Below are 57,671 nucleotides of genomic sequence, written 5' to 3'. Positions count from 1 at the left end.
AAGAATTTTAGAAGACTCCGTGGAGATGCCATTAATTAATTTCCCTACATTTAGTCCCCTAAACATCAGGTGGAATGCTGATATATAATGTCACCATAAACATAGACGAAAGCGTTCATGACGAATGGCTTGCCTGGATGCGGGACAAGCACGTTCCGGATATGCTGTCAACAGGAAAGTTTTCGCATGCCAAAATGACCAAAGTTTTGGTAGAGGAAGACCAAGGTGGGGTCACCTACTCCGTACAATATACAACCAAGGACAGAAAAACACTGGATGCCTATTATCACGAAGATGCTGACCGGCTACGTACCGAGGCACAGAAAATGTTTCCCAACAAATTTGTGGCTTTTAGGACAGAGCTGGAAGTAATCAGTCAACAGATCCCATAGCGCTTTGGAGTATCTTTTTACCTATGGGACCCTCCAGGATTTGCAAGTACAGGAATATGTGTTCGGACGGATACTTCACGGATATAAAGATTGTCTTTTGGGTTTTAAAAAAATGGAAAATGTCATTTATGGCCGCTATCCTTTGGTAATCAGAACCGAAAACTCAGAAGACAAAGTTGTCGGCAAAGTATACGAAACAGAACTGCTCGATTTAGAAAAAGCCGATATCTACGAAACTTCTGCCTACAAACGAGAAAAATTCAAGCTCGAATCGGGAAAAGAGGCTTGGGTGTATCTAGAAAATTCCAAGTAACTTGCGAAAAAACTTCCCGTGCCCAAAAAACATCACAAGAACCATCCCAATAGGCAACCTTCATATCAAAAGAAAGGCCAGCATCAGGTAAAGGCCAAAAAACATCTTGGGCAACACTTCTTGAAAGATGAACAAGTAGCGCAAAAAATTGCGGATACGCTCTCTCTCGAAGGATATACACACGTTTTGGAAATTGGGCCGGGTATGGGGGTGCTCACCAAATATTTGCTGCTTCGAAATATGGATTTGGCCGCCATGGACCTTGACAAGGAATCCATCATATACCTAAACCATAGTTTTGGCTTGGAGCATCCCGAAGTTTTAGCCAAGAACAACCGCCTAAAAGTGATAGAAGCTGATTTTCTTTCGTTTGACCTAAAACAGCTTTACGGGGATGAACAGTTCGCGATAACCGGAAATTTTCCCTACAATATATCCAGCCAAATTGTTTTTAAAATGTTGGAAATGCGACAACAGATACCCGAGTTTTCAGGGATGTTCCAAAAAGAAGTGGCTTTGCGCATTTGTGCCGGACCTGGAAGCAAAACCTATGGTATTATGTCTGTACTGGTACAGGCATTTTACGAAGCAGAATATTTGTTCACCGTACCGCCAGATGTTTTTGACCCTCCCCCAAAAGTACATTCTGGAGTATTGCGGTTGATCCGAAAACAAAATCTGCAGCTCCCATGTGATGAACAACTGTTTTTCAAGGTGGTGAAGACTGCGTTCAACCAAAGAAGAAAGACACTTCGCAATAGCCTTAAACCCTTCAATCTTTCCAATAATCTAAAAGAAGATACTATATTTGACCAACGCCCAGAACAGCTGCATGTAGCCGATTTTATAACATTGACCCAGAAGATAGCCAATGACCCCGTTTAAACTCACAGAAGAGCTCATCTCAGAAATTCAGCAACTGATCGAGGAGAAAAGGAACACTGACCTCCGGTTGATGATGCAGGAGTTCCACTATGCCGACATCGCCGAGATTGCCAGTGAGTTAGAAGTGGAGGAAGCCACTTATGTCATCAGACTGTTGGACAGTGAAAAAACATCGGATATCCTAGCCGAAATGCATGAGGACACCCGAGAGGCTGTATTGAACAATCTTACCGCCAAGGAGATTGCTGGGGAGCTGGAGGAATTGGACACCGATGATGCGGCCGACATCATCAATGAACTTCCCAAAGAGATTGTCCAAGAAGTTATTTCCGAAATTGAAGATAAGGAACATGCCAAGGATATTGTGGACCTCTTGCGATACGATGAGGATTCGGCGGGTGGTCTTATGGCAAAAGAATTAGTGAAGGTAAACGAAAATTGGAATGTACTTACCTGCGTAAAGGAAATGCGGGCCCAAGCTGAAAATGTTACCCGTGTTCATTCCATTTACGTGGTAGATGACGAGGATAAGCTTAAAGGTCGCCTGTCCTTAAAGGATTTGTTGACCACATCCACCAAAACACATGTCAAGGATGTGTATATTCCAAAAGTGGATTCCGTAAATGTCAATGAAAAAGCAGAAGAGGTCGCCAAGATCATGTCCAAGTACGACTTGGAAGCCATTCCCGTAGTAGATGAAATTGGGAGACTTGTCGGTAGAATTACCATTGATGACATTGTTGATGTCATCCGAGAAGAAGCAGATAAGGATTATCAGTTGGCCGCCGGTATTTCACAAGGTGTTGAAGCAGATGATAGCATTTGGGAACTTACCAGGGCGCGTTTGCCTTGGCTGATTCTTGGGCTTTTCGGTGGTCTGGGCGCAGCAGCCATTATGGGTGGTTTTGAGGAAATGATTTCAAAACATGCCGTACTTTTTTACTTTACACCGTTAATTGCTGCCATGGCAGGTAATGTCGGCGTACAATCAAGTGCGATTATTGTCCAAGGTCTGGCCAACGACGATCTAAAAGGAAGCGTCAGTAACCGGCTGATAAAAGAGATGTTGTTGGCCCTTTTGAATGGATTGATACTTGCTGTTTTGTTATTGGCTTTCACATGGGTTTGGAAAGGCACTTTTGATACCGCTCTGGCCATTTCCCTATCCTTGGTAGTGGTCATCGTGGTGGCCGGATTAATAGGCACCTTTATTCCCTTGTTTCTACATCAACGGAACATTGACCCCGCAATAGCCACAGGACCATTCATCACCACAAGTAATGATATTTTTGGAATCCTCATCTACTTTTGGATTGCTAAACTAATCTTGGGCATATAATCTCACACATGAAACCCATCAATTTAAAACAAAAACATGCCGAGTTCACCAAGCAATGGCATCCCCATCAAATCGCAGTAGTGGATGATATGCAAGTGCTTTTGGCCAAACTACAGGGTGAGTTTGTATGGCATGCCCACGAAGATGAAGATGAACTTTTTCAGGTAATCAAAGGAACACTTTATATGCAGTTTCGTGACCGGACAGAAATAGTAAAGGAGGGAGAAATCATCGTTGTGCCCAAGGGAGTGGAACACAATCCCATGACCAAAGATGGTGAGGAAGTCCACGTACTGCTCTTTGAAAAATTGACCACTGCACACACGGGTAGTGTGAAACATGAAAAAACACAGACCAACTATCCCAAGATTTAGGATGTATAAATTTAGCCCATGAAAGTCCTCCATTTAGATACCAACCATCCTTTACTCATAGAAGAACTCTCCAAGTTGGGTTTTGAAAATCATGAAGATTACAAATCCACCAAAGAATCAATAGAAAAAAAAATACACTTATACGATGGTGTCATCCTACGAAGTCGGTTTCCCTTGGACCAACAATTCTTGGACAAGGCTACCAATCTAAAATTTATCGGACGGGTCGGGGCCGGCATGGAAAATATAGATGTCCGTTATGCCAAGCAAAAGGATATTTTTTTGGCTTCAGCACCAGAGGGCAATCGAAATGCCGTTGGAGAGCATACTTTGGGAATGCTTTTGTCCATCATGAATAATATGTGCAAGGCAAATCGCGAAGTAAAAAAAGGAAAATGGGACCGGGAAGGAAACCGGGGAATGGAGCTAAATGGAAAAACGGTCGGCATTATCGGCTATGGAAATATGGGCAAGGCTTTCGCTGAAAAACTCCAAGGTTTTGATGTTGAAGTAATCTGCTACGACATTATCGGAGGTGTGGGTGACGAAAACGCCCGCCAGGTGGGCATAATGGAATTTCAACAAAAATCCGATGTGGTCAGCCTTCATGTACCCCAAACAGGATTGACAACAGGTATGGTCAATTCCGAATTCATTAATGGGTTCCACAAGCCTTTTTGGTTGATCAATACCGCTCGAGGCTCATGTGTGGTCACAAAGGATATGGTGACCGGCCTGAAGTCCAAAAAAGTGTTGGGTGCGGCACTGGACGTGTTGGAATATGAGAAGACCTCCTTTGAGAACATGTTCTCCAAAAAACCCAAGGCTTTCAAATATTTGCGGAAGGCCAAAAACGTTTTGCTGACACCCCATGTGGCCGGTTGGAGTAGCGAAAGTAAAGAAAAGTTGGCCCAGACCATCGTTGACAAAATCAAGGAAAGATTTTGTTAACTTGTCCGGGTGAAGAAAACCATCTTTGTATTTTCCGTACTGATTGTTGCCCTGCTCGTTTTGTTTCAATTGAGCAAATACACCTACATGTCCGGTGACATTTCCATAGAAATCATTATTGCCATAATCGCCATTACTTTCTTTTTCATTGGGGCATACTTAAAGGCCAAAACAACTAAAAAAGAGGTAGACAATCCAAATCAAGTAGATTATAAAAAAATAGAGGAGTTGGGCATCAGTAAAAGAGAATATGAGGTGTTGGTCCAAATAAGCAAAGGGCTATCCAACCAAGAAATTGCAGAAATCCTATTTGTGTCGGAAAGTACCGTGAAGACACATGTATCAAATCTTCTTATAAAGTTGAATGCCAAACGACGGACCCAAGCCTTGCAGATAGCAAAAGAGCTTCAAATTTTGGCCTATTGACCCTTTTCCCGACTGAAGTCCCATGCTTTTGGTACTTTAGTATGAGGCCATTAGCTCTACTTCAACCTAATTTTGGAAAAATCAATTAAACCAATAAAAATGAAAAAAACTGTTTTAAAGTTCGGTCTCTACGGAGCAATTTCCATTTGTTTGCTTTTCTTAATAAGCTGGTTTTTATTAACTGATTTTTCCTATGCCTTACAAGAAGTATTCGGTTATCTTGCCATGGTCATCTCCCTGTCTTTTGTGTTTTTTGGAATAAAATATTTCAGAGATGAGCAAAACCAGGGAAAGGTTACCTTTAAAAAGGCGCTTGTGATCGGTGTTCTCATCAGTTTGATTACCGCATTGGCCTTCGGGATACTAGATGTTATATATACCGAAGTGCTTAACCCGGATTTTATGGCCGATTATTACGAGAATGCTGCAGAAAAGTTGCGCAGTACTGTTACAGCAGATCAGCTGGAAATCAAATTGGCCGAGTTGGAAGCACAACGCAAAATGTTTGCGAACCCACTTATGTCCTTTACGCTCATGGCGATGACGGTTTTCGTTATTGGTTTTATCATTTCCTTATTATCTGCATTGATTTTACAACGAAAATAATTAGGCTATGACCATTGATGCAAAGACCCCGGACAAATACATTGAGAAACTTCCGGAAGACCGCCAAGGGGCTGTTTCCAAGTTGAGAGAAACGGTGAAAAATAACCTTCCCAAAGGTTTTCAAGAGTGCATCAGTTACAACATGATTGGCTATGTGGTACCCCATTCGCTTTACCCTGATGGTTACCATTGCAGTCCAAAATTGCCTTTACCCTTTATAAATATAGCCTCACAAAAGAATTTTGTAGCCGTGTACCATTCCGGTATTTATGCAGATAAAAACTTGTATAATTGGTTCGTAGCAGAATACCCCAAGCACGTAAAAACCAAACTGGATATGGGCAAAAGCTGTATCAGATTTAAGAACGTCAACAACATTCCCTATGCGCTTATTGGGGAACTTTGCCAAAAAATGACTCCCGAAAATTGGATTTCACTTTATGAAAAAAACATTAAAAAATCATGAAAAAAAGAGTAACAGGAATCGGAGGGTTTTTCTTTAAGACCAAAAATCCCGGTAAAATAAAAGATTGGTACAGAGACCATTTGGGTCTAAACACAGATGAATACGGTTGTACTTTCTGGTGGAAAGACATGGAGGGAAACGACTGTTCCACTCAATGGAGCCCCTTTAAAGAAGATACCACCTATTTTGAGCCCAGCAAAAAACAGTTCATGATGAATTTTAGGGTGGAAAATTTGGTTGAACTCTTGGAGGTATTGACAAAAGAAGGAGTTAGTGTTGTTGGTGATATACAGGAATATGACTATGGTAAGTTTGGTTACATCATGGACCCCGAAGGCAATAAAATAGAACTCTGGGAGCCTGTTGATAAAGCTTTTCTATAAATATTGAATTATTTGCTACATTTAGGCTTGTTAACCAACACATTAAAACAATGTCCGAAGAAAAAAAAGACTTAGGGGATAAAGCCGAAGAAGCTTTTGACAAAGCAAAAGAAGCTGCAAAAGATGCGGCTGAAGAAGCCAAAGAAGCTGCTCAGGATTTTAAGGAGGATGTAAAAGACGCTTTCGACCCAAAAAATCCCGAAAGTGGAAAAACCGTCGCCATTATTGCGCATTTAACATTGATTGGATGGATTATTGCCATCATCATGAACAGCAGCAACAAAACCGAGCTGGGCTCATTTTATATTAGGCAAGTGTTAGGTATCATCCTGGTAGGATTTGTATTGGGAATCATTCCTGTAATAAATCTTGTAGGTTGGATATTTCCACTTATTCTGTGGATCATTAGTCTTGTGGGTGCCATCAATGGAAATAAAAAACCTGTATTTTGGGTTGGAGAGTATTTTCAAAACTGGTTTAAAAGCCTATAAAAATCAAAAAAGTCAGAGAAAAAACTACTCTGGCTTTTTTTATTTACTCATATTATCGTAATATTGCAATATAAAAATAAAATCACAGGCTTTGGGAGTCTCCAAAACACAATTGTTTTCCATATCACAAAATGAACTGGCACAAGCAGCCAAGGTTTTGGCCCATCCAGCCCGCATCGCCATTCTGGAGTATATAAGTAGACAGGATAGCTGTATCTGTAACGATTTGGTGGATGTTATCGGTTTGGCCCAGCCCACTATTTCCCAACATTTGAACGAAATAAAAAAAATTGGGCTTTTAAAGGGAACTTTTGAAGGCAAGAATCTTTGTTATTGTATTGACGAAGAACGCTGGGAGGAATTGCAACAATCTTTTAATAAATTTTTTACCAATATAAATCTTAATTGCTGTTAGTCATGAAAACCGCAGAACTTTTATCAGTATTAAAACAACACCAAGAGAAAAATCTTCTTTTTGAATACGCTGAAGGCAAATTGGTGGGTGCAAACTATCATATAACCGAAGTTAAAAATATCACCGTAGACTCGGTAGATTGCGGAGCGGGCACCGACTTTTGGAAAGAAACGGTTGTACAGCTTTGGGAAAGTCCAAAAGAAAAGGATAAGACAGAATACATGTCAGTGCACAAAGCACTAAGTATTTTGGACAGAGTTGACGCAATAAAACCTATGGTCAGCGATGCCGAAATCAAGTTTGAATATAGTAATGCCAACTTCCACACCGCTCAACTTTTTGTGGATGACTTCAGCATGGATCAAAACAATTTGACCATAAAATTGGCCATTGAAAAAACGGATTGCAAAGCAAAAGAGACCTGTGATGTTACTCCAAAACAGGAAAAAGAAGCCTCTGCCTGTTGTTCCCCAGAAAGTGGATGTTGTTAATTTGCCCAAATGGAAATTCGGTCAATGAAAATAACGGATTGGGAACAGGTTTCCCAAATTTATGAAGAAGGCATAGCTACTGGTTTTGCTACTTTTGAAACTGCGGCTCCTACTTTTGAGGTTTGGGACTCTGCCCATGTCGCTTCCTGCCGCTTGGTAGCTGAGGAAAACGGTATTATTTTAGGATGGGCTGCCCTTTCGCCTGTTTCAAGTAGATGTGTTTACGGAGGCGTAGGAGAAGTAAGTATTTACGTGGGTGCGAGAAGTCGTGGAAAAGGGGTTGGAAATGCCCTTATGGAAAGACTCATATCCGAAAGCGAAGCGGCAGGGTTTTGGACCATCCAATCGGGTATATTTCCAGAAAATGAAGGTAGTATCAAACTACATGAGACCATGGGTTTTCGCTATATTGGAAAGCGCGAACATGTAGGCAAAATACACGGGGTCTGGAAAGACAACCTACTTTTTGAAAAAAGAAGTAACAACATCGGGGTGGACTAATCAAAAATCGAACAAAACGAACTATGAAAAACATATTGGTGCTCTGCACAGGCAACTCTTGCCGAAGCCAAATGGCCCATGGCTACTTAAACCATTTTCAAGATACCTTGGCCAAAATTTATAGCGCAGGGATTGAAACCCACGGGCTTAACCCTGATGCGGTCGCAATCATGAAAGAAGATGGGGTGGATATCTCAAAACATACCTCCAACCATATAGACGAGTATGAAGGCATTGATTGGAACTATATTATAACAGTGTGCGACCATGCCAAAGAAAACTGCCCTTTTATTCAGGCCGAGAACGCACAGCGCATCCATCAAAATTTCAGGGATCCATCAAAGGTTTCCGGTACTGCTGAAGAAAGGCATGCTGCCTTTACGAAAACACGTGATGAGATAAAGGAGTTTTGCCATGATTTTGTAAAAGAGGAATTGGTGAACTGATCAATTATTGATCTTGTTCTTTTGCAGCTCCTTGAGTTCCCTCTGCCATTTTCCGTTCCAACTCCGCTTGGAATTCTTCCATTACCGGTTTTACCGTGCTTTCGGGTAGGTCCGCTATTTTAATGTACATCAATCCATCCACCGAATTGTTAAATAGGGGATCCACGTTGAATGCCACAACTTTTGCGTTCTGTTTGATGTATTTTTTTATCAAAACGGGCAATCGAAGACTTCCAGGCTCAACCTCGCTGATCAATTTGTCAAACTTGTTCAAATCGGCCTGGGTCTCATCAAAAACAAATTCCTTGTCCGCATCGGTCAATTTTACTTTGAACTCTTTCTTTGGTCGGATGTACTGTGCCACATAAGGATCCCAATAATTGGATTTCATGAACTCGATCATCAACGACTTTGAAAAATTGGAAAACTGGTTACTGATGCTTACTCCCCCAATTAGATATTTATGCTCTGGATGCCGTAAGGTAGTATGTACAATTCCTTTCCACAATAAAAACAGGGGCATTGGTTTTTGCTGATATTCTTTAACGATGTAAGCCCTTCCCATTTCAATGGACTTCTCCATCATTCCATAGAGCTCAGGCTCAAAACGAAAAAGATCCTGAAGATAAAAGCCATCTATACCATACTTTTTGAATATCTCTGAACCAAGTCCCATTCGATAGGCCCCAACAATGGTCTTCTCGGCATCGTCCCAAAGAAAAAGATGGTGATAGTACGAATCAAACTTGTCCAAATCTATGGCATTGTTGGTTCCCTCGCCCACTTCTCGAAAAGTGACTTCACGTTGTCTTCCTATTTCTTTCAAGATGAACGGCATATCTTGTTCTTGAGCGAGATACACCTCATAATTCTTGCTTTGAAGCATTCTACAATCCTTCTCGCGAAGCCTTTCAATTTCGCCCTCTAAGACTTTGCTGTTTACAGCGGTAGCTATTTTTTTGGGGGGTTTTGGAATTTTGATGGTAGTGGGCACCATATCTATCAAGCGTTCCTTCTCGTATACATTGGCCAGGAGGTAGGTTTTTTTACGTAGCAACTCCGTGAAAGATTCCAAAGTTGTTTCCTCTTTTTGTGCCTCTACCGAAATGGGTTGTCCTACCCTTACCTTGATAGGTCGTCTGCTTTGTGAGGTCAGCTCTGAAGGAAGTTTTGCTGTTCTAAAGACATCATTGATTTTTGATAACCTATAAAAAAGACGACTGTTCCGTGCATGAAAGTAAATGGGCACCACCGGTACTTCTGCTTTTCGAATTAGCTTAAGTGCGGCTTCCTCCCACGGACGGTCCACTACCAACTTGCCATCTTTGTAGGTAGACACTTCCCCTGCTGGAAAAATACCCAATGGATGTCCTTGGCCCAAATGCGTAAGTGCATTTTTAAATCCCCCAATGCTGTTCTTGGCATCCTTATGGCTTTCAAAAGGATTAACCGGCATAATATAAGGCTTAAGTGGCTCTATGCGATGCAGTAGAAAATTGGCTATAATCTTAAAGTCGCTTCGTTCGTTCAATAGCAACTTCAACAGAAGAACACCATCAATACCTCCTAAGGGGTGATTGCTTATTGTGATAAACGGTCCTGATTTGGGAAGCCGTTTCAAATCCTCTTCAGGAATTTCAAAATCAATTTCATAATGTTCCAGAATGGTGTCCAAGAACTCTGTTCCCGGAAGGTTTTTGTTTTTATTGTAGAACCGGTTGATGGAGGTAATCTTGGTGGCGACCATCAAAAGCCATCCGACGAAGGTCCCAAAAACACCGTATTTGTCAAGATGAATGACCTTTGCCACTTCTTTCGCAGAAACCAACCCCATAAAGCATAAATATTAGGTAGCTGTAAAGATAGAAAATTACAGTTACCGACTCTCGTAATCACTGGGCTATTTAACTACCAACTGAATGGTCTCCCTTCCCCGTTGCTCCACAAGAACGGCCCTTCCATTTTGTAATGATTGAACAGATTTATCATCAAAATGGCGGATGGTATACAAGGAAACATCTTCATGGCAGACCACCTTAAATTTTCTTTTCAACTCGTTGAGCATGTCTTGTAAACCATTGAACTTATTATCCAAGCAAACTGAAAAACTAATGGCGGAATTTTGGATTAAATCCACTTTCATTCGATGATCATGGAACAGCTTGAAAATTTCGCTGATATTGTTTTCAACAATAAATGAAAAATCCAAGGAGGACAATTTCAACAAAACCTGATTCTTTTTAACGATAAAACACGGTATTTTGGGTAATATGTCCACACCCTTACCTACCGTAGTGCCAGCTCCCAAAGGATTTAAAAAGGACTTTACGTGCAAAGGGATATCCTTTCGTTGTAAAGGTTGAAGGGTTTTGGGATGGATTACGGAAGCACCATAAAAGGCCAATTCTATCGCTTCTCGATAAGAGATTTGATCAAGTAACTCCGCTTTGTCAAAATTTCTTGGGTCGGCATTCAACACACCGGGAACATCCTTCCAAATAGTCACCGAGTCCGCATTAAGACAATAAGCAAGAATAGCTGCACTATAATCGGACCCTTCCCTTCCCAAGGTAGTGGTAAAGTTGTTCTCATCACTTCCCAAAAAACCTTGGGTAATGTTCAGTTTTGACATATCCACTCTTCGGGATACTTCTTGTTGGGTGCGCTCCCAGTTAACCCGTGCATCTCGATAACTGGAATCTGTTTTAATGAGGGTGCGTACGTCCAACCAAGTATTTGAAAGTCCAACCTCGTTTAGGTAATTGCATATAATTGTTGAGGAGAGCAGCTCGCCGTACCCAACGATCTGATCATATACAAAACCATACTTTGGAGATTTGTTCCATGCCAAAAAGCCCTTTACCTCATCAAAAAGCAGTTTTATTTGTTCATAAACCGGGTGTCCTGTGTTATTGAAGAGATTTGAAAGTATGGTATTATGATAGTCAACAACTTTCTGTAATGCACCTGATAGTGCACTCTTATCTTCAAAATAGGCTTTCACTACCATTTCCATGGCATTGGTAGTCTTGCCCATGGCGGATATAATTACCAAAGTGTCTTTATGGCCCACTTCCTGCAACACCTTTACCACATTTCTAACTGCCTCGGCATCCTTTACCGAAGCCCCTCCAAACTTAAAAACTCTCATTTATCGTATCCTTTCAATATAGGTTTTAATTCCTTCTTCATCCAGTTGAACCACATCCCAGTCCCGAAGCACTTGGGCCCCTTTGCTTTCATAAAATTTAATAGCCGGTTCGTTCCAGTCCAATACTTCCCAGCCAACTCTTTTAACGCCCAAACGGCTGCCGTATTTTACAACTTCATCCAAAAGGGCTGTGCCCAATCCACTTCCCCGCATAGGCTCGGTAACAATCAAATCTTCTAGATGGAGTACCGGACCTTTCCAGGTGGAATATCGTGGGTATACCAAGGCCATACCCACGATTTTATGTTCTCTTTCGGCCACAAAACAATGAAATAAGGGTTTTTCACCAAAACCATCACTGATCAAATTCTCTGTGGTCACCTCTACGGCATCAGGTTCTTTTTCATAATCGGCCAGTTGTTGGATCAATGCCAAGACTTGCTTCATATCTTCCGGCCGAGCTTCGCGGATTGAAAATTTCATATTGTTACAAATAGAACACAAAGTTATAAATATAGAAAACTTTGCCGCTTCGAAATCGTTGTAGTTTCACAAAATCCCCGATATTTGTGGACAAATAAAACAGCCTTCCATGTTCGAAAAACAGCACCTTACCCTAGGTGAATTCATTATAGCTAATCAAGATGCTTTTCAGTATACGTCAGGGGAGCTTTCCCGATTGCTCAATGGGATACGTTTGGCCGCCAAGGTTGTGAACCACGAAGTGAACAAAGCCGGTCTCGTGGACATCATAGGAGCTGCGGGCGACACCAATATTCAGGGGGAAAACCAGCAAAAATTGGATGTTTTGGCCAATGAAAAATTCATTCAAACCTTAAAAAATAGGGAAATTGTTTGCGGTATTGCTTCGGAAGAGGAAGATGATTTTATCAGCATCAATAGTTTTGACGAAAACCATCAGAACAAATACATCGTACTTATTGATCCCCTGGATGGGTCCTCCAATATTGATGTGAACGTATCTGTGGGGACCATTTTTTCGATTTATAGAAGAGTTACCCCAGTGGGTACACCCGTAACTCTTGAAGATTTTTTACAACCGGGAAAAAATCAGATAGCTGCAGGTTACATTATTTATGGCACATCCACCATGTTGGTTTATACGACCGGAAATGGAGTTAATGGTTTTACGTTGAATCCTGCGTTAGGAACTTTCTATTTATCCCACCCCGACATGCAATATCCCGAGACCGGGAAAATTTACTCGGTTAATGAAGGAAACTACATCCATTTCCCACAAGGAGTGAAAGACTACATTAAATATTGCCAAATGGAAGAGGGAGACAGGCCCTACACCTCACGTTATATTGGCTCCTTGGTTTCCGATTTTCACCGAAATATGATTAAAGGTGGCATTTACATGTATCCCAAGAGCAGTGTAGCTGAAAACGGTAAGTTAAGGCTGCTTTACGAGTGCAACCCCATGGCCTTCCTAGCAGAGCAGGCAGGCGGAAAAGCAAGTGATGGATTTGGCCCCATAATGGAAATAGTACCCCAAGAACTTCACGAACGGGTGCCTTTTTTCTGCGGAAGTAAAAAAATGGTTGAAAAAGTCGAGGAATTTATTCAGTCCTGATACTATTTTTCCATGAGGTGCTGATAATCCTCAAAGTCTATTCTTCCAGTAAAGATAGCAGCCGATTTCTCAATAATCTCTTGGGAGCGTTTGGCAGGAAAACCTAGTGCAATAGCATATTTTTCTACCATTGCCCGTTCCAAGTCATCCATTCTGTGGTCGGAAAAAATTATTTGGAAAAAGTCAAACAAACGCTTTAACCTTTTTTCGCCACTGTGCGGAGTTTCTATGGGATATTTGTTTTCCTTCTTCATCACCATTTTATACTCGTCCTCGGTAATGTTCAATTTAAAGGCAAACTTATCCAACACCTCTTTCTCTTTGGCATTTATTTCTCCATCAACGGCAGCCAAACTTGCCAAAGTAGCAAAATGGGCAAGCTCTTTTCGCTTTTCCCCGTGCTCGTAAAGATCAATTATGGGCATACTTAAAAATTTGTGGCACAAATATAAATCTTAAAGTAGAAAGGTCTATAAAATTACCCCCAAAAGAAATTTGTAATTTCACGAAGCTATGAAAAACCCATTGCTGAAATTTACCGATCAAGGAATCTATTGCGAACCTGCGAAGGTCTTTCTGGATCCTTGGAAACCTGTGGACAAAGCCATTATAACCCATGGCCACGCGGATCATAGCCGATGGGGACACCAAAAGTACATCACCCACCATAACAATGTCCCCATTGTGAAACACAGGCTGGGTGCTGTAAATATATCCGGAAGGGATTGGGGCAAATCTTTTACCATTAACGGTGTTAAATTCAGTCTGCACCCAGCAGGCCATATTGTAGGTTCTTCACAAATCAGGGTGGAGCACAAAGGAGAAGTTTGGGTCTTTACTGGTGATTACAAAATTGAAGATGATGGTCTGGCCACACCTTTCGAACCTATACGTTGTAATACGTTTATTACTGAGTGTACATTTGGCCTGCCAGCTTTTCAATGGCGGCCGCAACAGGAGGTGGTTTCCGATATCAACCAATGGTGGGTAAACAATAAGGCCAACGGACATACTTCCGTACTTTTTGGCTATTCTTTAGGAAAGGCTCAGCGCCTGCTTAAACACCTAGACCCATCAATCGGAAAAATATATACCCATGGTGCCGTGGAAAACATGACAGAAGTGTTACGGCCCATAGTTGACCTCCCCTCTACCGAATTGATTACCAAGGACACGAAAAAAGAAGACCTTTTGGGAAACATGGTAATTGCTCCCCCCTCTTCCCATGGTAGCACTTGGATCAGAAAAATGGTGCCCTATGTAACCGGAAGCGCCAGTGGTTGGATGGCATTTAGGGGAGCGCGCCGAAGGAGGGCAATCGACAAAGGTTTTGTGCTCAGCGATCATTGCGATTGGGATGGGCTTTTGCAGGCGATTAAATCCACTGGGGCTGAGAAAATTATTTGCACCCATGGCTACACCGAAATCTTTTCAAAATATTTGAGGGAAATAGGTTACGATGCCCGAACCGAAAACACACAGTATGAAGGAGAATTGGCCGAAATCGATATAGAAAAGGAAAAGAAGGAGACCGAATGAAGCAATTTGCCGAACTTATTAGAACCCTCGATGGAACCAATAAAACCAACCTTAAGGTCAAAGCGCTGAGCAATTATTTTACGGAAGCACCGAACCAGGATAAAGTATGGTCCATTGCAATTCTCTCCCATCGTAGGCCCCCTAGACCTGTGAACACCACTTTGCTCAGAACCTGGGCCGCTGAATTGGCCAATATTCCCTTGTGGTTATTCGAGGAAAGCTACCATATCGTGGGAGATTTAGCTGAAACTATTGCCCTAATAGTCCCTGCAGATGGACAATCCACAGGAAAATCGCTTACTCAATTTCTGGAGGAAATGATCTGGCTGAAAAAACAAACGGATGGAGATAAAAAAGAATATCTACTCAAAAACTGGAGAAATTTAGATTACTATGGTCGTTTTGTTTTCACAAAACTCATAACAGGGGGCTTTCGAATTGGGGTGAGCCAAAAATTAATGACGCGAGCACTATCCAAAGCCACAGGCATTGATGAAGACATATTGGCTTACAAACTGATGGGCAATTGGGACCCAAAAACCATTTCTTTTCAACAACTGGTATTGGAAGAAAACCAGAGGGATTATCTTTCGAAGCCTTATCCATTCTACCTTGCTTATGCCGTTGAAAACGATGTATCCCATTTAGGTCCAGTCTCTGAGTGGTCGATGGAACACAAATGGGACGGTATCCGTGCCCAGGTAATAATTAGAAACAATGAACTTTTTGTTTGGAGCAGGGGTGAAGAATTGGTCACGGACAAATATCCCGAATATCAATCCTTGGTTGGGATCATTCCCAATGGCACCGTTTTGGACGGAGAAATTTTACCCTACCCAAACGGTCAAATTGGAACCTTCAATGACCTTCAAACCCGAATCGGCAGAAAAAACATCTCAAAATCGCTTTTGGAAAAAACCCCTGTCATCTTAAAGGTTTATGATCTTTTGGAATGGAAAGGAAAAGACATTCGTGGTTTAACCTATCTAGAACGAAGGCAACTTTTAGAAAAGCTCTACGATACTGTTTCGAATACAACCCCTCTGTTTCTTTCCCAAAGAATACAATGCACCTCATGGGATGAAGTAGCAAACGAGCGAGACACGTCCAGAGAGAAAAAAAGCGAGGGACTCATGCTAAAACGGAATGATTCCCCCTATCAAGTAGGGCGTAAAAAAGGGGATTGGTGGAAATGGAAGGTTGACCCATTGACGATAGATGCAGTTCTGACCTATGCAATGCGTGGCCATGGGCGACGCAGCAATTTGTTTACCGATTACACCTTTGCCCTTTGGAATCAGGACCAAGATGGAAACAGAGAACTGGTCACTTTTGCCAAAGCATATTCGGGCTTGACAGATGCAGAATTTCGTCAAGTGGATGCTTGGATCAAAAAAAATACGCTGGAACGGTTCGGCCCAGTGCGAAGTGTTACTCCGTTCCATGTTTTTGAAATCGCTTTTGAGGGAATTGCACCGTCCAAGCGCCATAAAAGTGGAGTCGCCACCCGTTTTCCACGTATCTTGCGATGGCGAAAAGACAAAAAAATTGAAGAGGCCAATACCTTGTCCGACCTTAAAAAATTGATTGTGTAATTGTCATTCATGACCCAAAAGGAACTCATCCATATTGCCGAAAATTGGTTCCAAAATCAAGGCTGGAAACCTTTTCCTTTTCAAAAGAAAACTTGGCGTGCTTTTTTGGAGGGAAAACACGGACTGTTGAACGCTCCTACCGGTAGTGGAAAAACATACGCCCTTTGGTTTCCCATTGTTTTGAACTATATAAAGCACAATCCCGATTACAAAACCCGCCACAAAAAAGGACTTAAAGCCATTTGGATAACTCCTTTAAGGGCGCTTTCCCAAGAAATAAAACAATCGGCAGAGCGTATCACCCAAGATTTGGAAACCCAAATGACGGTTGGCATCCGTACAGGAGATACATCCACAAAAGAGCGTGCAAGACAGCGCAAGACCATGCCCGATTTGTTGATTACAACCCCAGAAAGCCTACACTTATTATTGTCTTCTAAAGAATATGCCAAGACCTTTGCGAATTGCTCCGCGGTAGTAGTAGACGAATGGCATGAACTTTTGGGCTCCAAACGTGGTGTACAAATGGAACTGGGCATCTCCCGATTGAAAACGGTTTGCAAAAATCTTCGTATTTGGGGCATTTCTGCCACCATTGGCAATTTAGAACAGGCCCAACAGGTATTGTTGGGGGCCATGTCTCCCCAATTGGAAAACTCAATTTTGGTGAAGGCCAATCTTAACAAGAAAATCACAGTAAAAAGTATCATCCCTAAAAAAATGGAAACCTTTCCTTGGAGGGGCCATTTGGGATTACATCTTTTGGATGAAGTGGTGCCCATCATCAATAACAGCAAAACCACGCTTCTTTTTACCAATACCCGAAGTCAATGTGAAATCTGGTTTCAAAAAATTCTGGAAAAATATCCTGAGTTTGCCGGGGAAATAGCCATGCACCACGGCAGTATCAACAAAGAGACACGACTTTGGGTGGAACAGGCCATTCGCAATGAAAGTTTAAAGGCTGTGGTGTGCACGTCCAGTCTGGATTTGGGGGTTGACTTTGCCCCGGTGGAAACCGTTATTCAAATTGGTGGCCCTAAAGGAGTAGCTCGATTTTTGCAGCGGGCAGGCCGTAGCGGCCATAGACCCGGAAAAGAAAGTGTCATTTATTTTTTGCCTACTCATGCCATAGAATTGATAGAAGCAGCCGCCATGCAAAAGGCCGTACGGAACAGTGCGGTAGAGGACCGTATTCCCTATTTAAACAGTTTTGACGTGCTTATTCAATATTTGACCACTTTGGCCGTCTCGGACGGATTCTACCCAGAGGAAATCTATCCAGAAATCAAACAAACCTTTTGCTATCAAGCCATAAGTGAGGAACAATGGCAATGGTTACTGAACTTTTTGGTTATGGGTAGCCAAAGCTTGAAGAGCTACGATGAATACAAAAAGGTAGAGGTCGAAGACGATGGGAAGTTCAAAGTGAACAACAGGGCCGTAGGTATCCGGCATCGTTTCCAAATTGGCACCATTGTGGGCGACGCCCATATTTCGGTGCGCTACCAAAAAGGAGGGTACATTGGCAGTATTGAAGAATATTTCATTTCAAAATTGAGTCCTGGGGATGTTTTCACCTTTGCAGGCCGAAATCTGGAGTTCATTCGGATAAAGGGAATGGCCGCCCATGTAAAAAATTCGACAAAAAGAACCAATAAAGTGCCCAGTTGGATGGGAGGACGACTAAGTTTTTCAGCAAAAATGTCCGAATTGCTGCGGCAAGAATTGTATACCGCCGAACTACCAGTTGAAAAACAGTCAAGGGAAATAAAATCTCTGCTGCCCATGTTTTTGAAACAAAGGGAAGAGAGCATTGTGCCGCAACCCCATCAGTTCTTGATTGAAACCTTTAAAACCCGAGATGGGTACCATCATATTTTTTATCCATTCGAGGGTAGGGCCATACACGAAGGTATGAGCAGTTTATTGGCCTATCGCATTAGCCTTTTGGCACCAATTACCTGTTCCTTGGCATTTAACGATTACGGATTTGAACTCTTGTCGGACAAAGAAATCGATATACAAGCCATTTTGGACAACAATCTGTTCACTACGGATTACATGCTATCTGACCTTCAAAAAAGCTTGAATTCCAACGAGATGGCGCGACGAAAATTTCGGGATATTGCCGTAATCAGTGGCATGGTTTTTACCGGATATCCCGAAAAAGGAGTAAAAATGAAGCATCTACAAAGCAGTTCGGAGCTTTTGTTTGACGTTTTCAAGGATTTTGAGGACGACAACCTACTCTATCAACAGGCTTTTACGGAAACCTTTGAACATCAATTGGAGGAAGGGCGACTACGTTTGGCCTTGGAACGTATTGCCCAACAGGAGATTGTTTGGCGAAAATGTGAGCGACCTACACCCTTTTCCTTTCCTATCATCACAGATAGGCTACGCGAAAAATTATCAAATGAAAAATTGGCCGACCGCATTAAACGAATGACCGCTAAATTGACCTAATGAATACAGAAACGCCTACCATTTCGAAATGAGGAGTGAAACGACAATTGAGAAATCTGTGGTAAAAGAGATTTCTCGCACTTGTTTCGCTAGGTTTGAAATGACAGTAGCAATAAATTTGGAACAACAAATCATCCATGACTCAAAACATTTTCATAAAAAATCAAGTATTCCAATTACACCATTTGGGTGGAATTTTCTGGAAGCAAAAATCCTTGCTGCTCATTAGTGATGTGCATTTGGGCAAAGTATCCCATTTTAGAAAATTCGGCGCTGCGGTTCCAAGAAAGGCCATCCATAAAAACTATGTGCTGCTCGACAAAGTAGTGACCGATTTTCAACCTTTTCAAATCTGTTTTTTGGGTGATTTGTTTCATTCATACCTCAACAAGGAATGGCAACTATTTGAAAACTGGGTGGCCAAAACCCCTGCGGAGATAATCTTAGTCTCTGGAAACCATGACATCATCGCTCCGGAAAAATTTGAACAACTGCAAGTCAAAGTCTTTTCGGAATGGGTGCTGGACGATTTTTTGCTGACGCACCATCCTGAGGAGCGAGAGGGACTCTTTACCTTCTGTGGCCATATCCACCCTGCAATAAAGCTGCAAGGTTTTGGTAGACAGCGGCTGAAATTATCCTGCTTTTTTAAGACCAAAAACCAAATGATATTGCCCGCTTTTGGTGAATTTACAGGTACTCATGCGTTGCAGCCTTCCAAAGAAGACGAGGTTTATGCCATTGTAGAAGATGCTGTGGTAAAAGTTTAGATGTCTCGTCGCTTTGCTCTGTCGAAATGACAATACAATCTTATGTCATTTCGAAATGAGGAATGCAATGACGATTGAGAAATCCATTGCCAGAGAAGATTTCTCACCTTAGTTCGAAATGACAGATTGAAAAAGATTATTTTGATATGAATCAGCTTTGCTGATGATTGAGAAATCTCAAAAAATACTTCTCCTAAAAACAATTCACTTTATATTTGCCACAAAGTTTTTGGATTGACCAAAACCCCCATTTCCCAATTCTTTGAACAGTCTCCGCAAACACGGAAACTGGAGGATGCTATTGCCAAAAATTTCACTTCGAACGCAATCGAGAAGTCTTTCGCCGCCGAAAGGATCAATGTGAAAGGACTGGTGGGTTCCTCCCTTTCCTTTGTGGTCTCCCAAGTTTTCAAATCGGTGGATGCTCCTTTTCTTCTAATTCTGAATGATAAGGAAGAGGCAGCGTATCATTTAAACGATTTGGAACAATTGATTGGTGAAAAGGATGTGCTTTTTTATCCGGGAAGTTATCGCAGGCCTTACCAAATTGAAGAAACCGATAATGCCAATGTGCTGCTGCGTGCCGAGGTCTTGAACCGTATCAATTCAAGAAAGAGACCGGCGGTCATTGTAACCTATCCTGATGCGCTTTTTGAAAAAGTGGTCACCCGAAAGGAGCTGGACAGGAACACCCTGAAAATTAAACTGGAGGACACCCTTTCCCTAGATTTTCTGAACGAGGTATTGTTCGAATACCAGTTCAAACGGGTTGATTTTGTGACCGAACCTGGGGAGTTTTCCGTTCGTGGAGGTATCGTCGACGTATTTTCATTTTCCCACGATGAGCCTTACCGCATCGAATTTTTTGGGGACGAGGTGGACAGCATCCGAACTTTTGATGTAGAAACCCAACTTTCTACGGATAAAGTGAAAAAAATCGCTATCATACCCAATGTAGAGAACAAGTTTCTTCAGGAAAATCGTGAAAGTTTTCTCAAATACATCTCACCCAAAACGGTCGTTTTTGCAAAAAATCCTGTTTTAATTTACGATCGCATCGATTCCTTTTTTGCCAAGGCCGAGGAAAGCTTTGCAAAACTCAGCAGTGAAATAAAGCATGCAGAACCCAAAGAACTTTTTGTGGATTCGGCTTTGCTGAAAAATCAATTGCAGGAATTCTTATTGGTGGAAATAAATGGCCAAAACAGGAACATCTCGACTGCGCTCGATGTAACGTTCAACACCAAACCCCAACCTGCTTTCAATAAAAAATTTGACCTGCTCATTGAAAATCTCAATGAAAATCGTGAAGCAGGTTTCACCAACCATATTTTCTGCTCCACGGAGCAACAGGCCAAACGTTTTCACGACATTTTTGATGAAGTAGATGAAACCGTGCATTACCGAACAATTGTGTTCCCATTATATAAAGGGTTTATTGATCCCGATTTAAAACTGGCCTGTTACACCGACCATCAGATTTTTGATCGCTACCACAAGTTCCATTTAAAAAATGGCTACGCCAAGAAACAGGCCATTACCCTAAAAGAGCTCAACAAGCTTGAAATTGGAGATTACGTCACGCATATAGATCATGGGATTGGCAAGTTTGGCGGACTTCAAAAAATAGATGTTGAGGGCAAAAAACAGGAGGCCATTAAGTTGATCTATGGTGACAGGGATATTTTGTATGTAAGCATCCACTCGTTACATAAAATCTCCAAATACAATGGCAAGGATGGTGCGCCTCCCAAAATTTACAAATTGGGCTCAGCCGCTTGGAAGAAACTGAAGCAAAAAACGAAGAGCCGTGTCAAAAAAATTGCCTTTGACCTTATCAAGGTGTACGCAAAACGACGGTTGGAAAAAGGTTTTCAATATGCTCCGGACAGTTATCTCCAACATGAACTAGAAGCTTCATTTTTATACGAAGACACTCCGGATCAGGAAAAATCCACCCAAGATGTAAAAAAGGACATGGAAAGCGAGCGGCCCATGGACCGGCTTATTTGTGGCGATGTTGGCTTTGGGAAGACCGAGGTAGCCATTCGAGCCGCTTTCAAGGCTGTGGACAACGGCAAACAAGTAGCCATTTTGGTGCCAACCACCATTTTAGCCTTTCAACATAATAGAACCTTTAAAGAGCGGTTGAAAGAAATGCCGGTCACCGTGGACTACCTGAACCGCTTTAGAACTGCAAAGGAAAAACGGGAAATTCTTGAGCGGTTGGCAACAGGAAAAATCGATATCATTATCGGCACCCATCAATTGGTGAATAAAAATGTACAGTTCAAGGATTTGGGACTGTTGATTGTGGATGAGGAACAGAAATTTGGCGTCGCTGTGAAGGACAAATTGAAATCCATCAAGGAAAATGTAGATGTGCTCACCTTGACCGCCACACCCATTCCCAGAACTTTGCAATTCAGTTTAATGGCCGCTAGGGACCTTTCCGTAATCAACACACCACCACCCAACCGCTACCCTATCGAAAGTCAGGTGATACGCTTCAATGAAGAAATCATCCGTGATGCCATCTCGTATGAGATTCAACGTGGCGGACAGGTGTTTTTCATCCACAATCGCATAGAGAACATAAAGGAAGTGGCAGGTATGATTCAGCGTTTGGTGCCCGATGCCAAAATAGGGATTGGCCATGGCCAAATGGAGGGTAAAAAATTGGAAACACTCATGCTCGCTTTTATGAACGGGGAATTTGATGTGCTCGTTTCCACCACCATTGTGGAAAGTGGTTTGGATGTGACCAACGCCAATACCATCTTTATCCACAATGCCAATAATTTTGGGTTGAGTGACCTGCACCAAATGCGAGGACGCGTAGGTCGAAGTAACAAAAAGGCTTTCTGTTATTTTATTACTCCTCCTTATGAAGCCATGACCCCAGATGCCCGAAAACGTATAGAGGCCTTGGAACAATTTACCGAATTGGGCAGTGGGTTCAACATTGCCATGAAGGATTTGGAAATACGCGGTGCCGGGGATTTGTTGGGTGGTGAGCAGAGTGGATTCATCAATGAAATCGGGTTTGAAACCTACCAAAAAATATTGACAGAGGCCATTGAGGAACTCAAGGAAAACGAGTTCAAGGAATTGTATGAGGAAGTGGAAGGCGACCAAGAAAAGGTATATGTGAAAGACACGCAACTGGACACGGATTTTGAACTACTCTTCCCCGACGATTACATCAATAACATTACGGAACGGTTGAACCTCTACACCCAACTCAATGAAATTGAAGACGAAGCGGGCCTCCAAAAATTTGAGGCTCAACTGGTGGATCGTTTTGGAGAACTCCCAGAGCAGGCGGTGGATTTGCTAAACTCGGTACGCATTAAATGGATTGCCACACATATCGGCTTAGAAAGGGTGGTGATGAAAAAGGGCAAGTTTATCGGGTATTTTATCGCTGACCAACAATCCAACTTTTACCAAAGTCCTGCTTTTACCCAAGTGTTGCAGTATGTACAAAACCATCCCAAACGGGCCCAACTTAAGGAAAAACAAACCCGAAATGGCTTGCGGTTGTTGTTGGTGTTTGATGATGTGACCAGTGTGGAAAAAGCGTTGGAGGTTTTGGAGCCTTTGATATCTGAGCCTATTCCTGTTAGGTAATTCTTTTTAATTTAGATTTCTCACATTCGTTCGAAATGACACTCAATCCTTAAAAGCCTCATACACTTGCTTTACAAACTCACCAATTTTGGAAGGTTCCAACCAGCGGGTTACAATGAGCAAATCGTTTTTTTGGTCCACCACAATAAAGTTGCCGCCAAAGCCTGCTGCGTAGAACACATGTTGAGGCACCCCTTCCCAATGTCGGGAACCTCCCTTTTGGTTCAACCACCACATATACCCATAATTTACATTGGGCACCGAAGGTGTGGTCGCTTTTTTAATCCAATCTTCGCTGATAAGCTGTTGGTCTTTCCATCTCCCATTATTCAAGAACACCATGCCAAAACGGGCCATGTCCTCTGTACAAATAAACAATCCTGCTCCGGAGTGCCCGCCTCCCGTCACAGATTTCATTTGCATCCCATCAATTACGGTCCATGCGTGGTCATACCCATACCACCGCCATGTGGGCGTAGCTCCTATTTTGTCCATCAACTCCTCTTTTAAGACCAAGGGCAGCGGTTTGCGCCAAACATTGGTCAACGAATACGACAGCACATTCACGCGCACATCGTTGTACTCCATTACGGTGCCAGGCTCATTGAGTTTTCGGAATCTCCAATCGTCCAATCCGCCTTCACGGGGTGGGCGGTCCGCCCAATCCTTTAATCCCCAAAGTTCGCCCGACCAATCGGAGTTCTGTTGCAATAAATGTTCCCATGTGATTTTGGAATTGTGCTCGCCATCAAAAGTGCCATCCCAAACATAGTTGGCTACCTTGTTTGTAATACTTTTTATTAGGCCTTGGTCTTCGGCCAACCCGGCCACCGTGGACAAAAAGCTTTTGGTGACACTAAAGGTCATGTCTACTCGTTGGGTGTCTCCCCAAGAGGCAAGAAGGTATCCGTTTTTCAGGATCATCCCTGCGGGGCCACCCCGTTTTTTGGTCGGACCTAAAATCTCATGGAAAGGTTCGCGTTCAAATCCTTTTAAAATGGCCCTGCGCAAATCACTGGAACCTGAATATTGGTTGGCCTTGGCAAAATCAACGGCTTTGTTCAACTGTTGCGCATCAAGCTTAAACTGATTTTTTTCAGCAGTTTTCCATGTTTCATACCGTTCCGGGAAATAATATTCCTGCGCCTTTATCGTGGCTATCGAACTTAAAATGAACAGTGTTGCAAGGAGGTATAAAATACTTTTCATCCGAGAAGATTGATTTTGCACAGGAAGGTACTAATTGCCTTTCAAATGCTAAAATCAATAGGATGTTATCTTAAAACCGTTTTTTATGAACCAGTTTGCCCTCTTGATCATAATAGCGCCATGTGCCCACTTGCTCATCATTTCGAAAACGTCCCGTCATTTTTTTGGTGCCATCAGGATAGTATTGGGTGTATCGCCCATCTTTATGCCCATCCCTTAAATCCACTTCAAATTTAACATTGCCATTGGCATACTTTCTGCTGAACAATTTTGCACTTAAATCCGTAGGGTAGATGGGATCAAGATTGAAAATTGCATCGGTTATTTCGCCAGATACAGGGTTTTGGTTTTTCGTAATTGAAACAACTCTTTCCTCGAATTGTGCTTTTTTCTTCACTTCTTCCACATTCTGATAATTGGCTATCAATAGACTCTCAAACAAATTATCTTCAGGGGTCAATTGTAATCCCACAAGCGGGAAGCAGATAATAAAATCCTTGTTCTTTAGCATTTTTTTCTTGGTGACAACGTCAGCCAAGGCATACATGTTATCATATAAAACGGGAATGTTACTATAAACAAACACGGTGGATTCCGATTGGAATTTTTTGCTGAACTCCTTATACTCACGAGAAGCGGAAAGCGTGGAACCCTCCACAACACCATCAATGATACTTTTTAAGGTATTGGGATTGTCACTGAACACCACAAAATCATCAATCATGGTAAAGTAGGGTTTGTCAAATGCATCGAACCGGTTGCCCAAAAGCAACTTGAAAAATCCTTTGATGGACAGAAAATTGATTTGATGGTCCTTGTAGTCCACGGCTTTGAACTTTACGGGAGTTTTTTTCCTGATTTGCTCCAATACAAAATCTAAATTCGTTTTCGCGTGCTCGGAATTGTTGGTTTTGAGCACTAAGGCCATATCGTTTTTTCCTTTGGATATGTTGGACTGAATCTGGAGTAGGGCCATTTCATCGCCAATCCAACTCACAAAGTGTTCTTCTACATCGATTTTGAGAAACTGTTCCACTTTTTCTATCCCAGCTTGATAATTCTCAAACCGTTTCGGGTCTTTTTGCTGTACAATGCTAAAATTCTTATAGAATTTGGCAAAACTGTCGAATCCATAGCTAATGTAAAGCGCGGTCCGCATTGGGGCAATGTTGGGAATGCTACGTTTGGCCTTGCCCGATTTTTGCAGAGCTTCCAGGTAATATTCATTGACACTACTGATTTTGGTGAATCCCTTTGCGGTCAGGGCGCTGTTTTTGTCCAACTCAAAATGAAATCCTGAGAACAAGAGATTCTCACTTATCCGTTTTACCCAATCTGAAGATTTGTCCGTGAACCGTTTTATGTAATCATCGAAGTAATTGTATTGCACATACATTCTAAAAAGGTCTTCATGCCCGACCTTTTTGTTGATTTCGATAAAATTGAGATTTCTTCCCAAAACAGGTTCTTGATATTGGTCAATGGATGCTTCGACCAGTGTATGCGTGTAGGAGGCCACCAGTTGATTTTTTATAAAGGCCATGTGCATGGTTTCCTTGCTATTGCGGTCGTGCACCTCCAAGATTTCATGATTGTGATACTGCCGTTTGCTCAAGGTATAATGATTGTTGAGCAGGGTATTAAGATATGTTTTGAGCAGCTTCAGCTTGGCTATGCGCTTGAGGTCGAGCACATAGAAAATTCCATAATCCTTTTGGGAAATCATGTGGATGGAGATAAAAAGGGAACGACCATCAAAAAACTCGAACAATTTGTTGTTGTTCTTGAACACGGTATCCACTTTTTGGATGTTTTCCGTGAGTTCCGAAAAGTAGTCGTTCTTCTGCAAATGATTCCACGCCTCGCTTTCACTCACTCGGCCCCAACTATCCACTGGTTGTTCCGACTCAATGATGAAAACCGCATCTTTGGGAATAAGGTAAATGGATTGCAAATTGGTTTTTGGAGAAAGGATAAAAATGTAGGCCAAATAACAGAGATACGCTCCGAACAGGATCATTGCCCCCAAAAAGATTCTTTTCTTGGTCATTGTTCAAAAAAGTGTCTTCAACAATAACGAATATGTCCTTGGTTTAGTTTATCAAAACCTATAGCGTTTTTAAATCTTTAATAGTCTTGAACGCCACATCGACCTGATCCTCGTTGACCAAAATGGTAAATTCGTTGGTAGTGGATATTACTTCATACAGGACAATGCCCTCCCAAGCCAATCGCTGAAAAATAAAATAGTAGATACCGGGAACCGAAACATTTTCCGCTGGCAATTTCACCGTGATGGAAGACAAATTCTCGGCCTTTTGAGTGCAGCGTTCATTCTTGAAATACTTTTCGACAACGGCATCCATCGAGTTGCTGATCACAATATTGATTTCGTTTACCCCGCGGGAAGAGGTATAAAACACATCTTGATTGGCATTCACCTCCTCCAGTAGCTTCGCCTGTTGTTGCAGAATAGTATCTGAAGCCAGAAAGGTATAGTCGGTTAAATTGGAACGTACTGTAATCTCCCCAATATTTTTTAAGACCTTTACAATCCTGTGCGTGGCCCTAAACTCCAAATCGTCCGATAAGCGCTTCAAGGCCATGACCACCGCCCCATCTTTCACCTCCTTACCCAATTCCTCGGCAATTTCAGGTCTAATCTGTCTGGACAATGAAGTCAAATTGATTATACCCTGTGCCAAGGCGCTTTGCAGAAAGGGTTTCTTTTTGATGTAATGTTCAACAACAGCGGAGATGGTTTTCATTTGGTCAATTTTATGACAAAAATAACATATTGTTATAAAACAAACAAATGGTTAAAAATGATAGAAAGCGTCCTCCAGATGCTCAATTTTGTACTGGTCCATGTCCTTAATAATAGTGATTACATCAAACCGGACATTGACATCCAAATTCTTTTCTTGAACAAAGTTATCCGCGGCAAGGGTCAGCAGTCTCATCTTTTTCCGATTCACAGTGCTGGAAATGTCTTCAAGAAAGCTATTGGTTCTTGACTTCACTTCTACAATCGCCAACACATCCCCTTGTTGTGCGATAAGATCTACTTCGGCATGTTGGTAGCGGTAGTTTTTGACTAAAATGCGATAGCCCTTCTTATACAGAAAATCAGCAGCCATTTGCTCTCCAATAGTCCCAAATTCGTTGTGTTTTGCCATTTGTGTTGAAAAATATTAAAAAAAATGTGCAGTTCATCGAAAAAATTGGTGGTTGATGGCAAAACGAACGTTAAGATTGTAATTTGTTGGACTCATTGAACCACACCCAACGTTAGCTAAACATATAGTTGCCCCAAAACTATGTACCTATTTTAACGCCAGACATTGCTATGGAGTACTTCATCAATTGTAATTCCTCAACGTTGGCCCCGTATACCGCTCCCTTGGATGAGTTACGTGCGGCCCACTTGTATCGGAGGCTAGGTTTTAGTGCCTCAGTACAGACAATTAATGCCGCTGTAGGTCAAACCGCAGATAACCTTGTTGATAATTTGGTCGACCAAGCTCTTGCAGTTCCACCAATTCCAGCACCTGCATGGGCGGATTGGACCGATGCCAATTACCCAGAGGACGACGACTTGGCCCGCCAATTGCGCAGGGCACAGTTGGAAGAATTTTCAATTACCTATGGAAACCAACTTTTGGACAACAACCTACGGGATAGAATGAGCTTCTTTTGGAGCAACCATTTTGTAACCGAATTGGATGTTTATAATTGTAATCAGTTTTTATACTATTATATAAACTGTTTGCAGCGAAATGCCCTCGGTAACTTTAAAACCTTTGTGAGCGAAGTTGGGCTTACCAGTGCCATGTTGTACTATTTGGATGGGGTAAGAAACCGCGGAAACAATCCCAATGAAAACTATGCTCGTGAGCTATACGAGCTTTTCACTCTAGGTGAAGGTAACGGGTATACCGAAGAGGACATTATTGAAACCTCCAAGTCCCTTTCCGGATATACCGAGCGGGGAGAAGAAGGATGTACACAAGTAACTTTTAACCCTGAGGATTTCAATACCGAAAACAAGACAATTCTAGGGCAAACAGGAAATTGGGGTTATGACGACACCATTGACATTCTCTTCAATGAAAGACCCAACGAAATTGCTTGGTTCATTTGCAAGAAGCTGTATGAATTTTTGATTCATCCCGATTCCACAGATGATGATGGCGGCATTGCACCTCAAATTATTGATGGTCTTGCCCAGACGTTCATCGCCAACAATTTTGAAATAGCTCCGGTTCTTAGACAATTGTTTAAAAGCCAGCACTTTTTTGATGATACCGCTATTGGTGTCATTATAAAGAGTCCTTTTGATTTATATATGGGTCTTATCAAAGAAACCGGTTTTACTTATGATGATTCCACGGTAATTAATGTAATAGACGCTAGTAGATTAATTGGTCAAGAGCTTTTTGATCCTTTTGACGTGGCCGGTTGGCAACGCGACAGAGAATGGATCAATACAAATTTTATTATAGGTCGCTGGTTGACAGCGGAGGTTTTCTTGGAACGTTTCTACCAAGCAGACCAAGAGCAATTCAGAGCCTTCGGCATTGCAGCAGCTGGTCCTACGGGAGCTACAGAGAGTGATCCCGCCGTAGTAACTAGAGCCATTGTGGATAAACTGACGCCAAAAGGTTTGTTGACCGATGCCGATTATGATAGGGCTATCACTGTTTTCAGGGAACCTTACGAAGATACCGGAACCTATGAAACCAATAGCTGGAATATGGGACTAGAAGATGCCCATGCGCAAGTTTATCTATTGCTAAGACATATAAGCAGAGAACCCGAATTTCAACTAAAATAACCCCTACAACCATGTGCGATACTCATCACACCCACGATAACGATACATCACCACACAAAGGCCTTGAACACGAAGGCCACGATTTGGAACATAAAAATTGGAGCCGACGGTCTTTTATCCAAGCTTTGGGTATAGCCGGCTCGGGATCCATGTTCTTGGGAAGCAGCTTGGTCTCCGCTTCCGCCCCATCCCCCCTGACCTCTGCCATTGCAGCAGCGGAAACGGATAACATTCTTATATTAATAAGACTTTCGGGCGGTAATGACGGTTTGAGCACTGTTATCCCAATACAACAATATGATACTTATGCTAATGCGCGGCCGAATATCTACATTCCAGAAAGTAAAGTCCTAAAACTTACCGACGATTTTGGTATTCCCACCTACATGAGCTCCCTGGAACCACTCTGGGGAGAAGGGCAGTTTAAGGCTGTTCATGGCGTAGGGTATGAAAACCAAAGTTTGTCCCACTTTACCGGTTCCGACATTTTTGCCAATACCGATTTGACTACCACTGGATTTTCAGGGCTGAATACCGGTTGGATGGGAAGACATTTCGAAGATCTTTATCCCGACTATTTAATTAATCCGCCAGAATCGCCAGCTGCCATTCAAATTGGAAACCTTGCCAATTTGGTCTTCCAAGGTGAAGAAACCAATTATGCCTTTGTGACCAACAACGTGGACCAATTGGAAGAAATAGCGCAAACCGGCACTTTCTACGACATCGAAAATGCACCTTTTGATAACTGTATGTATGGAGACCAACTTCGTTTCTTACGTGGTGTCGCCAATACCACATACGAGTATGCGGGAAAAATTCATGAGGCCTACGAGCGTGGAGATGCTTTGCGATGTGTAGAATATCAGGACAACAACTTTGCCCGCCAATTATCGCTATTGGCCAAACTGATCAAAGGTGGTTTGGGCACCAAGGTTTACATGATTTCCATGGGAGGATTCGACACCCATGGCAACCAGCCCCTTGCCCACGAAAGATTGATGTCGAATCTTTCCATCGCCATCAACAATTTTTATGAGGATTTGGCATGTACCGAACAAGATGATAAGGTACTGAGCATGACTTTTTCTGAATTTGGCCGTAGAATCTTTGAAAACGGATCTAATGGTACCGACCACGGAAAGGCGGCTCCCACCCTATTCTTTGGTTCTGGACTGAGTGGAAGTGCCTTTGTAGGCGACCATCCTTCCTTGGATAGCCCGAACAGCAGAGGAAACCTGGATTATACCATGGACTTTAGGGATTTGTATGGAACGGTATTGGCCGAATGGCTTTGTGTTCCGAGAACTTCTGTGGAGCAACACCTGTTGGGCTATCAGTACAGAGCAATTGATTTGGGCTTCAACTGTAGTGGAGAAACCTTTGACGATATCGCCATGGACAATGACCCACCTACACTGCCCGAAACCCCACCAAGTGAAGATGGCATGGATCCAAATCCAGAAATCTTGGATACCATTGTGCATACGCCCTACTATCCCAACGCAAGTGCTCCACACATCCATTTGGAAATGCCATTTGCGGCTCATGTGGATATTGAGCTGTTCAACATCTTGGGACAAAAGGTCGGAACAGTTTTCAATGAGATGATGCTCGAAGGATCAGCCGAAATCAATATTAGGGAGCGCATGCGCGATAGCTTATCCACCGGAAAGTACATTTACAGAATTTCCGTAGCGGATCAGCGAATGAGCAAATCCGTAATGATTATGTAGTCACTCAAAACACGCATTCCGGAATCCTCCTGTCATGCCTCCCCACACCCCAATTTGGGAGGCATGGTTCGGAGGTTTCCTTTTTTAGGGCAACATCGTATTGGCTTTAGCCAAAATCAGTATTTTTGGAGCTTAATTAATACCAGTACATGCCCAAGAATTCCTCCCCATCAAGATATACGGTAACTGCCGCCTTGCCCTATACCAACGGACCCATTCATATCGGTCATTTGGCTGGGGTCTACGTCCCTGCGGATATATATTCCAGATACCTGCGCCTAAAAGGAAACGATGTGGCCTTTATTTGTGGTAGCGACGAGCATGGTGTGGCCATTCCCATGAAGGCGAAGAAAGAAGGGGTCAATCCCAAGGAAATCATAGATAAGTACCATGGGATCATCAAGAAATCCTTTATGGATTTTGGTATTTCTTTTGATAATTATTCCAGAACCTCGGCAGCGGTGCATCATAAAACAGCATCAGACTTCTTCAAAAAACTGGATGAACAAGGTGATTTTATTGAGGAGGAAACCGAACAACTGTATGATGAGGAGGCCGAACAATTTTTGGCAGACCGTTTTGTGGTCGGAACCTGTCCCAAATGTGGCTACGAAGAAGCCTATGGTGATCAATGTGAAAATTGTGGCTCTTCGTTGAATGCCACGGACCTCATCAATCCAAAATCTACCATTACCGGGGGTATCCCTACCCTTAAAAAGACCAAGCATTGGTTCTTGCCTCTAGACCGCTATGAAGGATTTTTGAAAGAATGGATTCTGGAAGGTCATAAACACGATTGGAAACCCAATGTGTATGGTCAATGCAAATCGTGGATAGATGATGGCCTAAAACCACGGGCGGTTACGCGCGACCTAGACTGGGGAATTCCGGTCCCTGTGGAAGGTGGTGAAGGAAAAGTGCTCTATGTTTGGTTCGATGCGCCCATCGGCTATATCTCATCAACCAAGGAGTGGGCCGAGCGTGAAGGCAAGGACTGGGAACCATATTGGAAGGATGAAAACACGCAATTGGTGCATTTTATAGGGAAAGACAACATTGTTTTTCATTGTATAATCTTCCCTTGCATGCTCAAGGCCCATGGCGATTTTGTGCTGCCCGAAAATGTTCCAGCCAATGAGTTCTTAAATTTGGAAGGAAATAAACTTTCCACCTCCAAAAACTGGGCAGTTTGGCTGCATGAGTATTTGGAAGAGTTTCCAAACATGCAAGATGTGCTCCGATATGCCTTAACGGCCAACGCACCGGAAACCAAGGACAACGATTTTACCTGGAAAGATTTTCAAGCCAGAAACAACAATGAGTTGGTTGCCATATTCGGCAATTTCGTGAACCGTGTAACGGTGCTTACCCATAAATATTACAACGGGGTTGTGCCGACCCCCACTAAGCTTCACAAAATTGACAAGGATACTTTGGCTACGCTGAAAGGTTTTCCGGAAATTTTATCCAATTCCTTGGAACGATACCGCTTCCGGGAGGGCAGTCAAGAGTTGATGAACCTGGCCCGTCTGGGCAATAAATATCTAGCGGACGAAGAACCTTGGAAATTAATCAAGACCGATGAGGAACGGGTAAAAACCATTATGTATGTAGCCCTTCAAATTGCAGCGGGATTGGCCACACTCAGTGAGCCGTTTTTGCCCTTCACTTCAGAAAAACTCAAAAATATTTTGAATGTCAGATCCAGCGCAGTCGAGACCTCTTGGAATGATATGGGCACAAATGAAGCGCTGTTGCCTTCAGGTCACCAAATCAACAAAAGTGAACTCCTGTTCCGCAAAATAGATGACGCCGAAATCCAACAGCAACTGGAAAAACTGGAAGCCACCAAAAAAGTGAATGCACAAATGGAAAAAGAAATCGCTCCCCAAAAGGACACCATCACCTTTGATGATTTTAGTAACCTGGACATGCGAGTGGGCACCATAGTGGAAGCGGAAAAAATGCCCAAGGCCAATAAATTGCTAGTTCTAAAAGTGGATACGGGTCTGGACACCCGAACCATTGTTTCGGGAATTGCAGAAAGTTTTAACCCCAAGGACATCGTGGGCAAAAAAGTGACCGTTTTGGTGAACCTTGCCCCCAGAAAACTTCGTGGTGTGGAAAGTGAGGGCATGATTTTGATGACAGAGAATGAAGAAGGCAAACTCGTTTTTGTCAACCCCGATGAGGATGGTGTTGGGAATGGGGAGACCATCAACTGATGCTCAAAATAGCCTATCACCCCATTTACAAACACCCGTTGCCCGAAGGGCATCGGTTTCCCATGGTCAAATACGAACTGTTGCCCCAACAACTGTTGCATGAGGGTACTTGCTCGGAAGAAAATTTTTTTGAACCTACATTTCCAGATGACCAACACATTTTGGCCACCCATGAAGAAATGTACTATCAAGATTTGATCAATCTAGCGCTTACACCCAGGGCAGTCCGTAAAATCGGATTCCCCCTAAGCGATGAATTGGTGCAACGGGAACGCATCATAGCGGATGGCACCCTACGGGGATGTGATTTTGCCCTTCAACATGGTATTGCCATGAACATTGCTGGCGGCACACACCATGCTTATTCTAATCGTGGAGAGGCCTTTTGCCTGCTGAACGACCAAGCCATCGGTGCGCGCTATCTCCAGCAAAAGGGATGGGCGAAAAACATCCTGATCATCGATTTGGATGTGCACCAAGGTAATGGCACTGCAGAGATTTTTGCGACTGACCCAACTGTTTATACCTTTTCCATGCATGGCAAAGGCAACTATCCTTTTAAAAAGGAAACTTCAGACTTGGACATTCCCTTGGAAAAGGGCACAAACGACCAAGAATACCTTTCAATCTTAAAAAGAACACTTCCTGAGTTGTTGCAAAACGTGGAACCCGATTTCGTTTTTTACCTCTGTGGGGTGGATATTTTGGCTTCGGATAAACTGGGAACCCTGGCCATGACCTCGGAGGGCTGTAAGGAACGTGACCGCTATGTGCTTCAAACCTGTTACGATGCCCAGATTCCAATGCAATGCAGCATGGGTGGTGGTTATTCCCCCGATATCAAAACCATTGTAGAGGCCCACGCCAATACCTTTCGACTGGCACAGAATATTTATACGTAATTTTACAAAGTAAACCAACCTTTAATCCACATGAAATTCCTAAAAAACCTCCCGATATTTCTGGTGATTATTTTGATTATGTCCCCCGAGGTACAAGCGCAAAAAAAAGACAAACTTTGGAACCATTTCACCTACGATGTGGGCACTATTTTTGGTGGGGTCGGTCATGCCTATTCACGCCCCTTTCATTGGAAGGGAAAAGATTGGGCCAATTTTGGGTACTTGGCCAGTGGGACCTTGCTGCTCTTTACGGTGGATGATGAACTCAATAATTGGACCAACGGTTTTAATCAAGATGTTCCCGATTTTGTTTTGGATTATGGCAATGAGTATGGTAGTCCTGAAAACAATTACATGCTTACCGGTGGGGTCTATTTATTTGGACTTTTCACCAAAAATGAAAAATTAAGACGTACAGGGGTACTGCTTATTTCCTCGGCTACCGCAGGCGGCCTGTTACAGCAAGTCAGCAAGAGGATTGTGGGCCGAGCCCGACCCAAAAGTGGTGAAAACTCCGATGTTTATGACCCTTTTAATATCGATAGGGTATTCAATTTTGATTCTTTTCCTTCGGGCCATGCCATGTTGTCCTTCAGCAATGCCTACGCCATCGCCAAGCAATTTAAAAGCCCTTGGATAAAAGCCGGTCTTTACACGGTGGGAGCCATTCCTGGTTTTGCTCGCATCATGGATGATTTTCATTGGGTGTCCGATGTGGCCTTCAGTACGGTTTTGAGCATTTTTATTGTTGAATCGATTGATAAATATTTGGATAGAAAGTACAACGAAAAATACAATGCCGATACTAAAAAAGTAAGCTGGAACTTGACCTTTGGCCCAAACACCTTGGGCATGGCACTTCGGTTTTAACGTTTTTTCATGCCACTTTGTTAATAATTTTTTATTTAGATTAATTTAAAATAATTATTTTTGGACCATCGGAATCAACCATGGGCAAAAAGAAGAAAAATTCCAAAAAAAAGCAGAAAAAGGCTTTGCTGAAAAATTTGTCTCCGAACAATTGCAAGACCAAATGCTGTAAAAAATATAAAAAAGGCGAGCATAAACGCTGCAAGCGCTGTCCCTGTTTTGACCTTTTAAAGAAAGTAGCTTAAGAATCCACCGAAGTGTGGATTTTTTTATGCCACTTATCGGTTTTTTCTTGTTGCCAAATTCTGGGTCACCTTGCTTTTACTTGCCTCTAAAATATCCCCAAAATCGGATGAAGAAAGATAGTCCTGGGCCCAAGCGTAGTATTCGGGTCCATGGCCACAGGAAGTATTGCAGTTTTGCAGGTGTTGGTAATAGGCCGTTTTCTTTTGCCTCTTGTAGGCCAAATAGGCCGAAAAGTTGACCTTGCCCAATTTCCGTTCGTAGTTGCGTTGGTCTATCCAATAATCTTGGGCGTCTTGATTGGTCAATACATGCAATGAAGCTTCATAAGCAGCATCCCTAAGTGCCAATTGTTCATAAAAACGCAATCCCTGAAATGCAGCTCCCCCCTGTTGGGCAAACCCCCATGGGCCCAAACTTGCAAAAAGCAATAAAAAGAGGAATCTAACTTGCATGACCTTAGTTTATAGTGTTAGACGAAAAAGCGCCCGAATCGTTGCACCATCTTTCCTTAAATTAGTATGAAATATGTGTTAAAAAAAAGAAAGGGGACCAACTGGCCCCCTTTTACGATAATCCGTAGGATTAAATTATTTCCCCAACATTAGAAGTTCGTTGCAGCGTACCTCTGTTATGTATCTTTTTTCGCCCTCTTTGGTTTCATAACTGCGGGAGGTCAACTTGCCTTCTATGGCAATCTCCTTTCCTTTAACAAGATAGTTTTCGGCAATCTCCGCTGTTTTGCCCCAAGCAATTACATTGTGCCATTGGGTATCGGTAACTTTTTCTCCCTGTGCGTTTTTGTATGTTTCATTGGTGGCGACGGAAAACTTGGCCAATTTGTTTCCATTTTCGGTTACAATGATTTCTGGATCGTTTCCTAGGTTTCCAATCAACTGTACTTTGTTTTTTAGCGAATTCATAATTTTTAATTTTTGCGTTAAACAGTTAAGACTATCGAACTCTTATCATTCGACAGGGCAAACATAGCGGCTTGGAAAATTCGCATTCGGTATTAAAACGTTTGCTTTCGTTTGTAAACGGATGTAAATGATTGTAGACATATAGGTGCCTTCTATTTGAAGTCACTTCAAATCCAACCTAAGCCACTGCTGGGGTGTATATCTTGAAGTTCCCTCAGGAAAGATGATGTCCGGTGCCTTTCCTTCAAAATCTCTAAACTCCACTCTAATGAGAAGTTCGTTATCGGTCATCCTTTCCTTGGAAATCTGGAATTCGAAACCATCGTAAGAAGCTAGGGCTTCTCGAAGAGGGACATCTTCTTCATCTGAAATAATTTTGACCGTATTGGCCTTCCAATCCGTATTGTTGCCCCAGTTCCATTTGGGTAGGGTGTCGTTCCAATTTCCTTTTAGCATCCGCTCGCCCAATTGCATGGAAGCATGTAGATTGGTCAGCACAGCATCCTGTTTCAGATATAAATCCACATAGCGTGTCCATTTTTTTCTTCCTTCCACCGCAATGTAGAGGTTTTTATCATCCTGCAAAAAACGTATTTGGCTCCCTTTTTCAATCGTGATGGTTTCAGCTCTCCGCCACTCCTTGGAATCTATACGGCCGTCCAATAATATTTGGTTTTGTCCCCGCGGAACGCGGATTTGTGACATGACTGGTAATGAAATACACATGATACAAACCATTAGAGAAATCTTAAATAAGGATTGCCAATAGGTAAAATCACGTTTAAACCGTTCCATTCTATTTGGTGTTACAGGTGGTCACAACTAAATTCGACATTTTCATCCAAAAATTCAGAAACTAAATACTCAAACCGAAATCCACCATCCATGGAAGTGCCCCAACTGGGTAAAATGGCATCACCTAATTTCTTGTAGGGACCATAATAGTGTTGATTTAATTTCCCATTGTAATAATTTCCCCAACTGTATTGCTTTCCATTGGCATCAACCAAAAACCAACATAGCAACTTTCCCCTGTCATAAATATTAAGTCTGTTTTGGTCCTCGGTGAGCTCAACCCTAATATGAGGATCTCCCTTCGCCAACCGATGATATATGTAATATGGAGATTGTTTCAACCCTTGGCGTTCCATCTGGAGCACGTCCATTTCCATTTCCTCATGATTTCCCTCCCTAACCGTACACCCATTCTCCACACCGATGTATTCTATATAAGAAGAAGTATCGGTCCGGGATTCTATCCGTCTTGTTGTGCTATCCAAATCTCGAATAATTTTGAGATTGGCTTCGGTCCCATTCCTTAAAAAGGCCTTCTCATAAACAATAAATATCTTTTTTGACCAGACTTGTTTACCTCCTGCATTGTGAAGAATTTTTGAAGCGGCCGCTACGGCCTCATCTTCTCCAGAAACATCGACCAAGGCTATTTCAGCTTCTTGGGCAGAAAGATTTCCTGTTATTATAAATGCCCATAAAACTGATAGATTTCTCCATTTAAAAATGTAGTTTTTCATGTTATCCTGTTTGAATTTGACTGCCAACTGGCAGTTTTCGAATTCTTTTCCCCGTAGCAGCGTAAATAGCATTTGCCAAGGCTGGTGCCGCCGGAGGCAAGGGTGGTTCGCCCAATCCCCGTGGTGGCAAGTCATTTTTGATGAACTCCACATGCATCTCGGGAATTTCGTTGAGGCGCATCCATCGGTAGTCATGGAAGTTGGATTGAACCGTAGCTCCATCCTTAATGGTGATCTCACCATATAACGCTGCACATAACCCCTCCAAAATGGCCCCTTCCACTTGTGCTTCAGCCCCGGAAGGATTTACCACAAGGCCACAATCCACTACGGCATCTACTCGAATTATTTTAAGTTGATTGTTCCCTCCTACTTCCACGGTGACCACCTCCGCCACAAAGGAGCCTGCTTGCCTATGTGCTGCAAACCCCCTGCCTTGTCCTTCTTGCAATGGAGTATCCCAACCACTGTTTTGCCTTACTTTATCTACAACCGCCCTTAAACGTCCTGTGTCATACTTAAATTCTCCTACCACGGGGACCATTCGTGGTGGCCCTAGAAATTCCATGAAGTAATCAATATGGTCCTTTTTGTTGAACACGGCCAGCTCATTAAGAAAACTGTGTGCGGCAAAGGCCGTTGCGGTAGGCCCAACAGCTCGCCATTGTCCTAGGGGCACATCACTCAGTACATGGCCGTATTCAAACTGCAGATTGGGAACAAATCCGGCTGGAAAATCATATTCATCTATCTCGGTACCTGCTGGACCGCCATCCCTACCCAATGATGTCTTTCGGGATGCATTGGCCAGAATTTGTTGCCACCCAATCACCTTGCCATTTTCATCCAAGGCAGCGGAAATTTTTTGCACACTCGCTGGACGGTACCAATCATGCTTTACGTCTTCCTCGCGAGTCCAAATGAGTTTGACAGGCTTCCCCATTTTTTTTGAAAGTATTGCGGCATCCATGGCATAGTCCACATAAAACCTTCTGCCGAAACCACCTCCTATTCTTGGCAGATGTATCTTTATTTGCTCGGGTTTTAATCCAAAAAGTTTTACAAGACCCGCTTCAAGGGCAGCTGGATTCTGCGTGGGCGCCCAAACTTCACATATGTCGGAACGAAAATGGACTGTACAGTTCATGGGTTCCATGGTGACATGGGCCAAAAAGGGAACTTCATACACATGTTCTACATAGGAAACTGCTCTTTTTTTAGCTTCTTCGATATTTCCATCCTGTCTTTCCACAGAAGTCTCCGCGAGTTGGTCATGAAATTTTTTGAATATCCCAGCTGAAGCCTCTTGTCTTGAATTTGTGTTATCCCAAACCACCTCAAGTTTTTCTGCTCCTCTAAAGGCCGCCCAGGTGGAGTTGGCCAAAACAGCAACGCCGTTTACGAAATTGGGACTGTTAGCATCAAGAAGTCGTCCCCCATATTCACTGTTGTCCAATTCAATTACGTTCGTTACTCCGGCAACGCTTCGGGTTTGGGTATCGTCAAAGCTTTGTACTTTGCCCCTGTGCACCGGAGTTTTGACTACGGTGGCGTACACCATGTCTGGTAAGTGTAAATCAATACAGTATGGAACCGTTCCACTCACCATCTTCTCCAAATCCACTTGCGGGCAAATTTTCCCCACAATTTCATAACTCTCGGTAGGTCTGAAATCGACCTCTTCGGGCAGAGTAATTGTGGAGGCAGAAACCACCAGTTCACCAAAAGGAATTGTTCTGTTCGTTTTTTCATGGACAACATCACCTTTTCTAGTGGTCAGCTCCGAAGCGGGGACTTCCATTTGTTGTGATGCGGCTGCAATAAGTGCATGTCTAACTCGAGCTCCAGCAGTGCGCATTAAATCCCAGTTTAAAACAACAGCATAACTTCCCCCAGCCCATTGTTCTTCATAGCTTGTATCAAAATCTCCTTGAACCACACGCACTTTTTCCCAATCTGCCCCTAGTTCCTCAGCCAGAATCATGGGCAACGTGGTCTTTACCCCTTGCCCTATTTCTGGATTTTTGGCAATTAGCGTTACCCAACCGTCAGTGTCAATTTGTATGAGTGGCACGAATCCGTAATTCTCGGCTTTTTGTTTATTTGGCATACAGGATTGATAGTGTAATCCCACAACCAGTGCACCACTGGCCGAAGCGGTCAATTTGATGAAATTTCTTCTTCCCAATGTATTTTTCATGGTATGCTTTTTATTCTTGGATTATCAAAAAACAATAAAACTTAATGAAGCGGTTGCTATCAGTTTTCGGTTTCTGTGATAGCAATCTGAATGGCTTTTCTTATCCGAGTGTAAGTGCCACATCGGCAAATGTTGCCTTGTAATGCTTGATTAATTTCCTCGTCTGAAGGTTCGGGATTATTGGAAAGCAGGTCAAAAGTGCTCATTATAAATCCGGGCTGACAATATCCACATTGTGGCACATCGGCCGCTATCCATGCTTTCTGAATGGGATGGTCCGCACCTTCCGAAAGCCCTTCAATCGTTAAAACCTCATCTTTGCCAATATATTGAATGGCCATTGCACATGATCGCACGGATTTTCCGTTCACAATTACAGTACAGGAACCGCAGATTCCCTTTCCACAGGCATATTTGGTGCCAGTTAATCCCAAAATATCACGTAGCACCCATAGTAATGGGGTGTCTGGTTCAGCAGAAAACGTTCTTTTTTTATTGTTTACAGTGAGGGTAAATGATGCCATTTTTCGCTTGATTTTGAAATCAATTTATTCCTAAAATGGTCAACCTGCGTAATCAAAATGACGCAATGCAGTAAATGCACAAATTTTTGATAGTGAATTGCACTAGTAGGTTCTGTTCTTGAAAAACTGAAGGATTTCTTTGGCGAAACTTCGGCTTACCCTTCTTCGGGTGCCATCTTTGAGCACCACCTCCAAACTTTGGGTATTGCCCCTTGATATTTCCGATACATAATCAACATTGACTATGGTTGATCTATGGATTTTCTTGAAATTATCGGAGGGCAACACATCGTGAAATGACTTCAGTGTCCTCCGCATCATGAAAATACCTTCTGTGGTCGACAGTTTGGTATAATAGTTTTCAGCAACCAACCAGTGAATTTGAGAAGGATTACAAAAATACTTTTTGTCTCCGCGGGTGAGTTCAAAGAGTGGTGACCGGTTGTCCTCTTCGCCTGCCTTCGACTTGAGTTTGTCAATTGCAAACCACAGCAACCCAATATCGATGAGTGTCCAGAAAATGAAAAAGTAGCGATATACACCAAATCGGAAGCCAGAAAACTCTCGATAAGGACTAAAATTGGAGCTTATCAAAACAAACCAGCCGTAATGAAAACAAATCCAAAGAAAGCCATAACCAAATACATAGACATCCCCATATTCTATGGACTTGGTTTTTTTTATGGTTTTTTCCAAGCCTTTAAACCCCATAATCCAAGGTGTCCAAATAACCAACTGCCATATCAACACATGAAGTAAGGAGACTTGTTCTCTGGTTTCATATTCCCTCCAGTGAATCAAAAACCCCAAAAGGGTTGCTATTACCGTTGTTAAAATGAAAAGATTTCTGGTCTTCATAAAATTATCAAGGCAAATCTAAATGTTCGCTTTCCTTGCCCAAAAGTTATCAATTCGAGATAATTTGTTAAGATTTTCTAAGATAGGTCAATATGGACAACACAAAACGTTAAAACTTGTTAAATACTTGATATTCTGATAAATAACTGTATATTAAAGGTATGATTACGAAAATAACACACGTTAACCTTACAGTCTTCTAGGTCTCGCAACAGGCCATTTACACTTTTCTTCACACAGTGGGAATACATCCCATAAAAACAAAAATAAAAGACCAGCTACACCTCATAATGGTGCATTAGCATTTGCGGTAAATTCTTTCTGCAAAATGAGTCTTCATTGTTAACTCTTAAAATTTAAATCATAAAAATGGAAACAGTAAAAACAGAAAAAGAAAATAAAATGAAAATCTCAAAAAAATTAGGCTTCACGTATTTGGAAACTGCTGAAATAGTGGTAACGCTGAACACCCTATTGGCAAACTACCAAGTATTCTATAATAAATTGAGAAACTTTCACTGGAACATTGAAGGTCCAGAATTTTTTGAACTTCACGAAGAGTTCGAAAAAGAATACAACAAAGTGAAAGAGAATATTGACATCCTTGCCGAACGTATTCGAGTATTTGGTGTAAAACCCAATTTCACCCTGAAAAAGACATTGGAACTTTCCAATATCAAAGAGGAGAAAGAGAACCTAACCGCTATTGAAATGACGCGTGAAGTATTGCAAGACTTTGAAATATTGCATAACAGCATGCTGGATGGAATCAATGCCTCACTTGAAACTGGAGATGTGGCCACCGAGCAAATGCTCACAGATTTTATCCGCTACATAGAAAAGAGAAATTGGATGTTCACCTCCTATCTTAAATAAGACCAGGATAAACCCTTAAAACAAAATTTAATAATACTATAATTAATACAACATGAAAAATATAGCAACACTATTATCAATATTCTTAATGGCCGGTTTTTACGGCTACAGCCAAAGCAGTAACTCTGGAAAAATGAAAACAACCATACACAAAACGTTTTCCGTAGATAAAAATGGAACCGAATTTCCGTACAACGTGAAAATTCTAGAGACCAAAAACTACACCATGGCCTGGGACGAAAAAGATAGGGGTCAAATTGACCAAGATAGAAAACCTACGCCGACCCAAGTGACAAAGTTGATTGCCGTAGATACCGACAATGACAAAGAGTATGAACACTTTTTGGTGCTTAAATACAAAAAATCAGTAGCTGGAAACTTTCAAGTGGTTCCCACTGCAAAAGGTTTTGATGTAAAAGTTGAAGACCGCACCTTTAAGTACCACTTGAACAATGGAAAATACATAATCAACAGCGACGACCAAGATTTCTTCACTGTAGAAGAGTTTAAGGATATTGGATAATTTACTAATTTTCGTTTTTTGATTGATGTTGGGACCGGGTAAAACCGGTCCTTTTTTATTTCAATAGCTGCCAATATCTATCTTTGATAGTATAAAGTTCATCAAATGGCACCTTGGTCGACACCCGTAACACTTGCTGGTAAACTAGTAGAACTGATTCCCATGAATATGTCCCACAAGGACGATTTGCTCCTCGCAGCCTCTGACGGCAAACTATGGAATCTGTGGTACACCAGTGTGCCCTCTGCTAAAACCATAAATCAGTACATAGAAACTGCCTTGGGCCAATATGAATCTAAAAGTGCGATTCCCTTTGTAATCCGTAACAAAAATACGGGGCAAATAGTGGGCAGCACACGCTTCATGAACATGGATTTGAAGCATAAACGATTGGAAATTGGATATACTTGGTATGCAAAAAGTGCCCAACGAACTGGAATCAACACGGAATGCAAATACCTTTTACTTCAATATGCTTTTGAAAGCATGGGTGCAATAGCCGTAGAGTTCAGGACCCATTTTCATAACCACCCCTCCCGAAATGCCATTCTTAGATTGGGAGCCAAACAAGATGGAATCTTGAGGAACCATAAACTGGATGCACAAGGAAACTTGAGGGACACCGTGGTATTCTCAATTTTGGACAGCGAATGGAAGACTGTAAAAGCTGGACTGGAATTTAAGATGGATCGTAACTCGTAACTATTTCTTTTTACTTTTTAGAAGATTGGCAAAATTATAGCTCGCCAGTTCCAAATTTTTATAGCTGCTGCGTTTGGCTTCATCCAGACCGCAAACCCCATTTAAAATGGAAATGGCATAATCCAATCCCATGTGCTGCATTTGTTCTATGGATATATCCACGGCCCCACAAAGTGCGGCCACTGGAATTCTTTTTTCTTTGGCATATTTTACAACGCCTTGAATGGTCTTTCCGGAAAGTGTTTGACCATCCAATTGGCCTTCCCCTGTGATTACCCAGTCCGTATTGTCCAAAGCTTCTCCGAATCCAGCAATATCCATCACCATCTCTACTCCAGAAATCAATTCTGCATTCAAAAAAACCATAGCTCCAGCTCCCAACCCACCGGCAGCTCCCGCGCCTGGAATATTTTGCACATCCACTCCAAAAGTGTTTTGCAATACATTGGCAAAATTTTTCAGTCCATTGTCCAAAAGTTCCACCTCTTCCATGTTTGCCCCCTTTTGAGGCCCATAAACATGCGCAGCTCCATTTGTGCCATATAACGGATTGGTCACATCGCAGGCAACTTGCACCTTCACATTCAAAAGTTTTTCGTTCACTTCTTCAGTATCAATTTGCTTGACATTGATAAGATTTTTGCCAATGGGCCGCAAGGTGTTTCCCTCTGCATCCAAAAACCGAAACCCGAGGGCCGATGCCATTCCCATTCCCCCATCGTTGGTCGCGCTGCCCCCGATGCCCAAAATAATTTTTTCCACACCATGTTCAATGGCATGTAAAATCAATTGCCCAGTGCCCAATGTTGTGGTTTGCATACAGTTCATTTCTACTTTTTTTAGAAGCTTGTACCCCGAGGCTTCCGACATCTCCACAAATGCTGTTTTTTTATCTCCTGAAAGCAGATAGGCACTTTTAATATCCCTGAAAAGAGGGTCGTTTACATTTACATCTATCATTCCTCCATGCAAATAACTGCGTACTACCTCAAGGGTTCCATCCCCTCCATCAGCGAGAGGTTTTTTAACCATCGTTGCATGCGGAAACACTTTTTTAATCCCACTCTCAACAGCATCACAGAATTCATTTCCTGTCAATGAACCTTTATATTTATCTGGAGCAAGTACAAATTTCATCTTACCAATTTAATCAAGAATAACAAGATACCACTATCAAATACATAAGTGCCACCAATATGGTATATGTTTTGCTTGTTAATGGGAAGTATTTACCTTTAAATAAAATCACACCATGAAAAAAATCATTATCCCTATTGCAAGTTTTTTGTTCTCCTCCTTAATTTTTGCACAATCCAAGAACTTTTTGGATGTACCCTATTTGGAAACCTCGGCACGAGTGGACACCTTGGTGACCCCGGATAAAATTTATTTGAACATTACCATACAGGAAAAGGACTCCAAAGGACAGAAATCTGTGGAAGAACAGGAAAACAAGATGGCGCAACGACTTCGTGCATTGGGAATTGACCTGGACAAGCAGTTGGTGATTCAAGATTTAAGCAGCAATTTCAAAAAATATTTTCTTCGAGGAAAAGAAGTGCTCAAAAGCAAGCAGTATTCTTTGTTGGTATATTCTGGAAAACAAGCTGGGGAAGTGATGGTGGCCTTGGAGCAATTGGATATTGCCAACGCCTATTTAGAAAAGACCGAATACTCCAAAATGGACGAATTGGAGTTGGAACTTAAGTCAAGGGCAATAAAAAAGGCCAAGAAAAAAGCTGTAGCGCTCACTGAACCTTTGGGACAATCGATTGGCAAGGCCATTCACATTTTGGACACCTCTACCCCTTATTATCCCAGATATAATCAAGCACCGCGCATGGAAATGAAAACCATGGGCGTAGATTTGGTGGAGGCAGAGCCTTTGGATATTGATTTTGAAAAAATCAAAGTAGAAACCAATGTGAGCATCAAATTTGCCTTGTCCAATTAAAGGATTTCGCTTCGTCTTATTGAAAAAAAGCACTATGAAAACACTTATCTTTTTCTTTTTGGGATTGGGAATTGCCACAGGGCAAAAAACATTGCAATGGGTCGATGGGCAAACCTCTCCGCCTGCTTCCTTGGAAAATGTGAAATGGATTGCCGGGCATTGGCAAGGTGAGGCCTTTGGCGGTATTGCCGAGGAAATCTGGAGTCCGCCTTTGGGAAACTCGATGATGTTCGTGTATAAAATGGTTAAGGACAACAAGATCTCCTTTTATGAAGTGGGGCATATCCAAGGGATAGACAACACGTTAATCCTTCAACTAAAGCACTTTCACGGCAATCTACACGGATGGGAAGAAAAAGAGGAAACCATCGACTTTAAATTGATTAAAATTGAAAATGGAGTCGCTTTTTTCGATGGTTTTACCATTGAAAAGGTGAATGAGAACCAGATGAACATGCATGTTTTGATTGGGGAGGATGAAAAGGTGCAGGAAATGACATTTGCGTACAAAAGGGTGGAGTGACCATCATTTAATTTATACCCATTTTTATTGACGACTACCCAAACACGCAATACGTTTGAATTAGTATCTTTAGCAGACTAACTAATTCAACATTCCCGTGAAACTAAGACTACTCACTCTCTGCGCCCTTTTGTTGGCTATTTATCCTATTGAAGCCCAAAGAAGAAACGAAAAATCCCAAACTGCCAATGTTATTGTCAACGATTCGCTTTATACTGGCCTTAAATGGCGAAACATAGGACCCTTTAGAGGCGGAAGAAGCGTAGCAAGCTCGGGAGTGGTAAGCCAACCCATGACCTATTACATGGGTACCACCGGAGGTGGTATTTGGAAGACGACGGACGACGGCATTACCTGGAAAAATATTTCTGATGGACAGCTAAAAACCGGCACAGTAGGTGATATTACTGTTTCCGAAAGTGACCCAAACCTGATTGTCGTGGGCATGGGAGAGCATGCCGCCAGAGGGGTCATGACCTCTATGGGAGATGGAGTATACAAGTCGACTGATGCTGGCAAAACATGGAAACATATTGGGTTGGATGAAACACGGCACATTTCGGATGTCATCATTCATCCGAAGAACCCAAATATCCTATTTGTAGCTGCGCAAGGAGCCCAATACGGCCCTTCGGAACAACGTGGCATTTATCGTTCCACAGATGGAGGGGAAAATTGGGAAAGGGTACTTTTCATTGACGAGAATACAGGTGCCTCATCCTTGTCAATGGATATGAAAAATCCATTGATTTTGTATGCGGCCCTATGGCAACATCGCAGATACCCCTGGACAATGGAGTCTGGTGGCCCTTCATCAGGAATTTACAAATCCACCGACGGTGGCACAACATGGAAGAAACTGGAAAAAGGTTTGCCGAAAGAATTTGGAAAAGCTGGGGTTTCTGTTTCACGTGCCAATCCCGATCTTGTATTCGCCGTGATTGAAGCCGAAGACGAAAAAGGAGGTGTTTACAAAAGTGTTGATGCTGGAAAAACTTGGAAGCAAATTAACAAGGACAGAATCAACATTGCCCGTTCTTGGTACTACATGGAAATCTTTGCCGACCCTCAGAATGAAAACATCGTTTACGTGCTCAATGCGCCCGTTACCAAATCCATTGATGGCGGTAAAACTTTCACGCCGTTACCCACACCACATGGAGACAATCATGACCTCTGGATTCATCCGCATGACAATGACATCATGATCAACTCCAACGACGGAGGGGCAAATGTTTCCAACAATGGTGGCAAAAGCTGGAGTACACAGAAAAATCAACCCACTTCCCAATTTTATCGAGTAATCACCGACAATTTGGTGCCTTATAATGTGTATGGCGGACAACAGGACAATTCTGCCATCGCTATTGCCAGCCGAACCAACGATGCGGGTATCGATTGGAAAGACTGGTACTCCGTAGCCGGTTGTGAAAGTGCCTATTTGGCCTTTGACCCAGATAATCCAGAGGTGGTATATGGAGGCTGCTACCAAGGAATTATTGAAAAGTGGGTCAAGGCATCGCGCGAAGGAAAGCCTATTAAGGAATATCCCGAATTGGGTCTTGGCAGGGTACCCAAAGATTTCAAGTACCGATACAATTGGAATGCTCCCATTATATCATCCCCACATGACCGCAACACTATTTATCATGCTGGTAATGTAGTCTTTAAATCAAAAGATGGGGGAAATAGTTGGGATGTCATCAGTCCCGACCTCACCAAAAATGAAAAAGATAAGCAAGGACCAGGTGGAGGACCCTATACCAACGAAGCTGCTGGTGGCGAAAATTATAACACCCTAATGTATTTGATGGAATCGCCACATGAAGAGGGTGTCCTTTATGCAGGTTCGGATGATGGTTGGCTTCATATCACCAAAAATGGTGGAGGAAGCTGGGAAAATATCACCCCACCCAATCTTCAGGAAGGAATTATTAATAGTGTTGAGGTTTCGCCCCATGACCCTGCTACTGCCTATATCGTGGTCATGCGCTACAAGTCCATGGATTTAAAGCCCTATATTTTTAAAACTTCGGATTATGGTAAAACCTGGACAAAAATCACCAATGGAATCAATGGCAAGCATACTTTCGTTCGCGTGGTTCGGGAAGACAAAAAACAAAAAGGGTTGCTTTATGCAGGAACCGAAACCGGACTTTATGTTTCATTGAATGACGGACAGCAATGGCAGCAGCTCCAGCTCAATCTGCCCATAGTGCCAATTAACGACCTTATCATTCAGGACAATGATTTAGTCGCAGCCACCGCGGGCCGTTCATTTTGGATATTGGATGATCTCGGGGCCATCCAGAATAGCGTCAAACCAGTAGACAAACTTACCATTATCACCCCTAAGGATGCTTATCGCATTTATGGGGGTAGCTCAGAGAAGCCTGTTCCCGGACTTGGCCAAAATCCTAAATCAGGAGTTACTCTTGATTATTATTTGCCTAAAAAAGTGGATTCCCTCGAATTGAAACTGGAAGTGCTTTCCGGAGGCAAGGTTATCCGAACCGTCACCAACCAAAAACCAAAGAAGTTTAGCACTTGGCCGGGCGGACCTCCCAAACCCACAGTACTCCCTGCTAAAAAAGGATACAATCGTTTTACTTGGGATTTTACCAAAGACCCGGTTCCAGCTATAAATAAGGTATTTGTCTTTGGTGATTATCGTGGGTCTAGAGTTGCGCCCGGAACCTATACGCTGAGACTTTCCCTTGATGGTGAAACCGTTGAAACCAAAGCCGTAATCCTAGCTGACCCCAAAGTAGAGGGCAGCCCTATGGATTATGCCGAACAACAATCCGTATTGATGAAGATTGACGAAACATTGCTGGCCATGCATAAAGCAGTCAACCAAATGCGGAATGCCAAATCTCAATTAAATAAGTACAATGATCTGCTCAAGGATTGGGAGGAAGCAAAAGAGCTCCTATCCCAAGGTGACGATTTACTGGAGCGCATTAAGAATTGGGAAGAAAAATTGATACAGCCCAAACAAAAAACCTTTCAGGACGTAATTAATTTCCACAATCAACTGAATGCGGAATTTATGTACCTAAAAGGATTCGTGGACGTGGCCGAACCCAAGGTAACGCAAGGGGCCAAGGAGCGCTTGAACGACCTTTTAAGGGCATGGAAGTCTTACGAAGACGAGAAAAATGCCATTGTGGGTAGCGGAATGAAAGCGTACAACGATCTGTTCCGTTCGTTGGAAATTCCGGCAATTATATTGACAGAGGATTGAGGAAGTAGGTATTTTAGCTGGATAAAGAAGCGTCTGGTTTAAATTTTCAAGGACATTCACTCTCTGGGTGAGGCATGCACAATCTTAAAGTTTGTCAAAAAAGTATGATCTTGTGGTTACCTAATCTTATGTCATGGAAGAACGAAAATGTTTGGAATGTGGCGACAAGCTCGTTGGCAGGGCGGATAAAAAATTTTGTTCTGACCATTGCAGAAATGCCCATAACAACAGACTCAACAAGGATAGCAAAAACTTGATGAGGAACATCAACAACAAGTTGCGTAAAAACTATCGCATCCTCAACAGTTTTCCACTGAAAGATGGAAAAACCACGACGACTAAAATGCGGCTGATGGACCGAGGGTTTGATTTTGAGTACATCACAAATATCTATACCACAAAAAAAGGAAGCACTTATTACTTTGTGTACGATTTAGGATATTTACCCTTGGACAACGATTATTTTATGATTGTAAAACGGGAATAAGGGAATAATGTTATTTCCAGTTTTGTGCACTGAGCTTTAGGGCGGCTATAACGATGTCCTTCCTACTTATTTGCCCAACCAAAATGTCATTTTTCATAACGGGCAACCGTCGCCGGTTGTGCTTCACAAAAACTCCAGCAGCATCGAAAATGCTCATGTCAAAAGGTATGGTCTCTACATCTTTGGTCATAAAACGTTCCACACTTTTGTCTAAAATGGGTTGGTTAAAATATCGGCTTTCAGAAATCTGTTTCATACAATCCGCTTCCGAGATAATCCCAACCAAAAAACCATTTTTATCCAATACGGGGCCCCCCGAAATGTGGTGCTTTGCAAATGCTTCCATCACCTCCAAAATAGATTGGTCCGGAGTAAAAGTAACCAGCTTCTTGGTCATATAATCCTCAACCAAAATGGGCGCATTGTACTTTTTCTTGGCCTCTTCTTTAGATCTTACGCCTTGAAAACTCTTGATTCCCATAGGATTACTGTTAAAGGTTGAATCTTAAATATAGCTATTTTTGATGAGATTTTCATTTTTTTTGTACTAAATCTGCGAACCTTTCATAATTTCATACTTTTACATACCAACGTACTAAACCATGAAAATCTCCCGTTCCCTCGCCCTGCTTTTCCTTTGTTTTGCTGTGTATTGGAGTTATAAATCCTTGATGCCTGCCTACAAAATTAATGCAGATGTTGCTCCCACTTCGTTTTCCAACGAAAATGCCTTAAAACATGTTGAAAACATATCCAAGGAACCCCACGCGGTCGGATTCCCAGGGCATGCCCGAGTAAGGAACTACATAATTGCCGAACTTAAAAAACTAGGGTTGGAAACCTTCACCCAAGAGGGATATTCCAGCGGTGATTGGGGAAATCTGAGCAAAGCCACCAACATCCTGGCCAGAATCAATGGAACTTCTGAAGGCAAGGCACTCGTACTTTTGTCGCATTACGACAGCAATCCCCATTCTTCTTATGGTGCCAGTGATGCAGGAAGTGGAGTGGCCACAATCTTAGAGGGTGTACGTGCATTTCTGGCAAAGAATGAAGCACCCAAAAACGATATCATTGTTCTTATTACAGATGCTGAGGAATTAGGACTCAATGGAGCAGACCTCTTTGTCAACAAACATCCATGGGCCAAAGATGTGGGTTTGGTCCTAAATTTTGAGGCTCGTGGAAGTGGAGGCCCCAGCTATATGTTGATTGAAACCAATAGGGGAAATGGAAATCTGATCAAGGAGTTCACAAAGGCCAATCCAAAATACCCGGTTGCCAATTCGTTGGCCTATAGTATTTACAAAATGCTGCCCAACGATACGGACCTAACCGTTTTTCGTGAAGATGGTGATATAGAAGGCTTTAATTTTGCCTTTATTGACGACCATTTTGACTACCACACCGCTTTGGACACCTATGAGCGATTGGACCGAAATTCATTGGCCCATCAAGGAAGCTATCTAATGCCTCTCCTGCACCATTTTAGCAATGCGGATTTGAATATCCTAAAGAGTCTCGATGACCTCGTATACTTCAATCTTCCATTTTTTGGATTGATTTCGTATCCCTACGAATGGATTTGGCCGATGTTGGCCCTAGCGGTGATTGCCTTTATATCGCTAATAATTTTTGGGTTCAAGAAAGCTGCGCTCAACGCAAAAGACATTTTTAAAGGATTTCTACCCCTTTTACTGGCATTGACAATCAACGGGGCAATAGGGTATTTCTTTTGGAAAGTATTGACTTGGTGGTATCCACAGTTCAAGGATATGTTACATGGATTTACCTATAATGGGCATACCTACATTTTCATGTTTGCCATGTTATCCATAGGCATTTGTCTTTGGCTGTATCACCAGTTTAGGAAGACGAGCACCTCAAATCTGTTGGTAGCTCCGGTTCTTGTTTGGTTGGTAATTTGTGCCGTTGTTGCCAGCTATTTAAAGGGAGCCAGTTTTTTCATTGTGCCTGTTTTTGGAGTTTTGGCTGCCTTCATGGTAATCGTCAACCAAGAAAAACCCAATCCATTTCTATTGGTGTTTTTAGCTTTGCCAGCTCTATTCATTTATGCTCCTTTTATTAAGATGTTTCCGGTGGGACTTGGATTGAAAATGATGGTAGCAGTTACCGTTTTTGTTCCTCTACTATTCTTTTTGACGCTCCCTTTCTTTGGATTGCTCAAAAATAAGGACCAGCTTGCCTATTTCACCCTTTTTCTTTTCTTGGGTTTTGGTATTCTGTCACATATCAATTCCAATTTAAACAAAGAACGGCCCAAACCCAGTAGCCTTTTGTATGTATATGATGCCGATTCGGATTCAGCCGTATGGGCGACCTACGACCAAAAAACCATTGGGTGGAACAGCCAGTTTTTGAAAGATGGAAAAGAACCTGGTCAAAGTGAATCGTTCAAGACCCTATCCAGTAAGTATCTCACCCGATTTACTCAGATCGCCGAAGCTCCAAAAAAAGAAATCGCCACTCCATGGATTGATGTTACTTTGGATACGGTAATTGGCAATGAACGTATTTTGGAATTATGTGTTACACCAAAAAGGAACGTCAACCGATTGGATATTTACACCAACGAAATTGCACTGAACTCAGCCAAGGCGAACAATATTCCTTTATCGGATTATTATTTAAAAAACAGAAAGAAAAGGTTGATAACCCATTACCTTTCTAATAACGAGTTTACCGAGTTGGGAATGAGCTATCCAAAAGATGCTGTGCTGGAGCTAACGTTTTATGAAGCTTCCAACGATTTACTAACCCATCCCGAGTTCACCGTACCCAAAAGACCGGAAAACAGTATTCCCATGCCATTTGTGCTAAACGATGCCATTTTAGTGACCAAAACTATGCGTTTTGAGTGAACGAATAGGCATATTGGGTTGTGGTTGGCTGGGGTTGCCTTTGGCCAAAACACTTCTGAAAAATGCATTTGAAGTGCATGGAACAACCACTTCACGAGAAAAAATTCAAACCCTGCATGAGGCTGGCGTAACAGCTTATCAAATTCAACTATCAGCAAAAAAAATAGAAGGAAACCTAAAAGGTTTTTTCGATCATATTGATGTTTTGATCATTGACATTCCTCCAGGGTTAAGGGGTAAAAATCGAGAAAGTTTTATTGATAAAATGGAGCTCCTCCATACCGAAATCAAAAAAAGCATGGTTCGCAAAATTATCTTTGTGAGCAGTACCTCTGTATACGGTGATGAACAGGGTGAGGTTACTGAGGATACCCTTCCTGAGCCCAAAAGCGAATCAGGCAGACAATTGTTGGCTTGCGAACAGCTGTTTCTGAACGATGCTGATTTACAGGTTACCGTAATCCGTTTTGGGGGATTGATTGGTCCTGACCGACATCCCGTTACTATGCTGTCTAGAAGAGAAAACCTGTCCAATGGCAATGCACCAGTTAATTTGATTCACAGAAATGATTGTATTCTGCTCATCACCACCATCCTAAAGAATAATTATTGGGGCGAAATATTTAATGGGGTATACCCCTTTCATCCATCAAAGAAGGATTACTACACTGCTGAGGCAAAAAAACGGGGCATTCCCCCTCCCAAGTATGCCGACACACCATCATATCCATCTGGAAAAATTGTCGTTGGGAAAAATTTTAAGGATAAGGGACATCGGTTCAAAACTTCCATTTTCACATAGCAACCATTCGGATATGGTATTCTTTAACAACTAGATACAGATAATTTTTTTAGTTTTGCCGCACTTAAAAGATACTCAATGAGAAAGCTTGTTATACTATTTACGCTGTTTGTTGGTTTTATTGGGTTTGCCCAAACCCAAAACGCCCTTTTGGAACATTATAAGGCCTTTTATAAGGAAATGCGGCTTCAAGGTGATGTGGGGGGGGTAATCAATGCACTTACACACCTCAATGTGCTTGCTCCCTCAACAGAACGAAAAGATACGCTCGCATTTGTATACATGAACAACAACCAGCACATGCAAGCTTTGAACACCATAGGTATTGAAAAGAATGCCGATGATTCTGATTTGGCCGTTCAGGTGAAGGCTGTTTCCCTAAAATCATTGAACCAACCCAAAAGGGCTCTAGAGCATTTTGAAGTACTTTTTGGCCGGATTCCTTCTCCTCATTTGGCCTACGAACTGGCCGATATTAAAATATTGGTCGGGGACAACAGCGGTGCTTTGGAAAATATTGAATACGGAATCGCCAATGCCAAGGATGATATGAAGTATGCTTTCTATGAAAGACAACAACCTTATGAGGTGCCTTTAAAGGCGGCTTTTTTACACCTGAAAGGTTTGGTCACCTACAATACGGATAAAAACAATATTGATAGTGCCATTGCCCAAATCGATGAGGCGTTGAAACTGGACCCCAACTTTAATTTAGCCAGTCTAAGCAAGCAGGCCTTGGAGTCCAGAAAAGAAAAGCCCCAGGACGAGTAAAAGGTATCACATCAATCGCTTATTGTTTTCTGAGCTGAAGAAGCAGTAGACTGTCTTTTTCTTTTTTGATTTCAATCAACTCTGCTACATTATCATTGGGTACTGCAATTGACAGTACGTAGTGTGCAATTTTCCATTGCCCATCCACTTTTTTAAGCACTCCTGAGCCTCTGCAGATTTTCATTTGAGTGTCCAACAGTTCATCAAACCAGGCGAAATCTTCATTATTTCCAACATAAATGTTGCGTTCCACCGCAGTAAAGCTCCATGCTTTGCCCCTATCAAAATAGGGCTTGGAAAATGTTCTGAAAGCCTCGTTTTGCCAATTCTCGGTCGCATCTGTCCCAATGAAAACCCCATCTTCGGTCATTTTTTCAAAATAGGTGTCAAAATCTGCATTGGCAGCAGCTTCGTGCCACGCGTCCAAAAGCAAGTTAATTTGTTCCTTTTCCGGGTTTTGAGCCATAAGGGTAACAGAGGCAGTGCAAAGTAAAAAGCTTAAAATTCTAGTCTTCATCCAGTATTAGTTCTTTGTCCAACTGACTATTTACGATAATGTTCAACTGTTTTCTGAGGGCATTGTATGCGGTCAACATCTCAACAGTAGGTTGGGTGGTTTCCTGATTCTCCAAAACATGCGATTTCACCTTGTAAAGATACGTCTTGAGCACACGTTGCCTGCTTTTTACCTGTAGTGTGTTGAACATTTCTGGATAGTTCCCCTCCGCAAGTAGCTTTTCCTTTTCAATAAGATCATCTATGGCCAAGATCAAATCCTCATTGTTTTTGGCCTTGTACAAAACATCAATGCTCTCATTAAACTTTTGGAACTCCTCCCATTCTTCTATAAGGGCCAAAGCCTCTGCATTGATAGTGGTCTTATCGGGCAATTTTTGGTAGTTAAAACCCGATTCATCCACATAGCTGGTTGCATCCCCCTTGTCTTGTTGCCTGCAACTGAAAAGGGTAAGGCTAAAAATCAGCAGATATAACAATTTTCGCATAGGCGAATGTACAAATTTTAAGAAAGGCTATCTTTACCGTTGAGAGCAATTAACGTCTTTTATAAATGCAAAAACCTATCCTTATTCTTGGTGCCTGTGGTCAAATCGGAACCGAGCTAACCTATGAACTCAGAAATAAATATGGCTCGGAAACGGTAGTGGCCAGTGACATTAGGGAAGGTAACGAAGCCCTTATGGCCTCGGGGCCTTTTGAACTGCTCGATGCCACTAACTACAAGGCTATTGAAGATGTAGTAATGCACTATGAGATAGATGAGGTCTACTTAATGGCTGCCATGCTAAGTGCCACCGCTGAAAAGTTTCCGGACAGGGCTTGGAACCTAAATATGAACTCACTTTTTAATGTGCTGGATTTGGCAAAAGAAAAAAAGATCTCCAAAATCTTTTGGCCTTCCAGCATTGCGGTTTTTGGTCCCAACACACCTAAGGAGAACGCCCCACAGCACACCATTATGGAACCCAGCACCGTTTATGGCATTAGCAAACAATCTGGCGAACGTTGGTGCGAATACTATAATACCAAATATGGGGTAGATGTGCGTAGTGTGCGATATCCAGGCCTAATTAGCTGGAAAACCATGCCCGGTGGAGGCACCACGGACTATGCTGTTGAAATTTATCATGATGCCTTGGAAAAAGGTGCTTACCAGTGTTTTTTAAGTAAGCACACCAAATTGCCCATGATGTACATGGACGATGCGATAAGGGCCACCATGGAGTTAATGGAAAGTCCGGCTGAGAAAATAAGCGTTCACTCCTCCTATAATTTAGGCAGTATGAGTTTTACTCCTCATGATATGGCCCAAAGCATAAAAAAGCATATTCCGGATTTTACAATAGCCTATATACCTGATTTTAGGCAAAAAATTGCCGATACATGGCCGAGCAGTATCGATGATTCTTTGGCTAAAGAGGATTGGGATTGGAAACCGAAATATGATTTGGACCAAACTACGGCTGAAATGCTAAAAAATCTGAGAAAATAAACTATCTATTCTTCCTCGGAATCAAAATCCCCATCTTTTTCGGAAAGTTCCCCCAAATCTTCAGTATCAAGATCTTCGGTATCATCATCAAAATTGGCCATGCTATGCTCCAATTTGGAACTGATCTTGACCAAATATTTGGTGTCATTCGTAGAAACCTCAACCGCTTCGATCACTTCTCCCTTAAGGTTTCGAAAATTAACCACATCGTCATCGCCATAACCATCCGGATACTTGTCTACCAAAAGCTTCAATACTTCGGGAGTCAGCTTTTTGAAGTCTACTATAACTCTTCTGAGGTTGTTCATAGCCGTTAGCTTAACATCAAATTAAAAATAGAACAAAAATGGAATCGTCAAGAAAAAATGTGAAAAAAATTTAATCGTTTTCGATGTCTGACTTACCACCGGTCTTTTTCAAGAGTTTTATGTGGTGTATTTCCACGCCCTTGTCTATTGGTTTTAGCATATCATACATGTTTAGTGCCACCACACTTGCCCCGTGCATGGCCTCCACTTCCACGCCTGTTTTGTAAAAGGTCTTTATAGTTATGTTGATGACAATTTCCATCCCTTTTATTTCGTAATCAATGCCACAATATTCTACAGGCAAGGGGTGGCAATCAGGCAAGAGGTCCGCTGTTTTTTTAACGGCCAAAAAGCCGGCAGCTCTGCTAATTTCGAATACATTTCCCTTGGGTACTGTACCCGCTTCAATGGCATCTAAAGTAGATTTTGAACTGACTTTTACCACAGCTTGGGCCACAGCAGTACGATGGGTGGATTGCTTTTGGGTTATATCGACCATGGGTTTAGGTATTTACTTTCCATTGATAGGAGTCATCCTGAAAAAGCTCTTTTCCAAAGACAGGTACTTCGGCCTTTATTTCCTCCACTACATACTCAAGAGCTTCAAAAGCTACTCTTCTATGCGGAGAGGAAACGAAAACAAAGAGACATATTTCCCCTACACCTACATTGCCAAGGCTATGATATATGTGCATGCAGGTGATGTTGAATTTTGAAAATGTATTCTCCCTGATTTCATTAAACTTTGCGTTGGCCATACTTTCATAAGCGGTATACTCAATGGCTGATACGGTCTTTCCGTCAATCTTATCGGCCCGCACCTGTCCCAAGAAGATATCGTGAGCTCCTATTTCGGTTTTGGATTGATGCTTGGCAATGGATTCTGCTATAAACTCTGGAGCAATAGCACCTTGCCTAAAAACATTTTTCACTTTCTTTTCCATGGAAATGTGTTTTTGCTAAGGTAACCAAGAAAAGTGGAAAGTAAGGAAGATTTGTAGCCCCGGCAAGAATCGAACTTTTCTCTCGGACCCCCAGTTTTATTGGGGTTTCCACTTTTTGATTTCAAAATGTTGACGATTTGTGAACTTTTGTGACCGATTTATCTTTCGTCATATCAAAGATAAACAAACAGCTGTAAATGATTGATTTATAAATGAAAGTCTATCGTTTATTTGAACTTTGGTTAACGTTGTTGATTAAAGTTTTAATTCTATAAAGTTGGAGTAATATTTTTTCTATTTTCAAATTCTCCTAAATGAATTTCGCTCACGCTCGGTTTTTCTGCAGAAT

At 42.2% G+C, this 57,671-nt stretch carries 60 protein-coding genes (1 of these 60 running past the window's edge); 38 read left to right on the top strand and 22 right to left on the bottom strand.

The genetic code is table 11. From position 1 onward, the window contains the following. The 16 genes from GTQ34_RS11965 to GTQ34_RS11890 all read left to right on the top strand — a co-directional run. Positions 1–39, top strand: partial view of a tetratricopeptide repeat protein gene (locus GTQ34_RS11965; protein ID WP_166524046.1) — the 3' end only. The gene continues 1,749 nt to the left of window position 1, outside the view; the window shows 39 of its 1,788 coding nt (coding positions 1,750–1,788); its start codon lies off the left edge, out of view; it ends in the stop codon at positions 37–39. Between the two features lie 35 nt (positions 40–74). Then, positions 75–392 (top strand): DUF4286 family protein, encoded by a 318-nt coding sequence (locus GTQ34_RS11960; protein ID WP_166524045.1) that lies wholly within the window; start codon positions 75–77, stop codon positions 390–392. Positions 393–396: 4 nt separating this feature from the next. Next, entirely contained in the window at positions 397–705 is a 309-nt protein-coding gene (locus GTQ34_RS11955; RefSeq protein ID WP_166524044.1) for a gamma-glutamylcyclotransferase family protein, read from the top strand. An 18-nt stretch (positions 706–723) separates the two neighbouring features. Then, a complete protein-coding gene (rsmA, locus tag GTQ34_RS11950) occupies positions 724–1,590 on the top strand; it encodes a 16S rRNA (adenine(1518)-N(6)/adenine(1519)-N(6))-dimethyltransferase RsmA (RefSeq protein ID WP_166524043.1) in 867 nt (288 codons plus the stop codon). Next, the gene (mgtE, locus tag GTQ34_RS11945) at positions 1,577–2,929 is read left to right on the top strand and encodes a magnesium transporter (protein ID WP_166524042.1); all 1,353 of its coding nucleotides are present in this window, start codon (positions 1,577–1,579) and stop codon (positions 2,927–2,929) included. The genes rsmA and mgtE overlap by 14 nt, the downstream gene beginning before the upstream one ends. An 8-nt stretch (positions 2,930–2,937) precedes the next feature. Further along, a complete protein-coding gene (locus tag GTQ34_RS11940; protein ID WP_166524041.1) occupies positions 2,938–3,303 on the top strand; it encodes a cupin domain-containing protein in 366 nt (121 codons plus the stop codon). Between the two features lie 18 nt (positions 3,304–3,321). After that, the gene (locus tag GTQ34_RS11935) at positions 3,322–4,254 is read left to right on the top strand and encodes a 2-hydroxyacid dehydrogenase (protein ID WP_166524040.1); all 933 of its coding nucleotides are present in this window, start codon (positions 3,322–3,324) and stop codon (positions 4,252–4,254) included. Between the two features lie 9 nt (positions 4,255–4,263). Next, positions 4,264–4,680: a response regulator transcription factor gene (locus GTQ34_RS16955; RefSeq protein ID WP_313790470.1), complete on the top strand. Its 417-nt coding sequence runs from the start codon at positions 4,264–4,266 to the stop codon at positions 4,678–4,680. Between the two features lie 99 nt (positions 4,681–4,779). Beyond that, entirely contained in the window at positions 4,780–5,286 is a 507-nt protein-coding gene (locus GTQ34_RS11925; protein ID WP_166524039.1) for a DUF4199 domain-containing protein, read from the top strand. Between the two features lie 7 nt (positions 5,287–5,293). Beyond that, positions 5,294–5,752, top strand: a complete 459-nt coding sequence (locus tag GTQ34_RS11920) for a DUF1801 domain-containing protein (protein WP_166524038.1) — start codon at positions 5,294–5,296, stop codon at positions 5,750–5,752. Further along, positions 5,749–6,135 carry a VOC family protein gene (locus tag GTQ34_RS11915; protein ID WP_166524037.1) on the top strand — a complete coding sequence of 129 codons (387 nt, stop codon included), beginning with the start codon at positions 5,749–5,751 and terminating at the stop codon, positions 6,133–6,135. The genes GTQ34_RS11920 and GTQ34_RS11915 overlap by 4 nt, the downstream gene beginning before the upstream one ends. Positions 6,136–6,185: 50 nt before the next feature. Then, on the top strand, positions 6,186–6,626 hold the full coding sequence (locus GTQ34_RS11910) for a YtxH domain-containing protein (RefSeq protein WP_166524036.1): 441 nt from the start codon (positions 6,186–6,188) through the stop codon (positions 6,624–6,626). A gap of 91 nt (positions 6,627–6,717) precedes the next feature. After that, positions 6,718–7,041, top strand: a complete 324-nt coding sequence (locus GTQ34_RS11905; protein ID WP_166524035.1) for an ArsR/SmtB family transcription factor — start codon at positions 6,718–6,720, stop codon at positions 7,039–7,041. A gap of 2 nt (positions 7,042–7,043) precedes the next feature. Then, a complete protein-coding gene (locus GTQ34_RS11900; RefSeq protein WP_166524034.1) occupies positions 7,044–7,532 on the top strand; it encodes a DUF6428 family protein in 489 nt (162 codons plus the stop codon). Between the two features lie 24 nt (positions 7,533–7,556). Continuing rightward, complete coding sequence (locus GTQ34_RS11895) at positions 7,557–8,033, top strand: GNAT family N-acetyltransferase (RefSeq protein ID WP_235915035.1); 477 nt, start codon at positions 7,557–7,559, stop codon at positions 8,031–8,033. A 23-nt stretch (positions 8,034–8,056) separates the two neighbouring features. Continuing rightward, positions 8,057–8,479 carry an arsenate reductase ArsC gene (locus GTQ34_RS11890; RefSeq protein WP_166524032.1) on the top strand — a complete coding sequence of 141 codons (423 nt, stop codon included), beginning with the start codon at positions 8,057–8,059 and terminating at the stop codon, positions 8,477–8,479. 4 nt (positions 8,480–8,483) lie between these two features. Here the strand turns inward: GTQ34_RS11890 and GTQ34_RS11885 are convergent, their stop codons facing one another. The 3 genes from GTQ34_RS11885 to GTQ34_RS11875 all read right to left on the bottom strand — a co-directional run bounded on the left by GTQ34_RS11885 (position 8,484) and on the right by GTQ34_RS11875 (position 12,113). After that, positions 8,484–10,313 carry a GNAT family N-acyltransferase gene (locus GTQ34_RS11885; protein ID WP_166524031.1) on the bottom strand — a complete coding sequence of 610 codons (1,830 nt, stop codon included), beginning with the start codon at positions 10,311–10,313 and terminating at the stop codon, positions 8,484–8,486. 66 nt (positions 10,314–10,379) lie between these two features. Then, a complete protein-coding gene (locus GTQ34_RS11880; protein ID WP_166524030.1) occupies positions 10,380–11,630 on the bottom strand; it encodes an aspartate kinase in 1,251 nt (416 codons plus the stop codon). Then, positions 11,631–12,113, bottom strand: coding sequence for a GNAT family N-acetyltransferase (locus GTQ34_RS11875; RefSeq protein ID WP_166524029.1), 483 nt, complete (start codon positions 12,111–12,113; stop codon positions 11,631–11,633). Positions 12,114–12,222: 109 nt separating this feature from the next. On the opposite strand from GTQ34_RS11875, the gene fbp reads away from it, so the two are divergent. Continuing rightward, complete coding sequence (gene fbp, locus GTQ34_RS11870) at positions 12,223–13,227, top strand: class 1 fructose-bisphosphatase (protein ID WP_166524028.1); 1,005 nt, start codon at positions 12,223–12,225, stop codon at positions 13,225–13,227. Positions 13,228–13,229: 2 nt separating this feature from the next. Here fbp and GTQ34_RS11865 read toward each other — a convergent pair whose 3' ends face one another. Then, a complete protein-coding gene (locus GTQ34_RS11865; protein WP_166524027.1) occupies positions 13,230–13,652 on the bottom strand; it encodes a TerB family tellurite resistance protein in 423 nt (140 codons plus the stop codon). 88 nt (positions 13,653–13,740) lie between these two features. Here GTQ34_RS11865 and GTQ34_RS11860 point away from each other — a divergent pair, with 88 nt between their 5' ends. The 5 genes from GTQ34_RS11860 (at position 13,741) to mfd (ending at position 23,233) form a co-directional block, all read left to right on the top strand. After that, positions 13,741–14,766 carry a ligase-associated DNA damage response exonuclease gene (locus GTQ34_RS11860; RefSeq protein ID WP_166524026.1) on the top strand — a complete coding sequence of 342 codons (1,026 nt, stop codon included), beginning with the start codon at positions 13,741–13,743 and terminating at the stop codon, positions 14,764–14,766. Further along, positions 14,763–16,361: an ATP-dependent DNA ligase gene (locus tag GTQ34_RS11855; protein ID WP_166524025.1), complete on the top strand. Its 1,599-nt coding sequence runs from the start codon at positions 14,763–14,765 to the stop codon at positions 16,359–16,361. The genes GTQ34_RS11860 and GTQ34_RS11855 overlap by 4 nt, the downstream gene beginning before the upstream one ends. Positions 16,362–16,370: 9 nt before the next feature. Continuing rightward, positions 16,371–18,830, top strand: coding sequence for a ligase-associated DNA damage response DEXH box helicase (locus tag GTQ34_RS11850; RefSeq protein WP_166524024.1), 2,460 nt, complete (start codon positions 16,371–16,373; stop codon positions 18,828–18,830). Between the two features lie 137 nt (positions 18,831–18,967). Next, a complete protein-coding gene (pdeM, locus tag GTQ34_RS11845; RefSeq protein WP_166524023.1) occupies positions 18,968–19,600 on the top strand; it encodes a ligase-associated DNA damage response endonuclease PdeM in 633 nt (210 codons plus the stop codon). 234 nt (positions 19,601–19,834) lie between these two features. Beyond that, positions 19,835–23,233, top strand: coding sequence for a transcription-repair coupling factor (mfd, locus tag GTQ34_RS11840; protein ID WP_166524022.1), 3,399 nt, complete (start codon positions 19,835–19,837; stop codon positions 23,231–23,233). 42 nt (positions 23,234–23,275) lie between these two features. Here mfd and GTQ34_RS11835 read toward each other — a convergent pair whose 3' ends face one another. The 4 genes from GTQ34_RS11835 to GTQ34_RS11820 all read right to left on the bottom strand — a co-directional run bounded on the left by GTQ34_RS11835 (position 23,276) and on the right by GTQ34_RS11820 (position 27,621). Then, a complete protein-coding gene (locus GTQ34_RS11835; RefSeq protein ID WP_166524021.1) occupies positions 23,276–24,442 on the bottom strand; it encodes a serine hydrolase domain-containing protein in 1,167 nt (388 codons plus the stop codon). Between the two features lie 70 nt (positions 24,443–24,512). After that, on the bottom strand, positions 24,513–26,492 hold the full coding sequence (locus GTQ34_RS11830; RefSeq protein ID WP_166524020.1) for a DUF3352 domain-containing protein: 1,980 nt from the start codon (positions 26,490–26,492) through the stop codon (positions 24,513–24,515). Between the two features lie 58 nt (positions 26,493–26,550). After that, the gene (locus tag GTQ34_RS11825; RefSeq protein ID WP_166524019.1) at positions 26,551–27,210 is read right to left on the bottom strand and encodes an aspartate kinase; all 660 of its coding nucleotides are present in this window, start codon (positions 27,208–27,210) and stop codon (positions 26,551–26,553) included. Between the two features lie 51 nt (positions 27,211–27,261). Next, the gene (locus GTQ34_RS11820) at positions 27,262–27,621 is read right to left on the bottom strand and encodes a YraN family protein (RefSeq protein ID WP_166524018.1); all 360 of its coding nucleotides are present in this window, start codon (positions 27,619–27,621) and stop codon (positions 27,262–27,264) included. A gap of 128 nt (positions 27,622–27,749) precedes the next feature. Here GTQ34_RS11820 and GTQ34_RS11815 point away from each other — a divergent pair, with 128 nt between their 5' ends. The 5 genes from GTQ34_RS11815 (at position 27,750) to GTQ34_RS11795 (ending at position 35,012) form a co-directional block, all read left to right on the top strand. Continuing rightward, positions 27,750–29,279 (top strand): DUF1800 domain-containing protein, encoded by a 1,530-nt coding sequence (locus tag GTQ34_RS11815; RefSeq protein WP_313790467.1) that lies wholly within the window; start codon positions 27,750–27,752, stop codon positions 29,277–29,279. Between the two features lie 11 nt (positions 29,280–29,290). Beyond that, positions 29,291–31,015, top strand: coding sequence for a DUF1501 domain-containing protein (locus GTQ34_RS11810; RefSeq protein WP_166524017.1), 1,725 nt, complete (start codon positions 29,291–29,293; stop codon positions 31,013–31,015). A gap of 149 nt (positions 31,016–31,164) precedes the next feature. Then, on the top strand, positions 31,165–33,240 hold the full coding sequence (gene metG / locus GTQ34_RS11805; RefSeq protein ID WP_166524016.1) for a methionine--tRNA ligase: 2,076 nt from the start codon (positions 31,165–31,167) through the stop codon (positions 33,238–33,240). Beyond that, positions 33,240–34,142 (top strand): histone deacetylase family protein, encoded by a 903-nt coding sequence (locus GTQ34_RS11800; RefSeq protein WP_166524015.1) that lies wholly within the window; start codon positions 33,240–33,242, stop codon positions 34,140–34,142. The genes metG and GTQ34_RS11800 overlap by 1 nt, the downstream gene beginning before the upstream one ends. Before the next feature lie 30 nt (positions 34,143–34,172). Further along, entirely contained in the window at positions 34,173–35,012 is an 840-nt protein-coding gene (locus GTQ34_RS11795; RefSeq protein WP_166524014.1) for a phosphatase PAP2 family protein, read from the top strand. 278 nt (positions 35,013–35,290) lie between these two features. Here the strand turns inward: GTQ34_RS11795 and GTQ34_RS11790 are convergent, their stop codons facing one another. The 7 genes from GTQ34_RS11790 to GTQ34_RS11760 all read right to left on the bottom strand — a co-directional run bounded on the left by GTQ34_RS11790 (position 35,291) and on the right by GTQ34_RS11760 (position 41,292). Continuing rightward, positions 35,291–35,710, bottom strand: a complete 420-nt coding sequence (locus GTQ34_RS11790; RefSeq protein ID WP_166524013.1) for a hypothetical protein — start codon at positions 35,708–35,710, stop codon at positions 35,291–35,293. Positions 35,711–35,845: 135 nt separating this feature from the next. Then, a complete protein-coding gene (locus tag GTQ34_RS11785; protein ID WP_166524012.1) occupies positions 35,846–36,178 on the bottom strand; it encodes a single-stranded DNA-binding protein in 333 nt (110 codons plus the stop codon). Between the two features lie 162 nt (positions 36,179–36,340). Further along, on the bottom strand, positions 36,341–36,883 hold the full coding sequence (locus GTQ34_RS11780) for a DOMON domain-containing protein (RefSeq protein WP_166524011.1): 543 nt from the start codon (positions 36,881–36,883) through the stop codon (positions 36,341–36,343). Positions 36,884–36,984: 101 nt separating this feature from the next. Continuing rightward, a complete protein-coding gene (locus tag GTQ34_RS11775; RefSeq protein ID WP_166524010.1) occupies positions 36,985–37,710 on the bottom strand; it encodes a hypothetical protein in 726 nt (241 codons plus the stop codon). A gap of 1 nt (position 37,711) precedes the next feature. Then, positions 37,712–39,910 (bottom strand): xanthine dehydrogenase family protein molybdopterin-binding subunit, encoded by a 2,199-nt coding sequence (locus GTQ34_RS11770; RefSeq protein ID WP_166524009.1) that lies wholly within the window; start codon positions 39,908–39,910, stop codon positions 37,712–37,714. Between the two features lie 59 nt (positions 39,911–39,969). Further along, positions 39,970–40,434 carry a (2Fe-2S)-binding protein gene (locus GTQ34_RS11765; RefSeq protein ID WP_166524008.1) on the bottom strand — a complete coding sequence of 155 codons (465 nt, stop codon included), beginning with the start codon at positions 40,432–40,434 and terminating at the stop codon, positions 39,970–39,972. A gap of 102 nt (positions 40,435–40,536) precedes the next feature. Further along, a complete protein-coding gene (locus GTQ34_RS11760) occupies positions 40,537–41,292 on the bottom strand; it encodes a LytR/AlgR family response regulator transcription factor (protein WP_166524007.1) in 756 nt (251 codons plus the stop codon). A 369-nt stretch (positions 41,293–41,661) separates the two neighbouring features. Between GTQ34_RS11760 and GTQ34_RS11755 the strand changes: the two genes are divergently transcribed. The 3 genes from GTQ34_RS11755 (at position 41,662) to GTQ34_RS11745 (ending at position 43,393) form a co-directional block, all read left to right on the top strand. Then, positions 41,662–42,168, top strand: a complete 507-nt coding sequence (locus GTQ34_RS11755) for a Dps family protein (protein ID WP_235915034.1) — start codon at positions 41,662–41,664, stop codon at positions 42,166–42,168. Between the two features lie 52 nt (positions 42,169–42,220). Further along, positions 42,221–42,691 (top strand): hypothetical protein, encoded by a 471-nt coding sequence (locus GTQ34_RS11750; RefSeq protein ID WP_166524006.1) that lies wholly within the window; start codon positions 42,221–42,223, stop codon positions 42,689–42,691. A gap of 105 nt (positions 42,692–42,796) precedes the next feature. Further along, positions 42,797–43,393, top strand: coding sequence for a GNAT family N-acetyltransferase (locus tag GTQ34_RS11745; protein WP_166524005.1), 597 nt, complete (start codon positions 42,797–42,799; stop codon positions 43,391–43,393). Here GTQ34_RS11745 and GTQ34_RS11740 read toward each other — a convergent pair whose 3' ends face one another. Beyond that, entirely contained in the window at positions 43,394–44,530 is a 1,137-nt protein-coding gene (locus GTQ34_RS11740; protein ID WP_166524004.1) for a glycerate kinase, read from the bottom strand. 115 nt (positions 44,531–44,645) lie between these two features. On the opposite strand from GTQ34_RS11740, the gene GTQ34_RS11735 reads away from it, so the two are divergent. The 4 genes from GTQ34_RS11735 to GTQ34_RS11720 all read left to right on the top strand — a co-directional run bounded on the left by GTQ34_RS11735 (position 44,646) and on the right by GTQ34_RS11720 (position 49,604). Beyond that, positions 44,646–45,347: an SIMPL domain-containing protein gene (locus GTQ34_RS11735; protein WP_166524003.1), complete on the top strand. Its 702-nt coding sequence runs from the start codon at positions 44,646–44,648 to the stop codon at positions 45,345–45,347. 34 nt (positions 45,348–45,381) lie between these two features. Continuing rightward, positions 45,382–45,870 (top strand): DUF6265 family protein, encoded by a 489-nt coding sequence (locus GTQ34_RS11730; protein WP_166524002.1) that lies wholly within the window; start codon positions 45,382–45,384, stop codon positions 45,868–45,870. Between the two features lie 97 nt (positions 45,871–45,967). After that, a complete protein-coding gene (locus GTQ34_RS11725) occupies positions 45,968–49,117 on the top strand; it encodes a VPS10 domain-containing protein (protein ID WP_166524001.1) in 3,150 nt (1,049 codons plus the stop codon). 133 nt (positions 49,118–49,250) lie between these two features. Continuing rightward, complete coding sequence (locus GTQ34_RS11720; protein WP_166524000.1) at positions 49,251–49,604, top strand: DNA gyrase inhibitor YacG; 354 nt, start codon at positions 49,251–49,253, stop codon at positions 49,602–49,604. Positions 49,605–49,614: 10 nt separating this feature from the next. Here GTQ34_RS11720 and GTQ34_RS11715 read toward each other — a convergent pair whose 3' ends face one another. Then, complete coding sequence (locus tag GTQ34_RS11715) at positions 49,615–50,085, bottom strand: CBS domain-containing protein (RefSeq protein ID WP_166523999.1); 471 nt, start codon at positions 50,083–50,085, stop codon at positions 49,615–49,617. A gap of 121 nt (positions 50,086–50,206) precedes the next feature. Between GTQ34_RS11715 and GTQ34_RS11710 the strand changes: the two genes are divergently transcribed. From GTQ34_RS11710 to GTQ34_RS11700, 3 genes are all read left to right on the top strand, one after another. Continuing rightward, a complete protein-coding gene (locus GTQ34_RS11710) occupies positions 50,207–52,486 on the top strand; it encodes a M28 family peptidase (protein WP_166523998.1) in 2,280 nt (759 codons plus the stop codon). Beyond that, on the top strand, positions 52,479–53,288 hold the full coding sequence (locus GTQ34_RS11705) for an SDR family oxidoreductase (protein ID WP_166523997.1): 810 nt from the start codon (positions 52,479–52,481) through the stop codon (positions 53,286–53,288). The genes GTQ34_RS11710 and GTQ34_RS11705 overlap by 8 nt, the downstream gene beginning before the upstream one ends. Positions 53,289–53,366: 78 nt before the next feature. Next, a complete protein-coding gene (locus GTQ34_RS11700; protein WP_166523996.1) occupies positions 53,367–54,059 on the top strand; it encodes a hypothetical protein in 693 nt (230 codons plus the stop codon). Positions 54,060–54,078: 19 nt separating this feature from the next. On the opposite strand, the gene GTQ34_RS11695 is transcribed toward GTQ34_RS11700, so the two are convergent. Continuing rightward, positions 54,079–54,576: a nuclear transport factor 2 family protein gene (locus GTQ34_RS11695; protein ID WP_166523995.1), complete on the bottom strand. Its 498-nt coding sequence runs from the start codon at positions 54,574–54,576 to the stop codon at positions 54,079–54,081. Further along, positions 54,566–55,063: a hypothetical protein gene (locus GTQ34_RS11690; protein ID WP_166523994.1), complete on the bottom strand. Its 498-nt coding sequence runs from the start codon at positions 55,061–55,063 to the stop codon at positions 54,566–54,568. The genes GTQ34_RS11695 and GTQ34_RS11690 overlap by 11 nt, the downstream gene beginning before the upstream one ends. Before the next feature lie 65 nt (positions 55,064–55,128). Between GTQ34_RS11690 and GTQ34_RS11685 the strand changes: the two genes are divergently transcribed. Continuing rightward, positions 55,129–56,070, top strand: a complete 942-nt coding sequence (locus GTQ34_RS11685) for an NAD-dependent epimerase/dehydratase family protein (protein ID WP_166523993.1) — start codon at positions 55,129–55,131, stop codon at positions 56,068–56,070. A gap of 5 nt (positions 56,071–56,075) precedes the next feature. On the opposite strand, the gene GTQ34_RS11680 is transcribed toward GTQ34_RS11685, so the two are convergent. From GTQ34_RS11680 to GTQ34_RS11670, 3 genes are all read right to left on the bottom strand, one after another. Further along, positions 56,076–56,378 (bottom strand): hypothetical protein, encoded by a 303-nt coding sequence (locus tag GTQ34_RS11680; RefSeq protein ID WP_166523992.1) that lies wholly within the window; start codon positions 56,376–56,378, stop codon positions 56,076–56,078. 70 nt (positions 56,379–56,448) lie between these two features. Continuing rightward, positions 56,449–56,877, bottom strand: coding sequence for a cyclic pyranopterin monophosphate synthase MoaC (gene moaC, locus GTQ34_RS11675; RefSeq protein WP_166523991.1), 429 nt, complete (start codon positions 56,875–56,877; stop codon positions 56,449–56,451). A 4-nt stretch (positions 56,878–56,881) separates the two neighbouring features. After that, the gene (locus tag GTQ34_RS11670) at positions 56,882–57,322 is read right to left on the bottom strand and encodes a molybdenum cofactor biosynthesis protein MoaE (protein WP_208103889.1); all 441 of its coding nucleotides are present in this window, start codon (positions 57,320–57,322) and stop codon (positions 56,882–56,884) included. Between the last annotated feature and the right edge of the window lie 349 nt (positions 57,323–57,671).

The organism is Flagellimonas ochracea (assembly GCF_009903685.1).
Taxonomy (GTDB): Bacteria; Bacteroidota; Bacteroidia; order Flavobacteriales; family Flavobacteriaceae; genus Flagellimonas; species Flagellimonas ochracea.
The sequence above is the reverse complement of the archived record's forward strand: the minus strand, read 5'-3'. Positions and strand labels throughout refer to the sequence as shown.

Excerpts from the sequence above, each read along its gene's own strand:
- pdeM (WP_166524023.1), top strand. The coding sequence starts at position 18,968 with ATGACTCAAAACATTTTCATAAAAAATCAAGTATTCCAATTACACCAT.
- GTQ34_RS11895 (WP_235915035.1), top strand. The coding sequence starts at position 7,557 with ATGAAAATAACGGATTGGGAACAGGTTTCCCAAATTTATGAAGAAGGC.
- GTQ34_RS11755 (WP_235915034.1), top strand. The coding sequence starts at position 41,662 with ATGGAAACAGTAAAAACAGAAAAAGAAAATAAAATGAAAATCTCAAAA.
- GTQ34_RS11825 (WP_166524019.1), bottom strand. The coding sequence starts at position 27,210 with ATGAAAACCATCTCCGCTGTTGTTGAACATTACATCAAAAAGAAACCC.
- GTQ34_RS11700 (WP_166523996.1), top strand. The coding sequence starts at position 53,367 with ATGAGAAAGCTTGTTATACTATTTACGCTGTTTGTTGGTTTTATTGGG.
- GTQ34_RS11960 (WP_166524045.1), top strand. The coding sequence starts at position 75 with ATGCTGATATATAATGTCACCATAAACATAGACGAAAGCGTTCATGAC.
- metG (WP_166524016.1), top strand. The coding sequence starts at position 31,165 with ATGCCCAAGAATTCCTCCCCATCAAGATATACGGTAACTGCCGCCTTG.
- GTQ34_RS11795 (WP_166524014.1), top strand. The coding sequence starts at position 34,173 with ATGAAATTCCTAAAAAACCTCCCGATATTTCTGGTGATTATTTTGATT.
- GTQ34_RS11820 (WP_166524018.1), bottom strand. The coding sequence starts at position 27,621 with ATGGCAAAACACAACGAATTTGGGACTATTGGAGAGCAAATGGCTGCT.
- GTQ34_RS11760 (WP_166524007.1), bottom strand. The coding sequence starts at position 41,292 with ATGAAGACCAGAAATCTTTTCATTTTAACAACGGTAATAGCAACCCTT.
- GTQ34_RS11770 (WP_166524009.1), bottom strand. The coding sequence starts at position 39,910 with ATGAAAAATACATTGGGAAGAAGAAATTTCATCAAATTGACCGCTTCG.
- GTQ34_RS11730 (WP_166524002.1), top strand. The coding sequence starts at position 45,382 with ATGAAAACACTTATCTTTTTCTTTTTGGGATTGGGAATTGCCACAGGG.
- GTQ34_RS11750 (WP_166524006.1), top strand. The coding sequence starts at position 42,221 with ATGAAAAATATAGCAACACTATTATCAATATTCTTAATGGCCGGTTTT.
- moaC (WP_166523991.1), bottom strand. The coding sequence starts at position 56,877 with ATGGTCGATATAACCCAAAAGCAATCCACCCATCGTACTGCTGTGGCC.
- GTQ34_RS11765 (WP_166524008.1), bottom strand. The coding sequence starts at position 40,434 with ATGGCATCATTTACCCTCACTGTAAACAATAAAAAAAGAACGTTTTCT.
- GTQ34_RS11780 (WP_166524011.1), bottom strand. The coding sequence starts at position 36,883 with ATGTCACAAATCCGCGTTCCGCGGGGACAAAACCAAATATTATTGGAC.
- GTQ34_RS11680 (WP_166523992.1), bottom strand. The coding sequence starts at position 56,378 with ATGAACAACCTCAGAAGAGTTATAGTAGACTTCAAAAAGCTGACTCCC.
- GTQ34_RS11900 (WP_166524034.1), top strand. The coding sequence starts at position 7,044 with ATGAAAACCGCAGAACTTTTATCAGTATTAAAACAACACCAAGAGAAA.
- mgtE (WP_166524042.1), top strand. The coding sequence starts at position 1,577 with ATGACCCCGTTTAAACTCACAGAAGAGCTCATCTCAGAAATTCAGCAA.
- GTQ34_RS11850 (WP_166524024.1), top strand. The coding sequence starts at position 16,371 with ATGACCCAAAAGGAACTCATCCATATTGCCGAAAATTGGTTCCAAAAT.
- GTQ34_RS11745 (WP_166524005.1), top strand. The coding sequence starts at position 42,797 with ATGGCACCTTGGTCGACACCCGTAACACTTGCTGGTAAACTAGTAGAA.
- GTQ34_RS11800 (WP_166524015.1), top strand. The coding sequence starts at position 33,240 with ATGCTCAAAATAGCCTATCACCCCATTTACAAACACCCGTTGCCCGAA.
- fbp (WP_166524028.1), top strand. The coding sequence starts at position 12,223 with ATGTTCGAAAAACAGCACCTTACCCTAGGTGAATTCATTATAGCTAAT.
- GTQ34_RS11810 (WP_166524017.1), top strand. The coding sequence starts at position 29,291 with ATGTGCGATACTCATCACACCCACGATAACGATACATCACCACACAAA.
- GTQ34_RS11915 (WP_166524037.1), top strand. The coding sequence starts at position 5,749 with ATGAAAAAAAGAGTAACAGGAATCGGAGGGTTTTTCTTTAAGACCAAA.
- GTQ34_RS11885 (WP_166524031.1), bottom strand. The coding sequence starts at position 10,313 with ATGGGGTTGGTTTCTGCGAAAGAAGTGGCAAAGGTCATTCATCTTGAC.
- GTQ34_RS11790 (WP_166524013.1), bottom strand. The coding sequence starts at position 35,710 with ATGCAAGTTAGATTCCTCTTTTTATTGCTTTTTGCAAGTTTGGGCCCA.
- GTQ34_RS11935 (WP_166524040.1), top strand. The coding sequence starts at position 3,322 with ATGAAAGTCCTCCATTTAGATACCAACCATCCTTTACTCATAGAAGAA.
- GTQ34_RS11890 (WP_166524032.1), top strand. The coding sequence starts at position 8,057 with ATGAAAAACATATTGGTGCTCTGCACAGGCAACTCTTGCCGAAGCCAA.
- GTQ34_RS11865 (WP_166524027.1), bottom strand. The coding sequence starts at position 13,652 with ATGCCCATAATTGATCTTTACGAGCACGGGGAAAAGCGAAAAGAGCTT.
- GTQ34_RS11880 (WP_166524030.1), bottom strand. The coding sequence starts at position 11,630 with ATGAGAGTTTTTAAGTTTGGAGGGGCTTCGGTAAAGGATGCCGAGGCA.
- GTQ34_RS11710 (WP_166523998.1), top strand. The coding sequence starts at position 50,207 with ATGAAAATCTCCCGTTCCCTCGCCCTGCTTTTCCTTTGTTTTGCTGTG.
- GTQ34_RS11860 (WP_166524026.1), top strand. The coding sequence starts at position 13,741 with ATGAAAAACCCATTGCTGAAATTTACCGATCAAGGAATCTATTGCGAA.
- GTQ34_RS11920 (WP_166524038.1), top strand. The coding sequence starts at position 5,294 with ATGACCATTGATGCAAAGACCCCGGACAAATACATTGAGAAACTTCCG.
- GTQ34_RS11690 (WP_166523994.1), bottom strand. The coding sequence starts at position 55,063 with ATGCGAAAATTGTTATATCTGCTGATTTTTAGCCTTACCCTTTTCAGT.
- GTQ34_RS11940 (WP_166524041.1), top strand. The coding sequence starts at position 2,938 with ATGAAACCCATCAATTTAAAACAAAAACATGCCGAGTTCACCAAGCAA.
- GTQ34_RS11785 (WP_166524012.1), bottom strand. The coding sequence starts at position 36,178 with ATGAATTCGCTAAAAAACAAAGTACAGTTGATTGGAAACCTAGGAAAC.
- GTQ34_RS11835 (WP_166524021.1), bottom strand. The coding sequence starts at position 24,442 with ATGAAAAGTATTTTATACCTCCTTGCAACACTGTTCATTTTAAGTTCG.
- GTQ34_RS11925 (WP_166524039.1), top strand. The coding sequence starts at position 4,780 with ATGAAAAAAACTGTTTTAAAGTTCGGTCTCTACGGAGCAATTTCCATT.
- GTQ34_RS11855 (WP_166524025.1), top strand. The coding sequence starts at position 14,763 with ATGAAGCAATTTGCCGAACTTATTAGAACCCTCGATGGAACCAATAAA.
- GTQ34_RS11695 (WP_166523995.1), bottom strand. The coding sequence starts at position 54,576 with ATGAAGACTAGAATTTTAAGCTTTTTACTTTGCACTGCCTCTGTTACC.
- GTQ34_RS11830 (WP_166524020.1), bottom strand. The coding sequence starts at position 26,492 with ATGACCAAGAAAAGAATCTTTTTGGGGGCAATGATCCTGTTCGGAGCG.
- GTQ34_RS11715 (WP_166523999.1), bottom strand. The coding sequence starts at position 50,085 with ATGGGAATCAAGAGTTTTCAAGGCGTAAGATCTAAAGAAGAGGCCAAG.
- GTQ34_RS11775 (WP_166524010.1), bottom strand. The coding sequence starts at position 37,710 with ATGAAAAACTACATTTTTAAATGGAGAAATCTATCAGTTTTATGGGCA.
- GTQ34_RS11735 (WP_166524003.1), top strand. The coding sequence starts at position 44,646 with ATGAAAAAAATCATTATCCCTATTGCAAGTTTTTTGTTCTCCTCCTTA.
- GTQ34_RS11740 (WP_166524004.1), bottom strand. The coding sequence starts at position 44,530 with ATGAAATTTGTACTTGCTCCAGATAAATATAAAGGTTCATTGACAGGA.
- GTQ34_RS11875 (WP_166524029.1), bottom strand. The coding sequence starts at position 12,113 with ATGAAATTTTCAATCCGCGAAGCTCGGCCGGAAGATATGAAGCAAGTC.
- GTQ34_RS11685 (WP_166523993.1), top strand. The coding sequence starts at position 55,129 with ATGCAAAAACCTATCCTTATTCTTGGTGCCTGTGGTCAAATCGGAACC.
- GTQ34_RS11910 (WP_166524036.1), top strand. The coding sequence starts at position 6,186 with ATGTCCGAAGAAAAAAAAGACTTAGGGGATAAAGCCGAAGAAGCTTTT.
- GTQ34_RS11670 (WP_208103889.1), bottom strand. The coding sequence starts at position 57,322 with ATGGAAAAGAAAGTGAAAAATGTTTTTAGGCAAGGTGCTATTGCTCCA.
- GTQ34_RS11720 (WP_166524000.1), top strand. The coding sequence starts at position 49,251 with ATGGAAGAACGAAAATGTTTGGAATGTGGCGACAAGCTCGTTGGCAGG.